This is a genomic window from Serratia sp. BNK-33-b, from assembly GCF_048684565.1.
GTDB lineage: Bacteria > Pseudomonadota > Gammaproteobacteria > Enterobacterales > Enterobacteriaceae > Serratia > Serratia marcescens.
Map to the genome: position 1 here is coordinate 4,129,706 of NZ_JBLQTZ010000001.1, position 57,671 is coordinate 4,187,376.

Annotated in this window: 47 protein-coding genes and 1 riboswitch (2 of these 48 running past the window's edge); of the genes, 22 read left to right on the top strand and 25 right to left on the bottom strand. The window is 60.5% G+C overall.

Features of this window, described 5'->3' with window-relative positions; genetic code table 11:
* The 6 genes in view from murF to mraZ are tightly spaced (at most 42 nt apart) and all read right to left on the bottom strand, a layout consistent with a single transcriptional unit that may run on beyond the window.
* On the bottom strand, positions 1-623 hold the 5' portion of the coding sequence (murF, locus tag ACMGGK_RS19995; RefSeq protein ID WP_028127855.1) for a UDP-N-acetylmuramoyl-tripeptide--D-alanyl-D-alanine ligase. 739 nt of this gene lie to the left of the window's left edge; the window shows 623 of its 1,362 coding nt (coding positions 1-623); the start codon lies at positions 621-623; its stop codon lies off the left edge, out of view.
* Positions 620-2,107 (bottom strand): UDP-N-acetylmuramoyl-L-alanyl-D-glutamate--2,6-diaminopimelate ligase, encoded by a 1,488-nt coding sequence (gene murE / locus ACMGGK_RS20000; RefSeq protein WP_060444862.1) that lies wholly within the window; start codon positions 2,105-2,107, stop codon positions 620-622. Before murE ends, murF begins: the two co-directional genes overlap by 4 nt.
* Positions 2,094-3,857 carry a peptidoglycan glycosyltransferase FtsI gene (locus ACMGGK_RS20005; protein WP_004932790.1) on the bottom strand — a complete coding sequence of 588 codons (1,764 nt, stop codon included), beginning with the start codon at positions 3,855-3,857 and terminating at the stop codon, positions 2,094-2,096. The genes murE and ACMGGK_RS20005 overlap by 14 nt, the downstream gene beginning before the upstream one ends.
* A 42-nt stretch (positions 3,858-3,899) precedes the next feature.
* Positions 3,900-4,220: a cell division protein FtsL gene (gene ftsL, locus ACMGGK_RS20010; protein WP_015376645.1), complete on the bottom strand. Its 321-nt coding sequence runs from the start codon at positions 4,218-4,220 to the stop codon at positions 3,900-3,902.
* Positions 4,217-5,158, bottom strand: coding sequence for a 16S rRNA (cytosine(1402)-N(4))-methyltransferase RsmH (gene rsmH / locus ACMGGK_RS20015; protein WP_016929092.1), 942 nt, complete (start codon positions 5,156-5,158; stop codon positions 4,217-4,219). The genes ftsL and rsmH overlap by 4 nt, the downstream gene beginning before the upstream one ends.
* A 2-nt stretch (positions 5,159-5,160) precedes the next feature.
* Complete coding sequence (mraZ, locus tag ACMGGK_RS20020) at positions 5,161-5,619, bottom strand: division/cell wall cluster transcriptional repressor MraZ (protein ID WP_004932796.1); 459 nt, start codon at positions 5,617-5,619, stop codon at positions 5,161-5,163.
* An 861-nt stretch (positions 5,620-6,480) separates the two neighbouring features.
* Between mraZ and ACMGGK_RS20025 the strand changes: the two genes are divergently transcribed.
* On the top strand, positions 6,481-6,921 hold the full coding sequence (locus ACMGGK_RS20025; protein WP_004932798.1) for an L-alanine exporter AlaE: 441 nt from the start codon (positions 6,481-6,483) through the stop codon (positions 6,919-6,921).
* 39 nt (positions 6,922-6,960) lie between these two features.
* On the opposite strand, the gene cra is transcribed toward ACMGGK_RS20025, so the two are convergent.
* The 5 genes from cra to leuO all read right to left on the bottom strand — a co-directional run bounded on the left by cra (position 6,961) and on the right by leuO (position 13,934).
* The gene (gene cra, locus ACMGGK_RS20030) at positions 6,961-7,965 is read right to left on the bottom strand and encodes a catabolite repressor/activator (protein ID WP_016929094.1); all 1,005 of its coding nucleotides are present in this window, start codon (positions 7,963-7,965) and stop codon (positions 6,961-6,963) included.
* 218 nt (positions 7,966-8,183) lie between these two features.
* Positions 8,184-8,675 (bottom strand): acetolactate synthase small subunit, encoded by a 492-nt coding sequence (gene ilvN, locus ACMGGK_RS20035; RefSeq protein WP_004932806.1) that lies wholly within the window; start codon positions 8,673-8,675, stop codon positions 8,184-8,186.
* Between the two features lie 2 nt (positions 8,676-8,677).
* Positions 8,678-10,396, bottom strand: a complete 1,719-nt coding sequence (gene ilvI, locus ACMGGK_RS20040) for an acetolactate synthase 3 large subunit (RefSeq protein ID WP_049300159.1) — start codon at positions 10,394-10,396, stop codon at positions 8,678-8,680.
* 316 nt (positions 10,397-10,712) lie between these two features.
* Entirely contained in the window at positions 10,713-12,521 is a 1,809-nt protein-coding gene (locus tag ACMGGK_RS20045; RefSeq protein WP_420277152.1) for an AMP-dependent synthetase/ligase, read from the bottom strand.
* Positions 12,522-12,986: 465 nt separating this feature from the next.
* Positions 12,987-13,934 (bottom strand): transcriptional regulator LeuO, encoded by a 948-nt coding sequence (gene leuO, locus ACMGGK_RS20050; protein ID WP_016929097.1) that lies wholly within the window; start codon positions 13,932-13,934, stop codon positions 12,987-12,989.
* Between the two features lie 874 nt (positions 13,935-14,808).
* Between leuO and leuA the strand changes: the two genes are divergently transcribed.
* Genes leuA through leuD form a run of 4 tightly spaced genes read left to right on the top strand, consistent with a single transcriptional unit; the run spans position 14,809 to position 19,491 of the window.
* Positions 14,809-16,383 (top strand): 2-isopropylmalate synthase, encoded by a 1,575-nt coding sequence (gene leuA / locus ACMGGK_RS20055; RefSeq protein ID WP_016929098.1) that lies wholly within the window; start codon positions 14,809-14,811, stop codon positions 16,381-16,383.
* 2 nt (positions 16,384-16,385) lie between these two features.
* On the top strand, positions 16,386-17,477 hold the full coding sequence (gene leuB / locus ACMGGK_RS20060) for a 3-isopropylmalate dehydrogenase (RefSeq protein WP_025159635.1): 1,092 nt from the start codon (positions 16,386-16,388) through the stop codon (positions 17,475-17,477).
* Position 17,478: 1 nt separating this feature from the next.
* The gene (leuC, locus tag ACMGGK_RS20065) at positions 17,479-18,879 is read left to right on the top strand and encodes a 3-isopropylmalate dehydratase large subunit (RefSeq protein WP_033637093.1); all 1,401 of its coding nucleotides are present in this window, start codon (positions 17,479-17,481) and stop codon (positions 18,877-18,879) included.
* A gap of 9 nt (positions 18,880-18,888) precedes the next feature.
* Positions 18,889-19,491 carry a 3-isopropylmalate dehydratase small subunit gene (gene leuD, locus ACMGGK_RS20070; protein ID WP_004932829.1) on the top strand — a complete coding sequence of 201 codons (603 nt, stop codon included), beginning with the start codon at positions 18,889-18,891 and terminating at the stop codon, positions 19,489-19,491.
* 37 nt (positions 19,492-19,528) lie between these two features.
* Here the strand turns inward: leuD and ACMGGK_RS20075 are convergent, their stop codons facing one another.
* The 3 genes from ACMGGK_RS20075 to sgrT form a co-directional block, all read right to left on the bottom strand.
* Positions 19,529-21,001 (bottom strand): DASS family sodium-coupled anion symporter, encoded by a 1,473-nt coding sequence (locus ACMGGK_RS20075; RefSeq protein WP_049300153.1) that lies wholly within the window; start codon positions 20,999-21,001, stop codon positions 19,529-19,531.
* 144 nt (positions 21,002-21,145) lie between these two features.
* Entirely contained in the window at positions 21,146-22,342 is a 1,197-nt protein-coding gene (locus ACMGGK_RS20080) for an MFS transporter (protein ID WP_420277153.1), read from the bottom strand.
* Positions 22,343-22,500: 158 nt separating this feature from the next.
* The gene (sgrT, locus tag ACMGGK_RS20085; RefSeq protein WP_016929104.1) at positions 22,501-22,674 is read right to left on the bottom strand and encodes a glucose uptake inhibitor SgrT; all 174 of its coding nucleotides are present in this window, start codon (positions 22,672-22,674) and stop codon (positions 22,501-22,503) included.
* Positions 22,675-22,764: 90 nt separating this feature from the next.
* Here sgrT and sgrR point away from each other — a divergent pair, with 90 nt between their 5' ends.
* The 7 genes from sgrR to ilvN (ACMGGK_RS20120) all read left to right on the top strand — a co-directional run bounded on the left by sgrR (position 22,765) and on the right by ilvN (ACMGGK_RS20120) (position 30,205).
* Positions 22,765-24,426, top strand: a complete 1,662-nt coding sequence (sgrR, locus tag ACMGGK_RS20090) for an HTH-type transcriptional regulator SgrR (protein WP_420277154.1) — start codon at positions 22,765-22,767, stop codon at positions 24,424-24,426.
* A 37-nt stretch (positions 24,427-24,463) separates the two neighbouring features.
* A riboswitch (TPP riboswitch) is annotated at positions 24,464-24,582 on the top strand.
* Positions 24,583-24,639: 57 nt separating this feature from the next.
* Positions 24,640-25,626: a thiamine ABC transporter substrate binding subunit gene (gene thiB, locus ACMGGK_RS20095; protein WP_049300146.1), complete on the top strand. Its 987-nt coding sequence runs from the start codon at positions 24,640-24,642 to the stop codon at positions 25,624-25,626.
* Entirely contained in the window at positions 25,602-27,209 is a 1,608-nt protein-coding gene (gene thiP / locus ACMGGK_RS20100) for a thiamine/thiamine pyrophosphate ABC transporter permease ThiP (RefSeq protein WP_420277155.1), read from the top strand. Before thiB ends, thiP begins: the two co-directional genes overlap by 25 nt.
* Positions 27,196-27,900: a thiamine ABC transporter ATP-binding protein ThiQ gene (gene thiQ / locus ACMGGK_RS20105; RefSeq protein WP_079450076.1), complete on the top strand. Its 705-nt coding sequence runs from the start codon at positions 27,196-27,198 to the stop codon at positions 27,898-27,900. The genes thiP and thiQ overlap by 14 nt, the downstream gene beginning before the upstream one ends.
* Positions 27,901-27,988: 88 nt before the next feature.
* Positions 27,989-28,102 carry an ilvB operon leader peptide IvbL gene (gene ivbL, locus ACMGGK_RS20110; protein ID WP_154747116.1) on the top strand — a complete coding sequence of 38 codons (114 nt, stop codon included), beginning with the start codon at positions 27,989-27,991 and terminating at the stop codon, positions 28,100-28,102.
* Positions 28,103-28,213: 111 nt separating this feature from the next.
* Complete coding sequence (gene ilvB / locus ACMGGK_RS20115) at positions 28,214-29,908, top strand: acetolactate synthase large subunit (RefSeq protein ID WP_028127860.1); 1,695 nt, start codon at positions 28,214-28,216, stop codon at positions 29,906-29,908.
* 3 nt (positions 29,909-29,911) lie between these two features.
* Entirely contained in the window at positions 29,912-30,205 is a 294-nt protein-coding gene (ilvN, locus tag ACMGGK_RS20120) for an acetolactate synthase small subunit (RefSeq protein WP_016929110.1), read from the top strand.
* Positions 30,206-30,233: 28 nt separating this feature from the next.
* Here the strand turns inward: ilvN (ACMGGK_RS20120) and ACMGGK_RS20125 are convergent, their stop codons facing one another.
* Complete coding sequence (locus ACMGGK_RS20125) at positions 30,234-31,004, bottom strand: DedA family protein (RefSeq protein ID WP_016929111.1); 771 nt, start codon at positions 31,002-31,004, stop codon at positions 30,234-30,236.
* 215 nt (positions 31,005-31,219) lie between these two features.
* Between ACMGGK_RS20125 and ACMGGK_RS20130 the strand changes: the two genes are divergently transcribed.
* From ACMGGK_RS20130 to rluA, 3 genes are all read left to right on the top strand, one after another.
* A complete protein-coding gene (locus tag ACMGGK_RS20130; RefSeq protein ID WP_176063678.1) occupies positions 31,220-33,586 on the top strand; it encodes a DNA polymerase II in 2,367 nt (788 codons plus the stop codon).
* 247 nt (positions 33,587-33,833) lie between these two features.
* On the top strand, positions 33,834-36,740 hold the full coding sequence (gene rapA, locus ACMGGK_RS20135) for an RNA polymerase-associated protein RapA (RefSeq protein WP_028127862.1): 2,907 nt from the start codon (positions 33,834-33,836) through the stop codon (positions 36,738-36,740).
* 57 nt (positions 36,741-36,797) lie between these two features.
* Positions 36,798-37,448 (top strand): bifunctional tRNA pseudouridine(32) synthase/23S rRNA pseudouridine(746) synthase RluA, encoded by a 651-nt coding sequence (gene rluA / locus ACMGGK_RS20140; RefSeq protein WP_016929114.1) that lies wholly within the window; start codon positions 36,798-36,800, stop codon positions 37,446-37,448.
* Between the two features lie 143 nt (positions 37,449-37,591).
* On the opposite strand, the gene djlA is transcribed toward rluA, so the two are convergent.
* Positions 37,592-38,413, bottom strand: coding sequence for a co-chaperone DjlA (djlA, locus tag ACMGGK_RS20145; RefSeq protein ID WP_015376627.1), 822 nt, complete (start codon positions 38,411-38,413; stop codon positions 37,592-37,594).
* A gap of 228 nt (positions 38,414-38,641) precedes the next feature.
* Here djlA and lptD point away from each other — a divergent pair, with 228 nt between their 5' ends.
* The 6 genes from lptD (at position 38,642) to apaH (ending at position 45,403) form a co-directional block, all read left to right on the top strand.
* Positions 38,642-41,002 carry an LPS assembly protein LptD gene (lptD, locus tag ACMGGK_RS20150; protein WP_016929115.1) on the top strand — a complete coding sequence of 787 codons (2,361 nt, stop codon included), beginning with the start codon at positions 38,642-38,644 and terminating at the stop codon, positions 41,000-41,002.
* A gap of 65 nt (positions 41,003-41,067) precedes the next feature.
* Positions 41,068-42,369: a peptidylprolyl isomerase SurA gene (gene surA / locus ACMGGK_RS20155; RefSeq protein ID WP_420277156.1), complete on the top strand. Its 1,302-nt coding sequence runs from the start codon at positions 41,068-41,070 to the stop codon at positions 42,367-42,369.
* Positions 42,356-43,348: a 4-hydroxythreonine-4-phosphate dehydrogenase PdxA gene (gene pdxA / locus ACMGGK_RS20160; RefSeq protein WP_049300201.1), complete on the top strand. Its 993-nt coding sequence runs from the start codon at positions 42,356-42,358 to the stop codon at positions 43,346-43,348. Before surA ends, pdxA begins: the two co-directional genes overlap by 14 nt.
* Positions 43,341-44,159: a 16S rRNA (adenine(1518)-N(6)/adenine(1519)-N(6))-dimethyltransferase RsmA gene (rsmA, locus tag ACMGGK_RS20165; protein ID WP_420277157.1), complete on the top strand. Its 819-nt coding sequence runs from the start codon at positions 43,341-43,343 to the stop codon at positions 44,157-44,159. Before pdxA ends, rsmA begins: the two co-directional genes overlap by 8 nt.
* 12 nt (positions 44,160-44,171) lie before the next feature.
* A complete protein-coding gene (gene apaG, locus ACMGGK_RS20170; protein WP_016929119.1) occupies positions 44,172-44,549 on the top strand; it encodes a Co2+/Mg2+ efflux protein ApaG in 378 nt (125 codons plus the stop codon).
* Between the two features lie 2 nt (positions 44,550-44,551).
* Positions 44,552-45,403: a bis(5'-nucleosyl)-tetraphosphatase (symmetrical) ApaH gene (gene apaH / locus ACMGGK_RS20175; RefSeq protein WP_016929120.1), complete on the top strand. Its 852-nt coding sequence runs from the start codon at positions 44,552-44,554 to the stop codon at positions 45,401-45,403.
* A gap of 48 nt (positions 45,404-45,451) precedes the next feature.
* Here apaH and ACMGGK_RS20180 read toward each other — a convergent pair whose 3' ends face one another.
* From ACMGGK_RS20180 to ACMGGK_RS20195, 4 genes are all read right to left on the bottom strand, one after another.
* On the bottom strand, positions 45,452-47,341 hold the full coding sequence (locus ACMGGK_RS20180) for a PhoX family protein (RefSeq protein WP_016929121.1): 1,890 nt from the start codon (positions 47,339-47,341) through the stop codon (positions 45,452-45,454).
* A 179-nt stretch (positions 47,342-47,520) separates the two neighbouring features.
* Positions 47,521-48,003 carry a type 3 dihydrofolate reductase gene (gene folA, locus ACMGGK_RS20185; protein ID WP_016929122.1) on the bottom strand — a complete coding sequence of 161 codons (483 nt, stop codon included), beginning with the start codon at positions 48,001-48,003 and terminating at the stop codon, positions 47,521-47,523.
* 143 nt (positions 48,004-48,146) lie between these two features.
* Positions 48,147-48,611 carry a threonine/serine exporter gene (locus ACMGGK_RS20190; protein WP_015376621.1) on the bottom strand — a complete coding sequence of 155 codons (465 nt, stop codon included), beginning with the start codon at positions 48,609-48,611 and terminating at the stop codon, positions 48,147-48,149.
* Complete coding sequence (locus ACMGGK_RS20195) at positions 48,608-49,414, bottom strand: threonine/serine ThrE exporter family protein (RefSeq protein ID WP_016929123.1); 807 nt, start codon at positions 49,412-49,414, stop codon at positions 48,608-48,610. The genes ACMGGK_RS20190 and ACMGGK_RS20195 overlap by 4 nt, the downstream gene beginning before the upstream one ends.
* Positions 49,415-49,542: 128 nt before the next feature.
* On the opposite strand from ACMGGK_RS20195, the gene ACMGGK_RS20200 reads away from it, so the two are divergent.
* On the top strand, positions 49,543-50,157 hold the full coding sequence (locus tag ACMGGK_RS20200) for a LysE family translocator (protein ID WP_015376619.1): 615 nt from the start codon (positions 49,543-49,545) through the stop codon (positions 50,155-50,157).
* A gap of 34 nt (positions 50,158-50,191) precedes the next feature.
* Here ACMGGK_RS20200 and kefC read toward each other — a convergent pair whose 3' ends face one another.
* From kefC to dapB, 5 genes are all read right to left on the bottom strand, one after another.
* A complete protein-coding gene (gene kefC / locus ACMGGK_RS20205; protein ID WP_021505358.1) occupies positions 50,192-52,045 on the bottom strand; it encodes a glutathione-regulated potassium-efflux system protein KefC in 1,854 nt (617 codons plus the stop codon).
* Entirely contained in the window at positions 52,038-52,595 is a 558-nt protein-coding gene (gene kefF / locus ACMGGK_RS20210) for a glutathione-regulated potassium-efflux system oxidoreductase KefF (protein WP_004932911.1), read from the bottom strand. Before kefF ends, kefC begins: the two co-directional genes overlap by 8 nt.
* Positions 52,596-52,766: 171 nt before the next feature.
* The gene (gene carB / locus ACMGGK_RS20215; protein ID WP_049241998.1) at positions 52,767-55,991 is read right to left on the bottom strand and encodes a carbamoyl-phosphate synthase large subunit; all 3,225 of its coding nucleotides are present in this window, start codon (positions 55,989-55,991) and stop codon (positions 52,767-52,769) included.
* A gap of 16 nt (positions 55,992-56,007) precedes the next feature.
* Positions 56,008-57,156, bottom strand: a complete 1,149-nt coding sequence (carA, locus tag ACMGGK_RS20220; RefSeq protein WP_004932920.1) for a glutamine-hydrolyzing carbamoyl-phosphate synthase small subunit — start codon at positions 57,154-57,156, stop codon at positions 56,008-56,010.
* A 470-nt stretch (positions 57,157-57,626) separates the two neighbouring features.
* Positions 57,627-57,671, bottom strand: the 3' end of a protein-coding gene (gene dapB, locus ACMGGK_RS20225) for a 4-hydroxy-tetrahydrodipicolinate reductase (RefSeq protein WP_197758549.1). 777 nt of this gene lie beyond the right edge of the window; only the last 45 of its 822 coding nucleotides appear in the window; its start codon lies beyond the right edge, outside the window; its stop codon occupies positions 57,627-57,629.

Here is a 57,671-nt window from a genome sequence, read left to right on the forward strand (position 1 = left end):
CCGGTAAAGATTTCACCTTTCGCCTGGGCGACGCCGGCCAGCGAGCCGAAGCCTTCCAGGTGCGCTGCCGCCAGGTTGTTCACCAAAGCGGTCTGCGGACGCGTCAATGCGGTGGTGTAAGCAATTTCGCCAATGTGATTAGCGCCCAGCTCTATCACGGCAAAGTCATGCTGCGGCTCCAGACGCAACAGCGTCAGCGGCACGCCGATGTCGTTATTGAAGTTGCCGGCGGTATACAGCACTTCGCCGCATTCACGCAGAATGGCAGCGGTCATTTCTTTCACCGATGTCTTGCCCGAGGAGCCGGTCAGCGCCACCACGCGCGCAGGCACCTGTTGACGCACCCAGGCGCCAAGCTGCCCCAGCGCCAGACGGGTGTCTTTCACCACCAGCTGCGGCGCGTCCACCAATAAGCGCTTACTGACCAGCAACGCCCCGGCGCCTGCGGCTACGGCATCCGCCGCGAAGTCGTGAGCGTCGAAACGCTCGCCTTTCAGCGCTACAAACAGGCAACCGGCGGTCACCTTGCGGGTGTCTGTCGTCACCTCGACAATTTGGCAATCGGCGCCGATCAGTTCAGCGCTCAATACCTCAGCCAGTGTCTGAAGAGAGACAGGGATCATGCCAGCACCCCCAGCAGCCGTGCGACCGTCGTGCGGTCGGAATAATCCAGACGGCGGTTGCCCACCAGCTGATAATCTTCGTGGCCTTTGCCCGCCACCAACACCACATCCTGCTCCTGCGCCTGCATGATGGCGCTGGTCACCGCTTCGGCGCGGCCGTGGATCACCAGCGCCTGCCCGGCGTCCAGCAATCCGGTCAGGATGTCGTTGATAATCGCGCGCGGCTCTTCGGTCCGCGGGTTGTCATCGGTGATCACCACGCGATCGGCGAACTGCTCGGCGATGCCGCCCATCAGCGGACGTTTGCCCTTGTCGCGATCGCCGCCGCAGCCGAACACGCACCACAGCTGCCCCTGGCAGTGCAGGCGCGCAGCTTCCAGCGCTTTCTCCAGCGCATCCGGCGTGTGGGCGTAATCCACCACCACCGTCGGTTTGCCCGGCGCGTTAAACACTTCCATGCGGCCGCAGACCGGCTGCAGACGGCTGCCGGTTTCCACCAGCGCCTCCAGCGGGTAGCCCAACGACAGCAGCGTCGCCAAGGCCAACAGCAGGTTGCTGACGTTGAAAGCGCCCATCAGGCGGCTTTCGATCTCGCCGTCGCCCCAGCTGGAGCTGAAACGAACCGTGGCGCCGTTGTCGTGATAGTCGACCGCCGTGGTTTTCAGCCAGCGGCCGTGGCAGCCCGGCTGCAGGTTGTCCTGCATCGTCACCGCTACCGCATCCGGCAGCTTGCTCAGCCAGCGCTGGCCGACTTCATCGTCGGCATTGATGATCGCCTGCCCCACGTTGTGGGCGGCGAACAGCGACCATTTGGCCGCTTCGTAATTGGCCATGTCACCGTGATAATCCAGGTGATCGCGGCTCAGGTTGGTGAAAACCGCCGCAGCGAACGGCAGCGCCGCCACCCGGTGTTGCACCAGACCGTGGGATGAGACTTCCATCGCGGCGAAGGTCGCGCCCTGTTCCGCCAACTCGTTTAATACGTGTTGAACATCCACCGCAGAACCGGTGGTATTCTCCGTCGGACACACCTGGCCCAGCAGGCCGTTGCCGACGGTGCCCATTACCGCGCTGGTTTCGCCCAGCAGTTGGCTCCACTGCGCCAGCAGTTGCGTGGTGGTGGTTTTGCCGTTGGTGCCGGTCACCCCAACCAGGCGCAGACGCTCGCCCGGCTGATGGTAAAAACGCCCGGCCAGCGCGGAAAGGCGCTGGTTCAGTTGGCTCAGGTAGATCACCGGCACGCCGTGCATCTCAACGATGGCGCCGTCTTCGGCCTGACCGTCAGCCTCGGCGATCACAGCGGCGACGCCCTGCGCGATGGCCTGCGGAATATAGCGGCGTCCATCCGTTTGATGGCCGACCACGGCGACAAACAGATCCCCGGCAGCCGCCACGCGGCTGTCTAATGTCATTTCCCGCAGCGCGCGCCCGGGTGCCGTCGGCACCCACGGGGCGAGTAAGTCGCGCAAATTACGATCTGCCACCTGAACCCTCTTTCTTGTTAATCACTAATTCGCTTTTGTCACCGGTGGGCAACGCGTCAGGCTCGACGTTCATGGTGCGCAATACGCCGCCCATGATAGCGCCGAACACCGGCGCGGAGATTGCGCCACCATAGTATTTCCCACCCTGCGGGTCGTTGATGACGACCACCAGGGCAAAACGGGGGTTACTTGCCGGCGCGACGCCGGCGGTATAAGCGATGTATCGGTTGACGTATTTGCCGTCCGGGCCCACTTTTTTCGCGGTACCGGTTTTGATGGCGATACGGTATCCCTTGATGGCGGCTTTCACGCCGCCACCGCCCGGCAAGGCCACGCTTTCCATCATGTGCACCACGGTGCGCACCAGAGGTTCAGGGAAAACGCGTTCGCCGGCGACCGGAGGGTCAACCTTGGTGATCGACAATGGGCGATACACGCCCAGGCTGCCGATCGTTGCATAGACTCGCGCCAACTGTAACGGAGTTACCATCAGCCCGTAGCCGAAAGAGAAGGTGGCCCTCTCTATGTCAGACCACCGTTGTTTTTTTGGGTATATGCCACTGCTTTCTCCGACCAGCCCCAAATTGGTCGCTTTTCCCAGCCCAAAACGAGAGTAAGTATCTACTAACGCTGAGGACGGCATCGCTAACGCCAGCTTTGAAACACCGACGTTACTCGACTTCTGCAAGATCCCGGTCAATGACAGCTCCGAGTACCGCGCCACGTCTTTGATCTCGTGGCCCTGAATGCGGTACGGGATGGTGTTCAGCACGCTGTTTTCTCTCACCACGCCGTTTTGCAGCGCGGTCATCACCACCATCGGCTTCACGGTTGAACCGGGTTCAAAAATATCGGTGATGGCGCGGTTACGCATGGTTTCTTTCGGCGTACCGGCCATGTTGTTCGGGTTGTAAGACGGGCTGTTGGCCATCGCCAGCACTTCGCCGGTGTTCACGTCGATCAGCACCGCAGTGCCCGATTCGGCCTTGTTGAACGCCACCGCGTTGTTCAGCTCGCGATACACCAGCGCCTGCAGGCGCTCATCGACGCTCAGTACCAGGTTGTGCGCCGCCTGACTGTCGACGGAGGAGATATCTTCGATCACCCGGCCGAAGCGGTCCTTACGCACCGTTCTCTCGCCCGGTTGCCCGGTCAGCCAGCGGTCGAAGCTCTTCTCGACGCCTTCGATACCTTGCCCGTCGATGTTGGTCACGCCGATGATGTGCGACGTCACCTGCCCCGCCGGGTAGTAACGGCGCGACTCCTGCCGCAGGTAGATCCCCGGCAGCTTGAGTTTGTGAATGTAATCGCCGATCGCCGGGTTAACCTGGCGCGCCAGATAAACGAAACGCCCTTTCGGGTTGGCGTTGATGCGGTTGGAAAGCTGGTCCAGCGGGATGTTCAGCGCATCGGAAAGCGCTTTCCAGCGGCTGTCCAGCGTGATGCCGCCGCGCTCGTTCAGCTCTTTCGGATCGGCCCACACCGCATTCACCGGCACACTGACCGCCAATGGACGGCCGGCGCGATCGCTGATCATGCCGCGCGCGGTCGGCACTTCCTGCACGCGCAGCGAACGCATGTCGCCTTCTTTCACCAGACGATCGGGGTTGATGACCTGCAGGTACGCGACGCGCAACATCAGGCCAACCATCGCCAGCAAAATGCAGCCGCACAGCAACGCAAAACGCCAGCTGACAAAGCTGGCCTGATCTTCCTGGCGTCTCAACTTACCGGGGCGCGCTGCTTTCATGCGTTTCCTTTCTACTCCGTGTCATTATTCCGGTTAAACCATTCATTGTTTAACGATGATATTTTCCTGCGATGGATCAACGTGTTGCATCTGCAGTTTTTCTGTCGCGATACGTTCAACCCGGCTGTGATCGCCGAGGGCGTTCTCTTCTAAAATCAGGTTGCGCCACTCGATATCCAGCGCATCGCGCTCCAGAACCAGCTGTTCGCGCTCAGCGGTCAGCAGGCGGGTGCGGTGCGCGGTAGTCACCACGAAAATCGCGGAAACCAGTGACGCAATCAGTAAAATCAGGGGGATCTTGGCATTGCGCAGCAGATCGCCGCCAATCACCCCGACCAAACCGTGACGTTCGTTGCCGATCACGCGGGCATCCTCTCAGCAATACGCAGCACCGAGCTGCGCGCACGCGGGTTGTCCGCCACTTCCGCTTCCGACGGCATCATTTTGCCCAGCGCTTTCAGCGTCCGGCCGCCCATGCCGCGCAGCTGCTCTTCGGTCAACGGAATGCCCGCCGGCACCTGAGCGCCGCGGCTGTGGTGACGCATAAAGCGTTTGACGATGCGGTCTTCCAGCGAGTGGAAGCTGATGATCGACAAACGGCCCTGCGGGGCCAGCACTTCCAGCGCGCCGTCGAGCGCACGCTCGATCTCTTCCAGCTCGCTGTTGATATAGATGCGGATCGCCTGGAAGCTGCGCGTCGCCGGATGCTTGTGCTTTTCACGGAACGGGCTGGCATCGGCGATCAGATCCGCCAGCTCTTTGGTGCGCGTCATCGGCTCCACGCGGTTTCTTTCCACGATGGCGCGCGCGATGCGCTTGGCGAAACGCTCTTCGCCAAAGGTTTTCAGCACCCAGGCGATATCGTCCGCTTCGGCCTTCATCAGCCATTCGGCGGCGGACAGGCCGGTGGACGGATCCATGCGCATGTCCAGCGGACCGTCACGCATAAAGGAGAATCCGCGCTCCGCGTCGTCAAGCTGCGGCGAGGAAACGCCCAGATCGAGCAGAACGCCGTCGATCTTGCCCACCAGGTCGCGCTCCCGCACATAGTGCGACAACTCGGAAAATGGGCCGTGTACGATGGTAAAACGAGGATCTTCAATAGATTTGGCGGCTGCAATCGCCTGAGGGTCACGGTCAATCGCCAGCAAGCGCCCTTCCGGCCCCAGCTGGGACAGAATCAGACGAGAATGGCCACCGCGACCAAAAGTACCGTCGATATATATGCCGTTGCTGCGGATGTTGAGGCCGTTGACGGCTTCGTCCAGCAGGACGGTGGTGTGTTTATAGTTTTCCAACATGCTTATAGCGACAAGTCCTGTAGCCGCTCAGACAACGGTTCCTGAGTCGACTGTTCAGCGTCAATATCATCCTTGACTTGTTGATACCAGGTCTGTTCATCCCACAGTTCAAACTTGTTGAACTGACCGACCAGCATCACTTCTTTCGTGAGCCCGGCGTGTTGCCGCAGCGTACTGGCTAACAGCAAACGACCGGCACTATCCATCTGACACTCACTGGCATGCCCCAGCAGCAGGCGCTGAACGCGGCGCTCGGCGGGATTCATGCTCGACAGACGTGATAATTTTTGTTCAATAATTTCCCATTCGGGCAAAGGATAAAGCAGCAGGCAGGGCTGATGGAGGTCAATGGTACAGACCATTTGGCCTTGCGATTCCTCGTTGAGCAATTCCCGATATCGGGTAGGTACGGCGAGCCGCCCTTTGCTGTCGAGGTTGACCATCGTCGCTCCACGGAACATTCCTGAGCTACCCCTTAGTGACCGTTTTCACCACTTTACCCCACAAATTCCCACACAATGGAGTTTACGGAGGGTATGAAAACCTTGTCAAGCCAGAGCGCCAGCGCTTTGGCAATATTTCTCTGGTCATTTTGGGAGCTGACTCGCGAAAGAAACTCTGATTATTCGACGATTAAAAATTAACACCATGATAAACGGAGAGAATTTTCTAAGCGGAAAGAATCTGATTAAAAACCTGACGAACTGGCGATTAATTAACTCATTACTTCCTTCTGCAAGCCATGTCTCATTTTTCAGCTCGGCAATCTCAGGGCTGTAACCGCTGGCGAGCCGCGCCCGCCAAGGCTCGGCGCCAGGCGAACCGATCGCGGAATAAGGCCATAACCCCTTGAGTTAATAACGCTCAATCGTTATTCACCGTAAAGCCGGGCGCTATTTTACTTCAATTTGCACCGCCGTGATGAGGGCGCGATAAAAATAAATGGCTCGGATATTACGAGCAGAAGTAATTTCGATTCAAATCAATTTGGTAAGATTATTCCCAAAATACCTGTTTACAATTATGGTTTCATTTTCTTACACCTTTATTTCCACAATTTTTGCCGGAAAAATCCCCTTCAAAAACGAAAAATTGCAACATTATGTTTTTAATCGATTTATTTAAAAACGCCGATTTTAATCTCTCCACCCCATCCTATGCCCCAGCTCTGCGGGACAAAAAGCGAACAAATGTTAAAAATAAAAATATAAACCTAGTTAAAAAAGACAATTCAGATTAGTACACTATAAAAAAGGCAAAAAACCAGCCTTAACATCCAATAATTAATAACTTAACAGAATTTTAACAAAAGAGGATGACGCATGCTTTCGCCCGCGACTCACTGGCGTAGCGCCGCTGCCGATACGTTCGCACTGGTGGTGTACTGCTTTATCGCCGGCATGGCGATAGAAGTGTTGATCTCAGGCATGAGCTTCCAGCAATCCCTCTCTTCGCGCCTGCTGTCGATCCCGGTCAACATCCTGATCGCCTGGCCTTACGGCCGCTATCGCGATCTGTTTATCCGCACGGCGCGCCGCTGCCCGCGCGGCCAGTTCCTGCTGCGCAACCTCGCCGATCTGCTGGCCTACGTCAGCTTCCAGTCGCCGGTTTATGCCGCCATTCTATGGAGCGTAGGCGCCGACGGCCAACAAATGCTGGCGGCGGTAACCAGCAATGCGCTGGTCTCCATGGCGATGGGCGTGGTGTATGGCTATTTCCTGGAATACTGCCGGCGGCTGTTCCGGGTGGCGGACTACGTCTAAACCAGGAGCCCGCCAACGCGGGGGCTCCTGCCAGGCAAACTACTTGCGGCTCAGGCTGCCGCGGCGGAACAGATTGCGGCGAATACGCGTCAATCCAGGCTTGGGTTTACGCGGTTCGTCCAGACTGGCCAACACCAGCTCCAGCACGCGTTCGGCCACGTCACGATGGCGCTGCGCCACCGCGAGCACCGGGCACTCCAGGAAATCCAACAGTTCATGGTCGCCGAAGGTGGCAATCGCCAGATCGGTCGGCAAACGGCCGCGTTGCTTCAGCGTCACGTCCATCACGCCCTGCAACAGCGAGAACGAGGTGGTGAACAGCGCCTGCGGCATCGGGTGCGTCTTCAGCCATTCGGCAAACAGCGCGCCGGCGGCTTCACGCTCATAGCTGTTGGCATACAGGTAATCGACGTGGCGGGGATCCTCTTGCCAGGCCCGGCGGAAGCCCTGCTCACGCAGGAAGCTGACCGAAAGCTCCGGCAAGGCGCCCAGATACAGCACCGATTCAGCCGGGAAGGTGCGCAGCTCCTGCGCCAGCGCAAAGGCATCTTCCTCGTCGGCCCCGACGACGCTGATGAAATGTTCGCGATCCAACGCGCGGTCCAGCGCGATGATCGGCAGCGGATCGTTGGCCCAGCGTTGATAGAAGGGGTGCTCCGGCGGCAAGGCGGTGGAAACGATGATGGCGTCCACCTGACGCTGCAGCAAATGCTCGATACAGCGCATCTCGTTGTCCGGCTGATCTTCGGAACAGGCGATCAGCAATTGATAACCACGCTGGCGCGCCTGACGCTCCAGGTAGTTGGCGATACGGGTATAGCTGGTATTTTCCAGATCCGGGATCACCAGACCGATAGAACGGGTGCGCCCGGCACGCAGCCCTGCCGCGACGGCATTCGGGTGATAGTTGTGCTCCCTAACCACGGCCATCACTTTCTCGACGGTTTTATCGCTGACACGATACTGCTTCGCCTTGCCGTTGATGACATAACTGGCCGTCGTGCGCGAAACGCCCGCGAGACGCGCGATTTCATCCAGTTTCACATTAACCCCTTAATGACGCTGAAAATAGAAGTGAAGGCTGTGCTCGGATTAACCATGGCATCCCGTACGGTTATTCAATCCAGCCTCTGCGATCTAACAGCAGAAAACACTACCTAGCAACCGCTTTTGCCGAAAGGTGCCAGCAATCGGGCAAAAAATACCGAAAAACAAAGGGCGCAGCCACGCCGCGCCCCGAATTATTCGCCGCCAGACCACGCTCAGCGCATAATTTTGTCGCCGCGCGACACGCCGACCACGCCGGAACGCGCCACTTCCACGATCTCCGCCACTTCACGCACCGCGCTCAGGAAGGCGTCCAGTTTATCGCTGGTGCCGGCCAGCTGCACCGTATACAGCGTCGCCGTCACATCAACGATCTGGCCGCGGAAAATGTCGGCGCAGCGCTTCACTTCTTCACGGCCGTAGCCGCTGGCCTGCAGCTTCACCAGCATGATCTCGCGCTCGACGTGGGCGCCCTGCACCAGCTCGCTAACGCGCAGCACGTCCACCAGCTTGTGCAACTGCTTCTCAATCTGCTCCAGCACTTTCTCGTCGCCGACGGTCTGGATAGTCATGCGCGACAGCGTCGGATCGTCGGTCGGCGCCACCGTCAGGCTCTCGATGTTGTAACCGCGCTGGGAGAACAACCCCACCACGCGCGAGAGGGCGCCGGATTCGTTTTCCAGCAAGACAGATAAAATACGGCGCATGATCAGGTCCTCTCCGTTTTGCTAAGCCACATTTCGTCCATGCTTCCGCCGCGGATCTGCATCGGGTAAACATGTTCGGTTTCATCGACGGTCACGTCGACGAACACCAGCCGCTCTTTTTCCGCCAGCGCCTGCGCCAGCTTGCTTTCCAGCTCATCCGGCGTGCGGATGGCGATGCCGACATGGCCGTAAGCCTCGGCCAGCTTGACAAAGTCCGGCAGCGAATCCATGTAAGACTGCGAGTGGCGGCCGGAATAAATCATGTCCTGCCACTGCTTGACCATGCCCAGATAACGGTTGTTGAGGTTCACCACCACCACCGGCAGGTTATATTGCAGCGCGGTGGACAGCTCCTGAATGTTCATCTGGATGCTGCCGTCGCCGGTGACGCACACCACGGTTTCCTCCGGCAGCGCCAGCTTGACGCCCAATGCCGCCGGCAGGCCAAAGCCCATGGTGCCGAGGCCGCCGGAGTTGATCCAACGGCGCGGTTTGTCGAACGGGTAATAGAGCGCGGCGAACATCTGGTGCTGCCCCACGTCGGAGGTCACATAGGCGTCGCCTTTGGTCAGGCGATGCAGGGTTTCGATCACCGCCTGCGGCTTGATGGTGCCGCTGTTTTTGTCGTACCCCAAACAGTCGCGGGCGCGCCACTGTTCAATAGACTGCCACCAATCGCGCAACGCATCGTGATCCTGCGCCTTGTCATCCTGCGCCAACAGCTCCAGCATCTGCACCAACACCTGTTTGGCATCGCCGACGATCGGAATATCGGCATCCACCGTTTTGGAGATCGAGGTCGGATCGATATCGATATGCAGCACGGTGGCATCCGGGCAGTATTTGGCCAGATTGTTGGTCGTGCGATCGTCGAAACGTACGCCGACGGCGAAGATCACGTCGGCATGGTGCATGGTTTTGTTGGCTTCATAAGTGCCGTGCATGCCGAGCATGCCGACACTCTGGCGATGGGTGCCGGGGAAAGCGCCCAGTCCCATCAGGCTGCTGGTCACCGGCAGGTTCAGCTGCTCCGCCAACGCCAGCAGTTCGGCTTCGCAACCGGCGTTGATCGCGCCGCCGCCGACATACATCACCGGCTTCTTGGCCGCCAGGATGGTTTGCAACGCGCGTTTGATTTGCCCGCGATGGCCCTGCACCGTCGGGTTATAAGAACGCATGCTCACGTCCTGCGGGTAGGAATAAGGCATCCGCACCGCCGGGCCGACGATGTCTTTCGGCAGATCGATCACCACCGGGCCGGGGCGGCCGCTGGAAGCCAGGTAAAAGGCCTTCTTCAACACCGCCGGGATGTCTTCGGTACGTTTCACCAGGAAGCTGTGCTTCACCACCGGCCGAGAAATCCCCACCATATCGCACTCCTGGAAGGCGTCGTAGCCGATCAGCGAGCTGGGCACCTGCCCCGACAGCACCACCATCGGTATCGAGTCCATATAGGCGGTGGCGATGCCGGTAATGGCGTTGGTGGCGCCGGGGCCGGAGGTCACCAGCACCACGCCCACTTCGCCGGTGGCGCGCGCGTAACCGTCGGCCATGTGCACAGCCCCTTGCTCGTGGCGCACCAGAATATGATCGATCCCTCCGACCGTATGCAGGGCGTCGTAGATATCGAGCACCGCCCCGCCGGGGTAGCCGAATACATGTTTAACGCCCTGATCGATCAACGATCGGACGACCATCTCGGCTCCTGACAACATCTCCATGGGTTTGCCTCCAGGCTTGCTTATTCTTCTCTGGCGCCGGAACGTAGCGCCTGCTGCGGGGCAATGCCCCTAAATTTTTATGGGTTGTCGCTATCGAATTAACATAACGTCAGAATATGGGGCAGGCAAACGGCAAAATGGCTTAACGGCGGCGGGGTTATTGCCAAGCGGCTGGAGATCGCAGCTTTATAAAAACAATGCGCTAGCCTCAGGGTTGTTGGGCTAGGCATTGTTTCGAACAGGAGGAAAATTACAGAACTAAATCAGGTGAAGGATATGCCGCTTTTTTCGCCGGGCACGTGGCCCGGCGGCGGCGTCAGGCCTGTTCCCGGTACATCGAGTCGATTTCGCGCTGATAGCGCTGCAGGATCACTTTGCGGCGCAGCTTCAGGGTTGGCGTCAGCTCCCCCAACTCCATGGAAAAAGCCGCCGGCAGCAGAGTGAACTTCTTCACCTGTTCGAAGCGCGCCAGCTCCTTTTGCATCTCGCGCAGGCGCTTTTCGAACATCGCGAGGATCTCGCCGTTGCGCAGCAGCTCCAGGCGATCCTGATACTTCAGGTTGACTGACTTCGCGTACTCTTCCAGCGACTCAAAGCACGGCACGATCAGCGCGGAAACGAACTTGCGCGCATCGGCGATGATCGCCACCTGCTCGATAAAGCGGTCCTGCGCCAACGTGCCTTCCAGCATCTGCGGCGCGATGTATTTGCCGCCAGAGGTTTTCATCAAATCCTTAAGGCGCTCGGTGATGAACAGATTGCCCTCTTCATCGATCGCCCCGGCGTCGCCGGTTTTCAGCCAGCCGTCTGCGGTAAAGGTCGCGGCGGTTTCCAACGGTTTGTTGAAATAGCCGCGCATCACGATCGGCCCGCGCACCTGGATTTCATTTTCTTCACCGATGCGCACCTCGACCTCCGGCAGCGGTTTGCCGATAGAGCCGAAGCGGAAATGCCCTTCTTCCCAGCAGGACACGGTCGCACAGGTTTCGGTCATGCCATAGCCGTACTTGATGTTGACGCCCATCGCCTGGAAAAACAGGATCACATTGTCATCCAGCTTGGCGCCCGCCGCCGGCAGGAAGCGCACCCGGCCGCCGAGGATACCGCGCAGCTTGCTCAATACCAGCTTGTCGGCCCAGCGGTGAGAGAATTCGAACAGTTTGCCCAACGGTTTGCCGGCCCGCTCTTGCAGGAACTTGCGCTCCCCGCAGACGATCGCCCAGTGGAACAGCGCGCGGCGCAGCCAAGGGGCACGCGCCACTTTTTCATGCACCGCGCTGAAAATCTTCTCGTAGAAACGCGGCACCGCGCACATTAACGTCGGCCGCACCTGCCCCATCGCTTCCCGAACCCAGTCGGTGTTCGGCAGGAAAACGTTCTGCGCGCCGGAATGCATGACAAAGAAGCTCCAGGCACGCTCGAACACGTGCGACAGCGGCAGGAAACTGAGCGACACATCCTCTTCGCCGACCGTCAGTCTCTCATCATGCAGGTAGAGCTGTGCCGCCAGGTTGCGATAATCCAGCATCACCCCTTTCGGCTCGCCGGTGGTGCCCGAGGTATAGATCAGGGTGAAGAGATCCTGCAGGTCGCACTCTTCAATGCGCTGCCGACGTTGAGCGATAAAAGCCGCCGGATCGACGGCATGCTCGAAGGCGCTCAGGTGTTGGGCTATCTCGCAATCGCGCAGATCGGCATCCTCGTCGAACACGATAATATGACGCAGTTGCGGACAGACGCCGCGCAGCGCGATGGCGGCGTCCAACTGCGCCTGTTCGCCGACGAACAGGATGCGAATGTCAGCGTCATTGATGACGAAGGCCGCCTGCGCCGGCGTATTGGTGGAATAGAGCGGTACGCTGACGCCACGCAGGTGCAGGATCGCGAGATCGGTCAACGACCAGGCCATCGTGTTATTGGCGAAGATACCGATACATTCTTGCACTTCGGCGCCCAGCGCCAGCAGCCCGGCGGCAATGCGATCAATGCGGGCAGCCGCCGCTCCCCAGGTCAGTTGAAACTCGCCGTTGGGCGACCATTGGCGAAATGCTGTGCGATCGGCTCGGTGGGTGATTTGATGCTGTATACGATGGATCAAATGGTATTGCAGCAGATTAGTGATCATAGTGCTCTAAGCCTGAAATGAATCATACCGTTAAGCCTGAACGACGCCTTGCGGCCCTCATCTCAGCTTACACGTGTTTACTTTTTTCCGCGCAGTCTACCTACTCTCAGGCAGGGGGAAAAGCGATTTCAGCGTAGAAGTGTGAGCTAAAACTCAAGCTGGCTTTCGCGCTTTCATGGGTTGGACAGAATGGGAAGGAAAAGGTTTGATGGCGGCCATAAAACGCGGCCCGTTCGGGCCGCCACATCGAGTTAGTTTAAAATCCCAACTGGAAAGTAAAAATCAGAATATTAATTTATATTAATTGTTTTCGCTAAATGAACAAATTTACCCTAATAATAAGTTATTCTATCGCCGCAAAACCAAGAAATATCTTAATAAAAACACAGATAGTTCTTAGTTTTTATCATGAGAAAAAAACGCTCAGTTGAATATTATCTTTATATGGCTCCCATCTTTATCGCTTTACTTTGGGTTACCCGCCTCAATCAGGACAGATTTCATCCACTGGTGGCCTTTATCCCGCTCTGAAGATTCATGCCAGGATAGGTAGCAGGTGGCTTTATTATCGTTGCCACATAAAGGAACCGCCTTTATTTTCAACGCCTCCGTCAGCTGTCGCACCAACCAGGCGGGCGCAATCGCCACCATTTCCGTTTGCGACACCATATTCAACACGCTGTAAAGATCCGTGCACTGCTGCGTCACGGCACGCAGCATCGGCTCGTCTGAATAAAAAGGTTTACTGAACGATCCAAAACTTTCCAGGGAAACCGCAGCATGCTGCTCGGCCAGCATGTGCTCCGGCGTCACCTCCTCGCCTATTCTCGGGTGCGCCTGCGCAACCGCCAGCACTAATTCGTCGTCGAACATCGCCAGGCTGCGAAACTCCGCCGACTCGAAACGGCTGTAGCCGATGACAAACTCGACGTCCTGATAACGCAATTGATGTTCAATATTATTGTTAATGTATGACTTTATTTGCAGGTTAAGCTGCGGCGCTATCTGTTTGACGTGATTAATTATCCCGGCGCCCAGACGCAAATCGAGCGGGCTGCACAGCGACAGGGAGAACGCTCGCGTGCTGGTCAGCGGCTCAAACTCAGATCCCGGCAACTCATTCTGCACCAGCTGCAGCGCTTGCCGCACCGGCCCGAACAGCTGCCTGGCCCGCATGGTGGGCTGGATCCCGCGCCCGCAGCGCACGAACAGTTCGTCGTTGAACATCACCTTCAGGCGCGCTACCGCATTGCTCACCGCCGGCTGCGACATCCCTAACGAATTAGCGGCTCGCGTAATATTTTGCATTTGCATCACGGCGTCAAACACCGTCAGTAAATTAAGATCGACGCTGCGCAAATGAATGTCCGCCGGCTCTTTGACCATGGCGATTTCTGAATCATATTCAGCCATATTTCACTCCACTAAATCCTGTGTAGATAATCTAATCCTTATGCTCGACAAACAATGAAACGCCGCATTGTCTTATCTTTGCACGACAAATTCTGCCATTACTGTCATCAACCGATAAAAAACCTCGTGTTATCGACACGATATAAGTCGTATATGGAATACATGTCAGCAGCATCCCCCGTCAGCGAGAAGAATGCCACCTGGGTAGTACTAATAATTAGGTATCAACAATGATTAATACAATTGAACAACGTCGCCGCACTGTATGAGACAAACTATAAAAACACATCATAAGCAATCAAACCATCTAAAAACACCGCTCACTTTGTGTAAAAACGCATTATTTTGTTATATTATGACTAAAACAATCAATTATTCATATGAGTTCAATTTAAACCATTTGTATTGAAAATGTTATTTCATTGCTCCCCGTGATTAATCCCTCTTGTTTTTTTCATCACAAATCTTAACGCAACGAAATCCAGAAGCAATTAGCGCAGTATATATTCGATTCGTTTATGCTAAGCAGCACGCAAACTGATCCCATTTTTTTCTCTAAGGCGTCGTTTTTTTGCCGAATGATCCTCTGTTTAGCTAATGGGCTGATGCATTGTCCCCGCATTCAATCAGGTGTTGACATCGCCAGGCCAATCACGTATCAAATTAGGCAGACACCCAATTTAAGAGAAGCTGAACCCTTATGATCCGTACTCACCGTCTACTAGGCCTACTACTTAACGCATCTTGTTTGCGCGGTATGCCTATGGACGAAGTTCGGAGCTGACTCAGCCGATCACCCATAAGAAACCCGCGCTACTGCGCGGGTTTTTTTTTGCCCGCTTAGCGTGAAATCAACACGATAAGGAATGCACCGATGAGCCAACAAGTCATTATTTTCGATACCACGCTGCGTGATGGCGAGCAGGCGCTGCAGGCCAGCCTGAGCGTAAAAGAGAAGATTCAGATTGCGCTGGCGCTGGAAAGAATGGGCGTTGACGTGATGGAAGTCGGCTTCCCGGTCTCTTCGCCGGGCGACTTCGAGTCGGTGCAAACCATCGCGCGCCAGATCAAGAACAGCCGCGTCTGCGGCCTGGCCCGCTGCGTGGACAAAGACATTGACGTGGCCGCCGAAGCGCTGCGCGTCGCCGAAGCGTTCCGCATCCACGTATTCCTGGCCACCTCGACCCTGCACATCGAATCGAAGCTGAAGCGCTCGTTCGACGAAGTGCTGGAGATGGCGGTGCGCTCGGTAAAACGCGCCCGCAACTACACCGACGACGTGGAGTTCTCCTGTGAAGACGCCGGCCGCACGCCGATCGACAATCTGTGTCGCGTGGTTGAAGCCGCCATCAACGCCGGCGCCACCACCATCAATATCCCGGACACCGTCGGCTACACCACGCCAAACCAGTTCGGCGGCATCATCACTACCCTGTATGACCGCGTGCCGAACATCGACAAAGCCATCATCTCCGTGCACTGCCACGACGATTTGGGCATGGCGGTCGGCAACTCCATCGCCGCGGTGCAGGCCGGCGCCCGCCAGGTGGAAGGCACCCTGAACGGCATTGGTGAACGCGCCGGCAACTGTTCGCTGGAAGAAGTAATCATGGCGATTAAAGTGCGCCAGGACATCATGAACGTGCACACCAACATCAATCACCAGGAAATCTTCCGCACCAGCCAGATCGTCAGCCAGCTGTGCAACATGCCGATCCCGGCCAACAAGGCGATCGTCGGCTCCAATGCCTTCGCCCACTCCTCCGGCATTCACCAGGACGGCGTGCTGAAGAACCGCGAAAACTACGAAATCATGACCCCGCAGTCGATCGGCCTGAAAGACGTGCAGTTGAACCTGACCTCCCGCTCCGGCCGCGCGGCGGTGAAACACCGCATGGAAGAGATGGGCTACCAGGAACAGGATTACAACCTGGATAGCCTGTACGCCGCCTTCCTGAAGCTGGCCGACAAAAAGGGCCAGGTATTCGACTACGATCTGGAGGCGCTGGCCTTCATCAACAAACAGCAGGAAGAGCCGGAGCACTTCAGCCTGGGTTACTTCAGCGTGCAGTCCGGCAGCAGCATCATGGCCACCGCCTCGGTGAAACTGATCTGCGGCGGCGAAGAGAAAGCCGAAGCCGCCACCGGCAACGGCCCGGTCGATGCGGTCTATCAGGCGATAAATCGCATCACCGACTACCCGATCGAGCTGGTGAAGTACCAGTTGACCGCCAAGGGCCATGGCCGCGACGCGCTGGGCCAGGTGGATATCGTGGTCTCTTACAACGGCCGCCGCTTCCACGGCGTGGGTCTGGCGACCGACATCGTCGAATCCTCCGCCAAGGCGATGGTGCACGTGTTGAACAATATTTGGCGCTCACAGCAGGTAGAAAAAGAAAAGCAGCGCCTGCAGCAAAACAAACATCAAAATAATCAGGAAACGGTGTGAACATGACGAAGACTTATCACATTGCCGTCTTGCCCGGAGACGGCATCGGCCCGGAAGTAATGGCTCAGGCGCGCAAAGTGTTGGACGCGGTGCGTCAACGCTTTGACATTCGCATCACCACCGCCGAGTACGACGTCGGCGGCATCGCCATCGATCGCCACGGCAGCCCGCTGCCGGCGGCGACCGTCGCCGGCTGCGAGCAGGCCGACGCCATCCTGTTCGGCTCGGTGGGCGGCCCGAAATGGGAACACCTGCCGCCGGCCGAGCAGCCGGAACGCGGCGCGCTGTTGCCGCTGCGCAAGCACTTCAAACTGTTCAGCAACCTGCGCCCGGCGCGCCTGTATCAAGGGTTGGAGGCATTCTGCCCGCTGCGCGCCGACATCGCCGCCCGCGGCTTCGACATTCTGTGCGTGCGCGAATTGACCGGCGGCATCTATTTTGGCCAGCCGAAGGGCCGCGAAGGCCAGGGCATGCAGGAACGCGCCTTCGATACCGAGGTGTATCACCGTTTCGAGATTGAACGCATCGCGCGCATCGCCTTCGAATCCGCCCGCAAGCGCCGCCACAAAGTGACGTCGATCGACAAGGCCAACGTGCTGCAAAGCTCCATCCTGTGGCGTGAAGTGGTCAATCAGGTCGCCAAGGATTACCCGGACGTGTCGCTGTCGCACATGTATATCGACAACGCCACCATGCAGTTGATCAAGGATCCGTCCCAGTTCGACGTGCTGCTGTGCTCCAATCTGTTCGGCGACATTCTGTCCGACGAGTGCGCGATGATCACCGGCTCGATGGGCATGCTGCCGTCCGCCAGCCTGAATGAGCAAGGCTTCGGCCTGTACGAACCGGCGGGCGGTTCCGCGCCGGATATTGCAGGCAAAGGCATCGCCAACCCGATTGCGCAGATCCTGTCCGCCACCCTGCTGCTGCGTTACAGCCTGGGCGCCGATGAAGCGGCCGACGCCGTGGAGCGCGCCATCAACCAGGCGCTGGAACAGGGCTACCGCACCGCCGATCTGGCCGGTGACGGCAAAGCCGTCAGCACCGATGAAATGGGCGACATCATCGCCCGCTTTGTAGCTCAGGGGGCATAACATGGCCAAGACCTTATACCAGAAGCTGTACGACGCCCACGTGGTGCACGAAGCGCCGAACGAAACGCCGTTGCTGTATATCGACCGTCACCTGGTGCACGAAGTCACCTCGCCGCAGGCATTCGACGGCCTGCGCGCCATGGGCCGCAAGGTGCGCCAGCCCGGCAAAACCTTCGCCACCATGGATCACAACGTGTCGACCCAAACCAAAGACATCAACGCCAGCGGCGAAATGGCGCGCATCCAGATGCAGGAGTTGATCAAGAACTGCGCGGAATTCGGCGTTTCGCTGTATGACCTGAATCACCCGTTCCAGGGCATCGTGCACGTGATCGGGCCTGAGCAAGGCATGACGCTGCCGGGCATGACCATCGTCTGCGGCGACTCGCACACCGCCACCCACGGCGCTTTCGGCTCGCTGGCGTTCGGCATCGGCACTTCCGAAGTGGAACACGTGCTGGCGACCCAGACCCTGAAACAGGGCCGCGCCAAGACCATGAAGATTGAAGTCACCGGCGACGCCGCCGAGGGCATCACCGCCAAAGACATCGTGCTGGCGGTGATCGGCAAAACCGGCAGCGCCGGCGGCACCGGCCACGTGGTGGAGTTCTGCGGCAAGGCGATCGAGGCATTGAGCATGGAAGGCCGCATGACCCTGTGCAACATGGCGATCGAAATGGGCGCCAAGGCCGGGCTGGTCGCACCGGATGACACCACCTTCGCCTACCTGAAGGGGCGTCAGTTTGCGCCAACCGGCGAAAACTGGGAGCAGGCGGTCGCCTATTGGCGCACGCTGAAGTCCGACGCCGACGCCCAGTTCGATACCGTGGTGACGCTGCGCGCCGAAGAGATCGCGCCACAGGTCACCTGGGGCACCAATCCCGGCCAAGTGATCGCCGTCAATCAGGCGATCCCGGCGCCGGAATCGTTCAGCGATCCGGTCGAGCGCGCCTCCGCCGAGAAAGCGCTGGCCTACATGGATTTGAAGCCGGGCATCAAATTGACCGACGTGCCGATCGACAAAGTGTTCATCGGCTCCTGCACCAACTCACGCATCGAAGATCTGCGCGCGGCGGCAGCTATCGCCAAAGGGCGCAAGGTCGCCAGCGGCGTGCAGGCCATCGTGGTGCCGGGCTCCGGCCCGGTGAAGGCCCAGGCGGAAGCCGAAGGGTTGGACAAAATCTTTATCGAAGCCGGTTTCGAATGGCGTTTGCCGGGTTGCTCAATGTGTCTGGCGATGAACAACGACCGTCTGAATCCAGGCGAGCGCTGCGCGTCCACCAGCAACCGTAACTTCGAAGGGCGTCAGGGCCGCGGCGGGCGCACCCACCTGGTCAGCCCGGCGATGGCCGCCGCGGCCGCCGTCGCCGGTCACTTCGCCGACATCCGTGATATTCACTAAGGGGCTAACGTGGCTAAATTTACTCAACATACCGGCTTAGTGGTGCCTTTGGATGCGGCCAACGTCGACACCGACGCCATTATTCCCAAACAGTTTTTACAGAAGGTCACCCGCACCGGTTTCGGCCAGCACCTGTTCAACGACTGGCGCTTCCTCGACGATGCCGGCCAGCAACCGAACCCGGCGTTCGTGCTGAACAAACCGCGCTATAAAGGCGCCAGCATCCTGTTGGCGCGGGAGAACTTCGGCTGCGGCTCCTCGCGCGAACACGCCCCTTGGGCGCTGACCGACTACGGGTTCAAAGTGGTGATCGCGCCGAGCTTCGCCGATATCTTCTACGGCAACTCATTTAACAACCAGCTGTTGCCGGTAACGCTGAGCGAGCAGCAGGTGGATGAGCTGTTCAAACTGGTAGACGCCAACGAAGGGACGGAGTTCGTGGTGGATCTGGAGAACCAGACGGTCAACGCCGGCGGCAAAAGCTATCCGTTCGAAATCGACAGCTTCCGCCGCCACTGCATGATCAACGGGCTGGACAGCATCGGCCTGACGCTGCAGCACGAAGCGGACATCTCCCGCTACGAAGCGCAGCAGCCGGCATTTCTGAATTAATCCCCTTCACCCGCCGCCCGGCGGGTGAATTTTTTCCTCACCAGTAGCCCAGCAGCTTCCACCACGCCCCGCCGATCAGCATCCAGATCAGCAGGTTAACCACACTCATCACCCATCCCGCTTTCCACCATTCTCCCAGCGTCACATAGCCGGAGCCAAAGATGATCGGCGCGGTGCCGGTGCCGTAATGCGTCAGCGACATCATCAGCGAAGAAGAGAACGCCAGGATCAGGCCCAGCAGCGCCGGTGGCGCGCCAAGCGCGATGCCGGCGGCGAAGAAGGCGGCGAACATCGCCGTCACGTGCGCGGTGGTGCTGGCGAAGAAATAGTGCGAATACAAGTAGATGAGAGTCAGCAAGATCGTACCGCCCACCCAGCTCATACCCATATGGTCAATGCCGTTGCCCACGGTCTGCGACAGCCAGCCGATCAGCCCCAGCTTGCCGAGGAAACTGGCCATCATCACCAGCGCCGAGAACCACACCACGGTGTCCCAGGCCCCTTTATGCTTCAGCACATCCTCCCAGCTCAGCACGCCAGTGGCCAGCAACACCGCCAGGCCGATCAGCGCCGCGGTGGTGGGATTGACCGCCAGCGCCGGGCCGAAAATCATCGCCGGAATGCCGGCCCACAGTATCAGCAACAGCGCGAACACCCCGAGGGTAATTTTTTCCGGCAGCGTCACCGGCCCCAACGCCTGCAGTTTTTCGCGCGCGAAGCGCGGCGCGTCCGGGGTGCTTTTCACCTCCGGCGGATACAGCAGGTAGATGACCAGCGGCATCACGAGCAGCGAACACAGCCCCGGCACCAGGGCGGCAATCGCCCACATCGACCAGGACAGCTCGAAGCTGCCATGGGTGCCTTTGGCGATCAGGCTGACGATCAACGGGTTAGGCGCGGTGGCGGTGATAAACATCGCCGAGGTGATCGGGTTGATGTTGTAGTTTACCAACGACAGGTAGCGGCCGATTTTGCCGGAGGTATTGAGCTCGGGTTTGGAACCGAAGCTGTCGGCGATCGACTTCATGATCGGGTGAATGATGCCGCCGCCGCGCGCGGTGTTGCTCGGCGTCACCGGCGCCAGCGTGGTTTCCGCCAGCGTCAGCGCGTAAGCGATGCCCAGCGTCTTCTTGCCGAACAGCGAAATAAAGTAATAGCCGATGCGCGCGCCCAGCCCGGTTTTGTTCAGGCTGAGGGAAATCATGATCGAAAAGCCGATCAGCCAGATCAGCTGGTTGGAGAAGCCGCTGAGCGCATCGTCCAGCGCGGCGCCCGGCTTGCCCGGATTGGTGACGCCGGTCACCGCCACCAGAGCGATGGCGATCACCGAAACCGCGCCGATCGGCATCGCCTTGCCGATGATGGCGATGATGGTGCCGATAAACAGCGCCAGCAGTTGCCAGGCGTTGGGCGCAACGCCCTCCGGCACGGGAATGAGGAACCAGATAATCAGCGTGGCGCCAAGGGCGCACAGGGAAGGAAGCGGTTTGAGCGGTGTGAGTTTATCCATAACGTTCCCACTGTTCTAAACGACAGGGCGGCATCTCAATAGCGAGATGGGCGTGGGCGCAGCGATCGCGCGCCATATGCCTTCAGCTTGAGCGTCCGGCTTAGCCTTCTCAATGACTTGCATCAAGAATGCCGTCGTTTAACCTCACACTTCACGCACTTTGGCGCTCATCCCGAGCGCCGCCAGCGCCAGCAGCGCCGCCATCCAATACACCGAACCATGACCGAAATTCTCCACCAGCGCGCCCTGCAGCACCCCGGCCAGGATCACCCCGGTAGAGATGCTGTTGGTGAACAGCGTGGTGGCGGCGCCCGGCCGGCCCGGCATCAAATCCTGAAAATAGAGCATGCCGATACCGGCGACGATGCCGATAAACACCGCGTTAAGCAGTTGCAGCGCGATCAGGGCCGGCTTGGTCGCCAACACCGTCAGCCCGAGATAAAACAGCACGCCCGCCGCCACCGCCAGCAGCATCATGTTGCGCTTGCCGAAGCGTTTGACGTAATAACCGGCCAGCAGCATTGCCGGGATTTCCAACCCGGCGGCAGTGCCCATCAGCACCCCGGCCAGCCCTTCCGGCAACCCGAGATCGGCGGTGATATACAGCGGCATATCGATGATATACAAGGTATTGCAGGTCCACATCAGCATCGAAGCGATGAACAGCAGCCGCACATCGCGATTGCGCCAGGCGCTGGCGGGCGCGATCGGCGCAGACATCCCGCCTTGCAGCCCCCCATTCTCCGCCGCACGCGGCACCGAAGGCAGCATAAATCCCACCAGCAGCACGCAAACCGCGAAGGTGGCGGCGGCGATCAGGAACATCACGGTGAACCCGTAGTTCAGCGCCAGCGCAAACGACAGCGGCGGGCCGATCACCCACGCCAGCGAAAGCTGGGCGCGCATCACCGAGCTGAACATCACCACTTCACGCGCCTCGCTGTCGGCGTATTCCCGCGCCAACGCGAAAATCTGCGGCATGGCGGTGTTGGCAACGGCGGACATCAGCACCCCGGCGGTGATCAGCGTCAGGTAGTCGCGGTTAAAGGCGAACAGCAGGCAGTTGCCGACCGCCATCAGGCAGCACAGCAGGATCAACCTGCGCCGATCGCCGCAGGTGTCGGAACGTTTGGCCAGCAAGAAGCTGACCACGATGCCGGCCACCGCGTTGGCGGTGTAAAACAGCCCGACCCACAGCGGCCGCACTTTGACTTCGGTGGTCAGAAACAGACTGAGCGTCGGCGTCAGCAACGCGCCGGCGATGCCGGAGAGAAAAGCGATCAGCAGGAAGGCGGCGAAGATGGGGTTAATGCGCAGTGACAACCGGCTCAGGCGTTGCATATTGTCTTCCCTGACCTCAAAGCAGACAGAAGAGAGAACCTTAGGCCACGGCGAGGAAAAAGCAAGCGCATCGCCATGACCGCGCATAAAAAAACCAGTGGGTCGCCCCACTGGCTGGTGAAACAGCACCATTACTCAGAAACTTGTTGCCGCAGCCCCTACAGGTGCTCGCGATACTGCTTATCGGTCATCTCTTTAATGTCCCATTGCGTCAGGTGCGCCAGCATCGCCAGCCGTGCCTGTTCGGGCACCAGGCTCAGCCAGTCGGCGCGCTGGCGGCGCACCGCGCGGAAATAGCGCTGATAGAACGGTTTGGATAAGAAAGCTTTCATGATTACGTCCTCCCCTTTCATTGATGAAAATTATCGGCGTAATATAGGGAAAGAAAAATTGACGAGTTGAAGCGGGAGTGTTCCTCTTTTATGTCCACGTCCAGATTGCAGCAGCAGTTCATCCGCCTGTGGCAGCGCTGCCACGGTGAAACCACCGACACCACGCTGCAGGATCTGGCGGAGGTGCTCAGCTGCTCGCGGCGCCACGTGCGTTCCCTGCTGAGCGCCATGCAGCGGGAAGGCTGGCTCACCTGGCAGGCGGAGTCGGGGCGCGGCAAGCGTTCGCGGCTAACCTTCCACTACACCGGCCTGGCGCTGCAGCAACAGCGGGCCGAGGAGTTGCTGGAACAGGATCGCATCGATCAGCTGGTGCAACTGGTGGGCGACAAAAACGTGGTGCGCCAGATGCTGCTGTCGCAGCTGGGGCGCAGCTTCCGCCAGGGGAAGCACATCCTACGGGTGCTCTACTATCGGCAGTTGTACAATCTGCTGCCCGGCTCGGCGCTGCGGCGTTCCGAGACCCATTTGGCGCGTCAGATCTTCAACGGCCTGACGCGCATAAATGAGGAAAACGGGGAACTGGAGTCCGATCTGTCCCACCATTGGCAGGCGCTGACGCCCTTGCACTGGCGGTTTTACCTGCGCCCGGCGATCCATTTTCATCACGGCCGCGAGCTGGAGATGGCGGACGTCATCAGCTCGCTTTCGCGTCTGACCTCGCAACCGCTGTTCTCGCATATCGAAAGCGTCACCTCGCCGACGCCGTTCATTATCGACGTGCATCTGCACAGCCCCGACCACTGGCTGCCCTGGCTGTTGGGCAGCGTGCAGGCCATGATCCTGCCGCGTGAATGGCGCGAACTGCCGGATTTCGCCCGCCATCCGGTCGGCACCGGCCCCTACCGCGTGGTGCGCAATCTTCCCAGCCAGATGAAGATCCACGCCTTCGACGACTATTTCGGCTACCGGGCGCTGATCGACGAGGTGAACATCTGGGTGCTGCCGGAGTTCTCCGAAGAGCTGGTGCACTCCGGCGTGCAGCTGCAGGGCGATGAAACCGGCAAAAACGAACTGGAAAGCCGACTGGAAGAGGGCTGTTATTTCTTGCTGTTCGATCAGCGCTCCCCGCTGGCCGCCGACCCCGCCATTCGCAGCTGGCTGTGCGAATTGATCAACCCCATTTCGCTGCTGAGCCGCGCCGGGCCGCTCTACCAGCGCTACTGGTCGCCGGCGTACGGCCTGCTGCCCCGCTGGCACCACAACCGCGCTCTGGCGCAGCAGCCCAAACCGGCGGGGTTGACCGAACTGACGATGACCCACTTCAATGAGCATTCGGAGTTTCACGCCATTCGCCAGGCGATTGAACCGCTGCTGGCGCAGCACAGCATCCGCCTGATCGTGCAAAGCGTGGATTACGCCACCTGGCACCAGGGCGACGCGCGCAGCGATCTGTGGCTCGGCAGCGCCAACTTCTATCTGCCGCTGGAGTTTTCGCTGTTCGCCACGCTGTACGAACTGCCGCTGATGCAGCACTGCATGAACGAAGATCTGGCGCAGGACGCGGCGCTGTGGCGCGCCAACCGCTTGCCGCTGGCGGAGTTCTGCCAGCGTCTGGTCAGCAACCACCAGCTGCATCCGCTGTTCCACCACTGGCTGCAGCTGCACGGCCAGCGCAGCATGCGCGGCGTGCGGATGAACACCCTCGGCTGGTTCGACTTCAAGTCCGCCTGGTTTGCCCCGCCGGAGACATAAGCGCCTTTCGCCCAAGTCGGTTAATCTTTACAATAGCGCCGTCTCAACGGGGTGCGGAGAGCCGGGCCGCCTAATAAGCCCGATTTTCCGCTGAGAGCACACCCGTCGAACCTGATCCGGTCAATACCGGCGGAGGGATTTGAGCCCAGCGAACCGGCGACGCCGCCTCGCCCCCTCAGATGCCCTTGCCCCCTTATTTTTCAGGAGTGCAACGTGGTCAAAAAATATCTGCCCTGCTTATTGCTGCTGTGCGCCGCGCCGGCGTTCGCCAAGCCGACGCTGACGGTTTACACCTACGATTCCTTTGCCGCCGACTGGGGCCCTGGTCCGGCGGTGAAAAAAGCCTTCGAAGCCGAATGCGGCTGTGAACTGAAGTTCGTCGCGCTGGAAGACGGCGTCTCGCTGCTGAACCGCCTGCGCATGGAAGGCAAAAACAGCGCCGCCGACGTGGTGCTGGGGCTGGACAACAACCTGCTGCAGGCGGCGCAGCAAACCGGCCTGTTCGCGCCGAGCGGCGTCGACACCGCCAAGCTGACGGTGCCGGGCGGCTGGCAGGACGCGACCTTCGTGCCTTACGACTACGGGTACTTCGCCTTCGTCTACAACAAAGAAAAACTGAAGAACCCGCCGAAAAGCCTGCAGGAGCTGGTCAGCGGCGACCGCAACTGGAAAGTGATCTACGAAGATCCGCGCACCAGCACGCCGGGGCTCGGCCTGCTGCTGTGGATGCAAAAAGTGTATGGCGACAAGGCGCCGGCCGCCTGGCAGCAGCTGGCGAAGAAGACCGTCACCGTCACCAAAGGCTGGAGCGAGGCCTACGGCCTGTTCCTGAAAGGCGAAGGCGACCTGGTGCTCAGCTACACCACGTCTCCGGCCTATCACCTGATCGAAGAGAAAAAAGACCTTTACGCCGCCGCCACGTTCAGCGAAGGCCACTACCTGCAGGTGGAAGTGGCGGGCAAGCTGAAAGCCGCCAAACAGCCTGAGCTGGCCGAGCGCTTCATGCAGTTCATGGTGACGCCGGCATTCCAGAACACCATCCCGACCGGCAACTGGATGTACCCGGTGATCAACACCCCGCTGCCCGTCGGTTTTGAGCAGATGAACGTGCCGCAGACCGCGCTGCAATACAGCGCCGAAGAGGTGGCCAAACAACGCGGCGGTTGGATCCGGGCATGGCAAACCGCCGTCAGCCGCTGATCCCCCGCAGGCTCTGGCCGGGGCTGCTGGCCGCCGGCGTGATCCTGCTGGTCGCCGCACTGGCGATGGGCTCACTGTGGCGTCACGCGCCGGACAGCGACTGGCGCGGCCTGTGGCAGGACAGTTACCTGTGGCACGTGGTGCGCTTCACCTTCTGGCAGGCGCTGTTGTCGGCGCTGATTTCGGTGCTGCCCGCCGTTCTGCTGGCGCGTGCGCTCTATCGCCGCCGTTTCCCCGGCCGGCAGCTGCTGCTGCGGCTGTGCGCCATGACGCTGGTGCTGCCGGTGCTGGTGGCGGTGTTCGGCCTGCTCAGCGTCTATGGGCGCCAGGGCTGGCTGGCGACGCTGTGCGGCTGGCTGGGCGTCGAGTATGGCTTCTCGCCCTACGGGCTGCAGGGCATTCTACTGGCGCACCTGTTCTTTAACCTGCCGCTGGCCACCCGCCTGTTGCTGCAGGCGCTGGAGAACATTCCGGTGGAGCAGCGCCAGCTGGCCGCCCAACTGGGGATGAACGGCTGGCAGCAGTTCCGTTTCGTCGAATGGCCGGCGCTGCGTCGCCAGATCCTGCCGAGCGGCGCGCTGATCTTCATGCTGTGCTTCGCCAGCTTCGCCACCGTGCTGTCGCTGGGCGGCGGGCCGCAGGCCACCACCATCGAACTGGCGATCTACCAGGCGCTGAGTTACGACTACGATCTGGGGCGTGCCGCCATGCTGGCGCTGATCCAGCTGGGCTGTTGTCTCGGGCTGGTGTTGATCAGTCAGCGCCTGAGCCAGGCATTGCCGGTGGGGCATACCCACGCCCAGCGCTGGCGCAATCCGGAAGACAGCCTGTGGCGGCGCATCAGCGATTTTCTGCTGATCGCCGCCGCCCTGCTGCTGCTGCTGCCGCCTCTGCTGGCGGTGATCGCCGACGGCGCCAATCAGGCCATTGTCAGCGTGCTGCGCCAGCCGGTGCTGTGGCAGGCGCTGTTCACGTCGCTGCGCATCGCCCTCGGCGCCGGGCTGCTGTGCGTGGCGCTCACGATGATGCTGCTGTGGAGCAGCCGCGAGCTGAAACTGCGGCAGCAGCTGCACGGCGGCCAGGCGCTGGAGCTGAGCGGCATGGTGATCCTGGCGATGCCGGGCATCGTGCTGGCCACCGGCTTCTTCCTGCTGCTGAGCGATACAATTGGGTTGCCGCAGTCGCCCTATGCGCTGCTGATCCTCACCAATGCGCTGATGGCGGTGCCCTACGCGCTAAAGGTGTTGGAGAACCCGATGCGCGACCTCGCCGAACGTTACAATCCGCTGTGCCTGTCGCTGGATATCCGCGGCTGGCAACGGCTGCGGCTGATTGAGCTGCGCGCCCTGCGCCGCCCGCTGGCGCAGGCGCTGGCCTTCGCCTGCGTGCTGTCGATCGGCGACTTCGGCGTGGTCGCCTTGTTTGGCAACGAGCATTTCCGTACCCTGCCTTTTTACCTGTATCAGCAGATTGGCGCCTACCGCAGCAACGACGGGGCGGTGACCGCGCTGCTGTTGCTGCTGCTGTGCTTCCTGTTGTTTACCCTGATTGAACGCTTACCGGGCCGCCATGCTGACGCTTGAAAAACTGACCTACCTGTATGAACACCTGCCGATGCGCTTTGATCTGCGCATCCAGCCGGGCGAGCGCGTCGCGGTGCTCGGCCCCAGCGGCGCCGGTAAAAGCACCTTGCTGAGCCTGATCGCCGGTTTTCTGCCGGCGGCCAGCGGCCGGCTGCTGCTGAACGGCGAAGACCACACCGCCACCCCGCCGGCCAAGCGGCCGGTGTCGATGCTGTTTCAGGAGAACAACCTGTTCGCGCACCTGACGGTGGCGCAGAACATCGGGCTGGGGTTGGATCCCGGTCTGCGCTTGACTGAACAACAGCGCCAACAGCGGGAGCACATCGCCCGTCAGGTCGGCCTGGAAGAGCACCTGGAGCGCCTGCCGTCGCAACTTTCCGGCGGCCAGCGTCAGCGCGCCGCGCTGGCGCGCTGTTTGATTCGCCAACGGCCGATCCTGTTGCTCGACGAACCCTTCTCGGCGCTCGATCCGGCGCTGCGCAACGAGATGCTGCAGCTGCTGCAAACGGTATGCGAACAGCGCAACCTGACGCTGCTGATGGTGTCGCACAACCTCGACGACGCCGCACGCATCGCGCCGCGCACGCTGCTGGTGGTCGACGGCCGCATCTATTACGACGGCACGACGCAGGCCCTGATGGACGGCAGCGCGCCCGAAGCGCGCGTGCTGGGCATTTCGGGCAAAGCGTGATCTGACGCGCGTTTTTTATGCTGCGCCAATAAACCTGTTGTGCGAATTTTGCGCCTGTGTTTTTATAAAAACCTGACTTTTTTTACTGATGATAAGGTTCCCTGTGATCGCATCCTCGCTGACTTCGACCCTACTAGTTACCGCGCTACCAGCCGCGGTGGTCGTCGTGCGTGTGGTGGTGGTCGTCGGCAATGCGCCGTAGGGTCCGAATCAACGCATCGATTCCCAAACCCCGCCGGCGCAAACCGGGCGGGGTTTCTTGTTTTAGCACCCTGCCCAGCAAAGCTCACCGGCCTTGAGAAAGGACAGGAACATGGCAACTTCGGGCACGCCTCAACCGAGTACCCGCTTCACCGGCGCACAATTGATCGTTCATCTGCTGGAGCGTCAGGGCATTACCACCGTCGCCGGCATTCCCGGCGGCGCCGCGCTGCCGCTGTATGACGCGCTGAGCCAAAGCACCCGCATTCACCACGTGCTGGCGCGCCACGAACAGGGCGCGGGCTTTATGGCGCAAGGCATGGCGCGCGCCAACGGCAAGGCGGCGGTGTGCATCGCCTCCAGCGGGCCGGGCGCCACCAACCTGGTCACCGCCATCGCCGACGCCAAGCTCGACTCCATTCCGCTGGTGTGCATCACCGGTCAGGTGCCCTCCTCGATGATCGGCACCGACGCCTTCCAGGAAGTGGATACCTACGGCATTTCCATCCCGATCACCAAGCACAACCATCTGGTGCGCGATATCCGTGAACTGCCGCAGGTGATTGGCGACGCCTTCCGTATCGCCGAGTCCGGCCGCCCCGGACCGGTCTGGATCGATGTGCCGAAAGACGTGCAAACCGCCACCATCACGCTGGAAGAGCTGCCGCCGATCGCCGTGCCGGACGCCGCTCCAAGCTTCGATCCGGCGCTGGTTTCGCAAGCGGCCGCGATGATCAATCAGGCGAAACGCCCGATCCTCTACCTGGGCGGCGGCATCATCTGCGCCGACGCCCACCGGCAAGCGGTGGAACTGGCCGAACGCGCCGGTCTGCCCACCACCATGACGCTGATGGCGCTGGGCGCGATGCCGGTGGAACACCCGCTGTCGCTGGGCATGCTGGGCATGCACGCGGCACGCAGCACCAACTTCATTCTGCAGGAAGCCGATCTGCTGATCGTGCTGGGCGCGCGCTTCGACGATCGGGCGATCGGCAAAACCGAGCAGTTCTGCCCTAACGCCGCCATCATTCATGTGGATATCGACCGCGCCGAGCTGGGCAAGGTCAAACAGGCCAACGTGGCGATCCATGCCGACGTCGGCCAGGTGCTGCGCCAGCTGCTGCCGCAGATCGACACGCAGCCGCGCAGCGCATGGCTGAACACCGTCAATGACCTGAAACGCGAATTCCCGTTCAACATGCCGAACGCCGACGATCCGCTGAGCCATTACGGCCTGGTGCTGGCCGCCGCGCGCTGTGTGGACGACAGCGCCATCATCACCACCGACGTAGGCCAGCATCAGATGTGGGTGGCGCAAGCCTATCCGCTGAGCCGGCCGCGCCAGTGGCTGACGTCGGGCGGTCTGGGCACCATGGGCTTCGGTCTGCCGGCGGCTATCGGCGCAGCGCTGGCGGAGCCCGAGCGCAAAGTGCTGTGCTTCTCCGGCGACGGCAGCCTGATGATGAACATTCAGGAAATGGCCACCGCGGTCGAGCACAATCTGGACGTGAAAATCATTTTGATGAACAACCAGGCGCTGGGGCTGGTGCACCAGCAGCAAACCCTGTTCTACCAGCAGCGCATCTTCGCCGCCGCCTACCCGAAGCGCACCGACTTCCTGAAGATCGCCGCCGGATTCGGGCTGGATACCTGCGATCTGAACGCCGCGGAAGATCCGCAGGCGGCGCTGGCCGAGGCGATCCAACGCCCGGGCCCCTGCCTGATCCACGCGCTGATCGATATCAACGAAAAAGTATTCCCGATGGTGCCGCCGGGCGCCGCCAACATCGACATGATTGGAGAATAAGCCATGCTGCAACCACAAGATAAACCCCAAGTGATCCTGGAGCTGGCAGTGCGTAACCATCCCGGCGTGATGTCGCACGTTTGCGGGCTGTTCGCCCGCCGCGCGTTCAACGTCGAAGGCATTCTGTGTCTGCCGCTAAAGGACGGCCAGCAGAGCCGCATTTGGCTATTGGTCGCCGACGATCAGCGGCTGGAGCAAATGATCAGCCAGGTGGAAAAGCTGGAAGACGTGCTGCAGGTGAAGCGCCACAGCGAAGACGTGCGGGTATTTGAACAGTTGGAAGCGTTCTTCCAATAAGGCGAACGGGGGCTTTCGCCCCCTTTGGTCATTGACCCGACAACACCTGCCACAGCAGGTGGCGATACACCGGCATCAGCGGCTGCTGACTCAGCGCATAACCGACCGCCAGCGCCGCCAGCCAACTCAATCCGCAAACCACGCGCAGCCGCAGCGGCGTCAGCCAACGGCTCAGTCGATCGGCGTTGCGCTTACCCTCACGCCACCAACGCCAGCTCAACCATACCGCCAGCCAGACCAGCAGCGCCGCCGCGAGCAGCAGCCACTTGAACATCGCGCTGTCGGCGCCGGCGGGAATATCGATCGCCACGCCCGCCAGAATGCCGGGGAAGAAATAAACCGGCGGCCAGGTCAGGCAACCGATGATGTTCGGCAGCGCGAACTTGTACGGCGGCAAATCGAGCATGCCGGCCACCATTGGCACCAGCGGGCGCGTCGGGCCGACGAAGCGGCCGATCAGAATGGTCGCCATGCTGTGCTGGTGCAAGGCATGCTCGGTTTTGTCGAGCAGCGCCTTGTTCTTCTTCAGGAATGACCAACGGTGTAAAGGCCCCTTGAACGCGCGGCCGACGAAATAAGAGATCCAGTCGCCGAGCAGACAGCCGACGATGCCCGCCGCCCAGGCGTAGTAAAAGTCCACCTTGCCGCTGCCGATCAGCGCGCCGATGCTGGCCATCATCACCGTGCCGGGCAGCAACAGCCCCACCAGCGCCAGCGACTCCAGAAAAGCGACCAGCAGGACGACCATCAGGGTGAAAGCCAGTGACTGGGTGATCAAATCTTGTAAATAGGCTTCCATTACACCTCTGCGGATTATTCGGGCCAAACGGGGCGGAGGATTTTCCAGCGCCGCCGCTGACGAGTCAATCGATGAATTGTATGCGTATTTGGCAACGCCGCGCGGCGATGGACAATTACTGTATAAAAACCCATACTATAATTTATCTATATTAGCGCCAAAACCGACATCACGCTGAACGTCGCGCACGCCGCCCGGTGGAAAACGAAGGGGTTATGACTGCACTGCAACAGGGTTTCCTGCTCACTCGCCACTGGCGCGACACGCCTGCCGGCACCGAGGTCGAATTTTGGCTGGCGACCGACGCAGGCCCGCGTCAGCTGCGTCTGCCGCCGCAGACCTCGGTGGCGTTTATCCCCGCCGAACAAAGGCAGCGCGCGGAACTGCTGCTGCGGGAAGAGCGGCAAGTCGAACTAAAACCGCTGGCGCTGACGGATTTTCATCACCGCCCGATGCTGGGGCTATACTGCCGCCAGCACCGTCAGCTCATCAAGCTGGAAAAACTGCTGCGGGAAGGCGGCGTTACGGTCTACGAGGCCGACATTCGCCCGCCGGAGCGCTACCTGATGGAACGCTTCATCACCGCGCCGGTATGGTTCAACGGCAGCCCCGACGGCGGCGGCCCGTTGCTCAACGGCCAGATGAAGCCGGCGCCGGAGTACCGTCCAACGCTAAAACTGGTGTCGCTGGATATCGAAACCACCGCCCACGGCGAACTTTACTCTATCGCGCTGGAGGGCTGCGGCCAGCGTCAGGTCTATATGCTGGGGCCGGCCAACGGCGGCGATGCGCCGCTGGATTTCGATCTGGAGTACTGCGCCAGCCGCCCTCAGCTGCTGGAGCGGTTGAACGCCTGGCTGGAGCGGCACGATCCCGACGCCATCATCGGCTGGAACCTGGTGCAGTTCGATCTGCGAGTGCTGCAGAAGCACGCCGAGCGCTACCAAATCCCGCTGCGGCTGGGACGTGGCGGCAACCTGCTGGAGTGGCGCGAGCATGGCTTCAAGCAAAATCACTTTTTCGCCGCCGCCGCCGGCCGCCTGATCATCGACGGCATCGAGGCGCTGAAATCCGCCACCTGGAATTTTCCCTCCTTCAGCCTGGAGTACGTTTCGCAGGAACTGCTGGGCGAAGGCAAGGCGATCGACAATCCTTATCAACGCATGGCGGAGATCGACCGGCGCTTCGCCGAAGACAAGCCGGCGCTGGCACGCTACAACCTGAAGGACTGTGAACTGGTGACGCGCATCTTCGCCAAGGCCGATCTACTCAACTTCCTGCTGGAGCGCGCCACCGTCACCGGGCTGGCGGCCGATCGCAGCGGCGGATCGGTGGCGGCCTTCAGCCACCTCTATATGCCGCGCATGCATCGCCTGGGCTTTGTCGCCCCCAACCTCGGCGAACAGCCGGAGGAACACAGCCCCGGCGGCTTTGTGATGGATTCCCGGCCCGGCCTGTACGACTCGGTGCTGGTGCTGGACTATAAAAGTCTGTACCCGTCGATCATCCGCACCTTCTTGATCGATCCGGTCGGATTGGTGGAAGGCATGCGCCACCCAAACGACGCCGACTCGGTGCCCGGCTTTCGCAACGCCCGCTTCTCGCGCAGCAAACACTGCCTGCCGGCGATCGTCGAGCAGATCTGGCAAGGGCGCGAGGCCGCCAAACGCCAGCACAACAAGCCGCTGTCGCAGGCGCTGAAGATCATCATGAACGCGCTGTACGGCGTGCTGGGATCGAGCGGCTGCCGCTTCTTCGATCCGCGTCTGGCGTCGTCGATCACCCTGCGCGGCCACGAGATCATGCGCCAAACCCGCGAGCTGATCGAAGCCGAAGGGTATCAGGTGATTTACGGCGACACTGACTCCACCTTCGTTTGGTTGAAACAGCCGCATGACGAGCAGCAGGCGGCGCAGATCGGCCGGGCGCTGGTGCAGCGGGTCAACGCCTGGTGGCAACAGCATCTGCAGCAGCAGTTCGGGCTGGAGAACGCGCTGGAACTGGAGTTCGAAACCCACTATTCCCGCTTCCTGATGCCGACCATTCGCGGCGCCGAACAGGGCAGCAAAAAACGCTACGCCGGCCTGGTCGCGCGCGCCGACGGCCAGGAAGAGATGGTGTACAAAGGCCTGGAAACGGTGCGCACCGACTGGACGCCGCTGGCGCAGCAGTTCCAGCAGCAGCTCTATCAGCGCATCTTCAAACAACAGCCCTACCAGGACTATGTGCGCGACTACGTCGGCAAAACCCTGAACGGCGACTTCGACGATCAATTGGTATACCGCAAACGGCTGCGCAGAAAGCTCGACGACTATCAGCGCAACGTGCCGCCGCACGCCCGCGCCGCGCGCATCGCCGACGACTACAACCGCAGTCAGGGGCGGCCGCTGCAGTATCAGAACGGCGGCTGGATCAGCTACGTGATGACCGTCGCCGGGCCGGAACCGCTGGAAACCCGCCATTCGCCCATCGATTATCAGCACTACCTCGAACGTCAGCTGCAACCGGTGGCAGACGCTATACTCCCTTTCTTGCACGACGACTTCACCACGCTGGTCACCGGGCAGATGGGGCTGTTTTGAGATTGCGCCAGGTTAAGAAAAATCATCCGGTTTTGCAGGTGACGAACGCGCCGCCTTCCATTACCATAGCGCCCTTCCCAAAACTGAACCACGCTTAGCCCTGCCGTCTCGCGACGTCTGCATGGCGTGAACGGCTATTGCCCGCCAAATTTAAAACAAACCGGGATTAGCAGACGTTCAGTACAGGTGCCGCGGCCCTTCCCGCCCGGTAACAAGACTTACTTACAAAGAATCGAGCCGACAATATATGCCTTTTACTCTTGGTCAACGCTGGATCAGCGACACGGAAAGCGAATTAGGACTGGGCACCGTCGTGGCGCTGGATGCGCGCATGATTACCCTGCTTTTCCCCGCCACCGGTGAAAACCGCCTCTATGCCAGAAACGATTCGCCGATCACCCGCGTGATGTTCAACCCGGGCGATACCGTCAGCAGCCATGAGGGATGGCAGCTGCAGGTGGAAGAGGTGAAAGAGGAAAACGGTCTGTTGACCTATATCGGCACCCGCCTGGACACCCAGGAAAGCGGCGTGGCGATGCGCGAAGTGCTGCTGGACAGCAAACTGACCTTCAGCAAGCCGCAGGATCGCCTGTTCGCCGGCCAAATCGACCGCATGGATCGTTTCGCGCTGCGTTTTCGCGCCCGCAAATACCAGAGCGAGCAGTATCGCCTGCCGTTCGCCGGCCTGCGCGGCATGCGCGCCAGCCTGATCCCGCACCAGCTGCACATCGCTCATGAAGTCGGCCAGCGCCATGCGCCGCGCGTTCTGCTGGCGGACGAAGTCGGCCTCGGCAAAACCATCGAAGCCGGCATGATCATCCACCAGCAACTGCTGGCGGGCCGCGCCGAGCGCGTGCTGATCGTGGTGCCGGAAACGCTGCAGCACCAGTGGCTGGTGGAGATGATGCGCCGCTTCAACCTCTACTTCTCGCTGTTCGACGACAGCCGCTACGCCGAAGCCAAGCTCGACAGCAGCAACCCGTTCGAGACCGAACAGCTGGTGATCTGCTCGCTGGACTTCGTGCGCCGCAACAAGCAGCGCCTGGAAGAGCTGGCGGACGCCCAGTGGGATCTGCTGGTGGTCGATGAAGCGCACCACCTGGCCTGGAGCGAAGAAGCGCCGAGCCGCGAATATCAGGTGATCGAACAGCTGGCCGAGCATATCCCCGGCGTGCTGCTGCTGACCGCCACCCCGGAACAGCTGGGTCAACAGAGCCACTTTGCGCGCCTGCGCCTGCTCGATCCGAACCGTTTCCACGACTACGGCGAGTTCGTCGCCGAACAGCAGAAATACCGTCCGGTGGCCGACGCCGTCACCCTGCTGCTGAGCGGTGAACGCCTGGCCGACGACAAGCTGAACCTGCTGGGCGAGCTGATCGACGAGCAGGACATCGAACCGCTGCTCAAAGCGGCCAACAGCGAAGGCGACAACGCCGAGCAGGCGCGCCAGGAGCTGGTGGCCATGCTGATGGATCGCCACGGCACCAGCCGCGTGCTGTTCCGCAACACCCGTAACGGCGTGAAGGGCTTCCCGCACCGCAACCTGCACCAGATCAAGCTGCCGTTGCCAACCCAATATCAGACCGCGATCAAAGTGTCCGGCATCATGGGCGCCAAGAAATCCGTCGAAGCGCGCGCGCGCGACATGCTGTATCCGGAGCAGATCTACCAGGAATTCGAAGGCGAAAACGCCACCTGGTGGAACTTCGACCCGCGCGTCGAATGGTTGCTGGATTACCTGCTGGCCAACCGCAACGAAAAGGTGCTGGTGATCTGCGCCAAAGCCGATACCGCGCTGCAGTTGGAGCAGGTGCTGCGCGAGCGTGAAGCGATCCGCGCCGCGGTGTTCCACGAAGGGCTGTCGATCATCGAGCGCGACCGCGCCGCCGCCTACTTCGCCTCCGAAGAAGAAGGCGCGCAGGTGCTGCTGTGTTCCGAGATCGGTTCCGAAGGCCGCAACTTCCAGTTCGCCAGCCAGCTGGTGATGTTCGATTTGCCGTTCAACCCGGATCTGCTGGAACAGCGCATCGGCCGTCTGGACCGTATCGGCCAGATGCACGATATCCAAATCATGGTGCCTTACCTGGAGCACACCGCACAGGCGGTGCTGGGCCGCTGGTTCCACGAAGGGCTCGACGCCTTCGAACACACCTGCCCGACCGGCCGCACCATCTACGACAGCTGCTACGAGCAGTTGATCGGCTATCTGGCCGCGCCGACCGAGCAGGAAGGCCTGGACGAATTCATCCACGCCTGCCGCCAGCAGCATGACCAGTTGAAAGCGCAGCTGGAACAAGGCCGCGACCGTCTGCTGGAGATGCACTCCAACGGCGGCGACAAGGCCCAGGCGCTGGCCGCCGCCATCGCCGAGCAAGATAACGACGTCAACCTGGTGGGCTTCGCGCTCAACCTGTTCGACATCGTCGGCATCAATCAGGAAGATCGCAGCGACAATCTGATCGTGCTGACGCCGTCCGACCATATGCTGGTGCCGGACTTTCCGGGCCTGCCGCAGGACGGCTGCACCGTCACCTTCGATCGCGATCGGGCGCTGTCGCGCGAAGACGCGCAGTTCGTCAGCTGGGAACACCCGATCATCCGCAACGGCCTGGATCTGATCCTGTCCGGCGATACCGGCAGCTGCGCGGTGTCCCTGTTGAAAAACAAAGCGTTGCCGGTCGGCACCCTGCTGGTTGAGCTGGTGTACGTGGTGGAAGCCCAGGCGCCGAAACACCTGCAGCTGACCCGCTTCCTGCCGCCGACGCCGATCCGCATGCTGATGGATCGCAAGGGCACCAACCTGGCGGCGCAGGTCGAGTTCGAAAGCTTCAACCGCCAGTTGAACGCGGTCAACCGTCACACCTCCAGCAAGCTGGTCAACGCCGTGCAGCAAGACGTGCACGCCATGCTGCAGCAGGCGGAAAGCCTGGTGGAAGCGCAGGCGCGCACGCTGATCGAACAGGCGAAGCAAGAAGCGGACGACAAGCTGAGCGCCGAGCTGGCGCGTCTGGAAGCGCTGAAGGCGGTCAACCCGAACATCCGCGACGACGAAGTCGAAGCGCTGGAGTTCAACCGCCGTCAGGTGCTGGCCAACCTCAATGAAGCCGGCTGGCGCCTGGACGCCATTCGTCTGGTGGTGGTCACCCACCAGTAACCGGCGCGACATGGGGAGGCAACCGTCTCCCCGTTCAGCCCTTTTCGCGGAGCCAAGATGGAACCCTACAATCCCCCGCAGGACCCGCTGCACATCCTGTATCAGGATGAACACATCATGGTGGTCAACAAGCCCAGCGGCTTGCTGTCGGTGCCCGGCCGCGCGCCGGAGAACAAAGACAGCCTGATGACCCGCATTCAGGCCGATCATCCGGCCGCCGAATCGGTGCACCGGCTGGACATGGCCACCAGCGGGGTGATCGTGGTGGCGCTCAACAAGGCCGCCGAACGTGAGCTGAAGCGTCAATTCCGCGAACGCGAGCCGAAGAAATCCTATATCGCCCGCGTTTGGGGGCATATGGAACATGACGAAGGACTGGTGGATTTGCCGCTGATCTGCGATTGGCCGAACCGGCCGCTGCAAAAGGTGTGTTTTGACACCGGCAAAGCGGCGCAAACGGAATATCAGGTGCTGTCGCGCGACGCCGACGGCAGCACGCGCGTGAAGCTGACGCCGATCACCGGCCGCTCGCATCAGCTGCGGGTGCACATGCTGGCGCTGGGGCATCCGATCCTCGGCGACGGTTTCTACGCCCCGCCGGAGGCTAAGGCGATGGCGCCACGGCTACAGCTGCATGCGCAAGAGCTACGCATCACCCACCCCGCCTTCCAGACGCCGATGCACTTTCGCGCCGAGCCGGATTTCTGAGCCCACCGCTCAGGGATACCCTAAATAATTCGAGTTGCAGGAAGGCGGCAACCAAGCGCAGCCCCGGGAGCGTACAAAAAGTACGTGACCGGGGTAAGCGCGGGCAGCCAATACACCTGCGGCTCGAAGTATGACGGGTATCGTTATTTGAAGCCTTTCTCGCGTTTGATCAGGTCGTACGCCGCCTGGATCTCCTGCGCTTTCTGCTTGGCCATTTCCATCATCTGCGGCGGCAAGCCCTTCGCCACCAGCTTATCCGGATGGTGTTCGCTCATCAGCTTGCGGTAGGCGCGTTTGATGGTGGCGGCATCGTCGCTGCTGCGCACGCCGAGCACCTTGCAGGCATCGTCGAGCGTCGGGCCGCGCTGAGCCTGCTGATAGCCGCCCTGCGAATACCCGCCCTGCTGACCGCCGCCGAACTGACGCCCGCCCTCCATCATGCTGAGGAACTGATCGAACTGCGCGCGCGAAATGCCGAGTTCTTCGGCGATGACGTACAGCACCTGACGTTCGTTCGGGTGCAGCGAGCCGTCGGCAAACGCCGCCTGGATCTGAATTTCCAGAAACATCCGAATCAGATCGAAGCGGCCGAAACAGATGCTGCGGAACTGCTGCAGCGTCTCACGCAGCGGGAACTGGCTCTGTTTGCCCTCGCGGAACGCCTGCTGCGCCGCGGTGCGCGCTTCGCCGTGCAGCTGCAGGCGATCCATGAACAGGCTGGCGATCTGGATATCCGCCTCGGTAACGCGTCCCTTGGATTTGGTCAGGTGGCCCATCACCTGAAAAGTGGTGCGGAAAAACAGCGTTTGCCGCGTTTGCTGGTCGGTGAAAAACCCCCGGCTGCGCTTGTTGCTGCGCGCCGTATCGATCATATGACCGATAATCAGCCCCAGAACTACACCCCAGAATCCCGCGCCAGACCAGATGGCGACGATGACGCCGAGCAGTTTTCCCCAATACTGCATATACTCCTCAATTATCATGCCGAAAGCCGCCCGCTCTCCTTCGCTTCAGGAAAGGGCGCAGGCGATTTTTCCTAGAATTTGGATTATCATACCTGTCATTTATCTTTGCGCCTAACGACGACGCAAGTAAACGGCTGGATTTAGCACTAGCGCAACGCAGATGAGTAATATAGTCTCTGACCGTTTGCCGGACACGACGCCTCTGATGACGGAACACCAAAACCGCGTATGAAAAAAAGTTTCCCAACACTGCTGGCCACGATGATTTGGACGGCACTCTACAGTCAGCATGCGCTGGCTGATCTGGCCGAGCAATGCATGCTTGGCGTTCCCGTTTACGACAAGCCTTTGGTCAGCGGCGATCCGAACAGCCAGCCGGTGACCATCAATGCCGATGACTCGCGCGCCGACTACCCGAAAAGCGCCCTGTTCAGCGGCAACGTGCATATCGAGCAGGGCAACAGCACCCTGACCGCCAAAGAAGTCGAGCTGAACCAGACGGAAAACCCTGGCCAGACGGAACCGGTGCGCACCGTCACCGCCACCGGCGACGTGCACTACAGCGACAATCAGATCAAACTGAAAGGCCCGAAGGCCTGGTCGAACCTGAATACCAAAGATACCGACGTCTATGAAGGCGACTACCAGATGGTCGGCCGTCAGGGGCGCGGCGACGCCGACAAGATGAAAATGCGCGGCGCCAACCGTTACACCATCCTGGAAAACGGCACCTTTACCTCCTGTCTGCCGGGCGACGACAGCTGGAGCGTGGTCGGTTCCGAAGTGATCCACGATCGCGAAGAGCAGGTGGCGGAAATATGGAACGCCCGCTTCCGCATCGGCGGCGTGCCGGTGTTCTACAGCCCGTACCTGCAGCTGCCGGTCGGCGACAAGCGCCGTTCCGGTTTCCTGATCCCCAACGCCAAGTACGGCAGCAACAACGGCTTCGAGTTCATGTTGCCGTACTACTGGAACATCGCACCGAACTACGATGCCACCATCACGCCACACTATATGTCCAAGCGCGGCCTGCAGTGGCAGACCGAGTTCCGCTATCTGGTGCAGCCGGGCCTCGGCCTGATGGAGTTCGACTGGCTGCCGGACGACAAGGAATACGGCAAAGATCATGAGGACAGCAAACGCTGGCTGTTCTACTGGAACCACAACGGCGTCATGGATCAGGTGTGGCGCTTCAACGTCGACTACACCAAGGTCAGCGATTCCAAATACTTCACCGATCTGGACTCCAAGTACGGTTCCACTACCGACGGCTACGCTACGCAGAAATTCAGCCTCGGCTACGCCAACGAAAACTGGAACGCCACGCTGAGCTCCAAGCAGTTCCAGATTTACGACGATACCGATCGTTCACAGTCGGAGTCGTATAAAGTCCAGCCGCAGCTGGATCTGAACTATTACAAGAACGACCTCGGTCCGTTCGACTTCCATATTTACGGCCAGGCGGCCAAGTTCACCAGCGTCAACCCGTACAGCCCGGACGCCACCCGTCTGCATATGGAGCCGACGCTGAGTCTGCCGCTCACCAACGGCTGGGCCAGCCTGAACACCGAAGCCAAAGTGATGGCGACCCACTACCAGCAGGATATTCCTGACGGTTTCGCCGCCAACTACCAGAGCCGCAAAGGCGTCGCTGCGCCGGATCTTGATGACTCGGTCAACCGCGTACTGCCTCAATTCAAGGTCGACGGCAAGCTGGTGTTCGAGCGGCCGATGATCTGGGCCGAAGGCGCCACCCAGACGCTGGAGCCGCGCGTGCAGTACCTGTACGTGCCGTACCGCGACCAGAGCAACATCTACACCTACGACACCACGCTGCTGCAGACCGACTACTCCGGCCTGTTCCGCGACCGCACCTACAGCGGCCTGGATCGCATCGCTTCGCAGAACCGCGTATCCACCGGTTTGACCACGCGCATTTATGATGACGCGCTGGTGGAACGTTTTAACGCTTCCGTGGGTCAAATCTACTACTTCAGCCGTTCGCGCACCGGCGATCAGGTGACGGGATACGACAACAACGACGATACCGGCAGCGTGGCCTGGGCCGGCGATACCTATTGGAAAATCGACGATCGTTGGGGCCTGCGCGGCGGCCTGCAGTACGACACCCGCCTGAACAGCGTCTCGCTGGGCAACGGCGTGGTGGAATACCGCCAGGACGCCGAGCGCGTGGTGCAGCTGAACTACCGTTACGCCACGCCGGAATACATCCAGACAGCGTTGAACACCAAAACGATTCCGGCCTTCCAGGACGGCATCTCGCAGGTGGGCATCACCGGCAGCTGGCCGATCGCCGATCGTTGGGCGGTCGTCGGGGCGTACTACTACGACACCCGCGCCAAACAATCCGCCGATCAGCTGGTGGGGCTGAAGTATAACACCTGCTGCTGGGCGGTGACCCTGGGCTATGAGCGCAAGATCACCGACTGGAACAACAGCAACAATACCAGCGTTTACGACAACAGAGTTTCGTTCAACGTCGAACTGCGCGGCCTGAGCAGCGATCATAGTCTCGGCTCCGCGGAAATGATGCGCTCCGGCATTCTGCCGTATCAGCGCGCATTCTGACGCTTTGCAACACTTTGAAAACGAGAACTTTCACCCGCATTTGCGGATTACATAATGGGAAATGTATGAAGAACTGGAGAACGCTTATTCTCGGATTGGTGGTTTGCGCCAATGCCGCGTTCGCAGCACCCCAAGAAGTGGATAAAGTCGCCGCCGTCGTGGATAACGGCGTGGTACTCGAAAGCGACGTCAACGGTCTGTTGCAGTCAGTCAAGCTCAACGCCCAGCAGGCCGGCCAACAGTTGCCGGACGACAAGACGCTGCGCCATCAGATCATCGAACGGCTGATCATGGATAACATCCAGCTGCAGATGGCCAAGAAAATGGGCATCACCGTGTCCGACGCCGAGCTGGACAAAGCGATCGCCAACATCGCCGCGCAGAACCGCATGAACGTCGATCAGCTGCGCAGCCGCCTGTCGTACGAAGGGTTGAACTACAACACCTACCGTTCGCAGATCCGCAAAGAGATGCTGATTTCCGAAGTGCGTAACAACGAAGTGCGCCGCCGCGTCACCATCCTGCCGCAGGAAGTGGACGCGCTGGCCAAACAGGTGGGCGCGCAGAACGGCAGCGACACCGAAATGAACATCAGCCACATCCTGATCCCGCTGCCGGAAAACCCGTCGCAGCAGCAGGTCGATAAAGCCGAAGAGCTGGCCAAACGCCTGATGGGTGAGATCAACAGCGGCGCCGACTTCGGCAAGCTGGCGATCACCTACTCCGCCGATTCTCAGGCGCTGAAAGGCGGCAACATGGGCTGGGGCAAGCTGCAAGAGATCCCGACCCTGTTCGCTGAACGTCTGGTGAGCGCCAAGAAAGGCGACGTCGTCGGCCCAATCCGTTCCGGCGTCGGCTTCCACATCCTGAAAGTGAACGACATCCGCGGCGCGAGCCAGTCGGTGTCGGTCACCGAAGTGCACGCCCGTCACATCCTGCTGAAGCCTTCGGTGGTGCTGACTGACGATCAGGCGCGCGCCAAGCTGCAATCCGTTGCGGAAGCGATCAAGAGCGGCCGCGCCAAATTCGCCGACGAAGCCAAACAGCTGTCGCAGGATCCGGGTTCCGCCATGCAGGGCGGCGATCTGGGCTGGGCCTCCCCGGACATCTACGATCCGGCCTTCCGCGATGCGTTGCTGAAGCTGAGCAAAGGTGAAATCAGCGCGCCGGTGCACTCTTCCTTCGGTTGGCACCTGATTCAGCTGCTGGATACCCGTCAGGTGGATAAAACCGACGCCGCGCAGAAAGATCGCGCTTACCGCATGCTGTTCAACCGTAAGTTCGCCGAAGAGGCGCAGACCTGGATGCAGGAACAGCGTGCCCAGGCTTACGTGAAGATCCTCGATGGCAGCGATGCACAGCAATAAACGCGTTGTCATTACCCCCGGCGAACCCGCCGGGGTGGGGCCGGATTTGGTAGCCGCCCTGGCGCAACAGGATTGGCCTGTTGAGCTGGTGGTGTGCGCCGATCCGGCCCTGCTGCTTGAACGCGCGAAGCGTTTGGGCCTGCCGCTGACGCTGCGCGACTACCAACCGCAGCAACCGGCCGAGGCGCAACGCGCCGGCACGCTGACCGTGCTGCCGGTGTCGCTCGCTCAGCCGGTCACCGCCGGTGAACTGAACGTAGGCAACAGCGCCTACGTGGTGGAAACCCTGGCGCGCGCCTGCGACGGTTGCCTGAACGGCGAGTTTTCCGCCCTGATCACCGGCCCGGTGAACAAAGGCGTGATCAACGACGCCGGCGTGCCGTTTATCGGCCATACCGAATTCTTTGCCGATCGCAGCCGCTGCGATCGCGTGGTGATGATGCTCGCGACCGAAGAGCTGCGCGTGGCGCTGGCGACCACCCACCTGCCGCTACTGGCGGTGCCGGGCGCCATCACGCAGCAGAGCCTGTTCGAAGTCATTCGCATTCTCGACCACGATCTGAAAAACAAATTTGGCATCGCCCAGCCGCACATTTACGTCTGCGGTCTGAATCCCCACGCCGGGGAAGGCGGCCATATGGGGCGCGAAGAGATAGACACCATCATCCCGGCGCTCGACGCGCTGCGCGCTGACGGTATCCATCTGATCGGCCCGCTGCCGGCGGACACCCTGTTCCAGCCCAAATATCTGCAAGATGCCGATGCGGTGCTGGCGATGTATCACGATCAGGGGCTGCCGGTGCTAAAATACCAAGGGTTCGGCCGCGCGGTGAATATCACCCTCGGTTTGCCTTTCATACGCACCTCGGTCGACCACGGTACCGCTCTGGAACTGGCCGGCACCGGCACCGCCGATGTCGGCAGTTTCCAAACGGCCCTGAATCTCGCCATTAAAATGATAATTAATTGTAATGAATAACAGAGTCCACCAAGGGCACTTTGCCCGCAAACGCTTTGGACAAAACTTTTTAACCGATCAGTTTGTCATCGATAGCATTGTCTCCGCCATTCACCCGCAACCGGGCGAAGCGGTGGTCGAGATCGGCCCCGGCCTCGGCGCCTTGACCGAGCCGGTCGGCGCACGCATGGACCGCATGACGGTGATCGAACTGGACCGCGATCTGGCCACCCGGTTGGAGAACCACCCGCGGTTGAAAGACAAGCTGACCATCCACCAGCAGGACGCCATGACGGTGAATTTCGCCGAACTGGCCGAGGAAGCTGGCCAACCGCTGCGCGTATTTGGTAACCTGCCGTACAATATTTCGACGCCGCTGATGTTCCACCTTTTCAGCTATACTCAGGCAATCCGCGACATGCACTTTATGTTGCAAAAAGAGGTGGTCAACCGTCTGGTGGCCGGCCCAAACAGCAAGGCCTACGGGCGTTTGACCGTGATGGCGCAGTACTACTGCAACGTCATTCCGGTGCTGGAAGTGCCGCCGACCGCGTTCGCGCCGCCGCCGAAGGTCGATTCCGCCGTGGTGCGTCTGGTGCCGCACAGCGTGCTGCCGAACCCGGTGGGCGACGTGCGCATGCTGAGCCGCATCACCACGCAGGCGTTCAACCAACGGCGGAAAACCATCCGCAACAGCCTGAGCGACCTGTTCACGCCGGAACAGCTGATGGAACTGGGCGTCGATCCTTCGCTCAGAGCAGAGAATATTTCTGTGGCGCAGTACTGCAAGCTGGCCAACTGGCTGTCAGCCAATCCGGCGCCGCAGCAATAAGGAGTTGTTGTCATGATTGATTCGCCCCGCGTGTGTATTCAGGTTCAGAGCATCTATGTGGAATCACAGTCGATCCCTGAAGAAGAGCGTTACGTCTTCGCCTATACCATCACCATCCGCAATCTGGGGCGGACCGACGTGCAACTGCTGGGCCGTTACTGGCTGATCACCAACAGCAACGGCCGCCAAACCGAAGTCCAGGGCGAAGGCGTGATCGGCGAACAGCCCGTCATTCCGCCCGGCGGAGAGTTTCAGTACACCAGCGGTGCCATTCTGGAAACGCCGCTGGGCACCATGGAAGGCCATTACGAAATGGTTGACCATCAGGGTCAGCCGTTCCGCACCGCTATTCCCGTGTTTCGCTTAGCCATTCCAACGCTGATCCATTAATTATGTCGACATACCTTATCGGCGACGTTCACGGCTGTTTCGATGAACTGAAGTCGCTGCTGGCTCAGGCTGCGTTCGATCCCGAGCGCGATCAACTGTGGCTGACCGGCGATCTGGTGGCGCGCGGCCCCGCCTCGCTGGACGTGCTGCGCTACGTGCGCTCGCTCGGCCCGGCGGTGCGCATGGTGCTAGGCAACCACGATCTGCACCTGCTGGCGGTTTACGCCGGCATCAGCCGCAACAAACCCAAAGATCGCATCACCCCGCTGCTGGAGGCGCCTGACGCCGACGAGCTGATCAACTGGCTGCGCCGCCAACCGGTGCTGCAGGTGGACGATGAGCAAAAGCTGGTGATGGCGCACGCCGGCATCACTCCGCAGTGGGATATCGACACCGCGAAAATGTGCGCGCGCGAAGTGGAAGCGGTATTGAGCAGCGACAGCTACCCGCTGTTCCTCGACGCCATGTACGGCGACATGCCGAACAACTGGGCGCCGGAGCTGAGCGGCCTGGCGCGCCTGCGTTTCAGCACCAATGCGCTGACGCGCATGCGCTACTGCTTCCCCAACGGCCAACTCGACATGATCTGCAAAGATGCGCCGGGCAGCGCGCCGGCGCCGCTGAAGCCGTGGTTCGAACTGCCGCGCCTGGTCGACCCCGAATACACCATCATCTTCGGCCACTGGGCCTCGCTCGAAGGCAAGGGCACGCCGGAAGGCGTGATCGGGCTGGATACCGGCTGTTGCTGGGGCGGTGACTTGACGATGCTGCGCTGGGAAGACCGCCGTTACTTCACGCAGCCCGCCAATCGGGGCGAGGCGTCTGACCACGCCGGCAGATTAGCCGCATCCTGAAAATACAAAGGCGGCCCGGTGGCCGCCTTTGTTTTCTATATTGTCGCCTTACGCCCCAATCACCCCGCCATCTTCACGCGTGATCATCAATACCGATGAACGCGGGCGCGGGCTGTTGTTCGGGAAGTGCGAATCGCCCTCTTCTCCCGGATGTTGTACGTTGACGAACATCGTCTTGTAGTCCGGAGTGAAAGTGATGCCGGTCAATTCGCAGGACTTCGGTCCCACCATGAAACGGCGGATCTCGCCGCTGATCGGATCGCCCACCAACATCTGGTTGTTGCCCTGCCCGACATAATCGCCCTTGTTGCTGTACTTGCCGTCGGTGAGGATCCACAGGCGGCCGGCGCGATCAAAGCCCAGCCCGTCCGGGCTGTTGAAGGTATTTTCCGCCGTGATATTCGGCGTGCCGCGGTTGACGCCCTCGGGGTGGGCGATCGGGTTGCCGCACAGCGCATAGATATCCCAGGCGAAGACGTCGGCGGTGGCGTCGCCGCCTTCGTCCCAGCGAATGATCTGGCCATAGATATTGTTTGGTCGCGGGTTGGCGGCGTTCAGCGGCATCCCTTCCTCACCGCGCTTGCTGTTGTTGGTCAGCGTACAGTATGCGCGACCGTCATGCGGGTTCACCGCGATCCACTCCGGGCGATCCATTTTGGTGGCGCCGACCTGCTGCGCCGCCTTGCGGGCGAAGATCAGCACTTCGGCCTCGTCGCGGAAACCGTTCTCCGGCGTCAGGCCATTCTTGCCAAACTCAAGCGCAATCCAGCGTCCTTTGCCCTTCAGCGGCGTGCCGGCCTCATCGCCGTCGAACTGCGCCACGTACAGCGTTCCCTCGTCCAGCAGCGTGCGATTGTTGGCCGGATTGGCGGCGTCGACCACGCCTTTGGAAACGTACTTATAGATATGTTCGCCGCGCTCGTCGTCGCCCATGTACACCACCAGACGGCCGTCTTTGGCCACGGTCACCGCCGCGTTTTCATGCTTGAAGCGGCCGAGCGCGGTGTGCTTGATGGGCGTCGAGCTCGGATTCAGCGGATCGATCTCGACGATCCAGCCGTGACGGTTGAATTCGTTGGGATTCTTCGCCACATCGAAGCGCTCGTCATAGTCCGGCCAGTTGCGCTCCGGTTCACTGACCTTCAGCGTGTAGCGCTTTTGTTCCGGCGTGGTTCGATAATCGGCCTGACGGGTGCCGAAATAGGTGTCGAAGTTTTCCTCGCAGGTCAGATAGGTCCCCCACGGCGTCTTGCCGTTGGCGCAGTTGCCGAAGGTGCCCAGCACCTTGCGGCCGCTCGGATCGGCGGCGGTCTGCAGCAGCGGGTGCCCGGCGGCCGGGCCGCTGAACTGCATTTCGCTGTTGGCGGTGATGCGGCGGTTATAGCGCGATGGACGTTCCACCTCCCAGCGCTGGCCGTCGCCGACCCGCTTGACCGCGACAATGGAGACGCCGTGCGCCGCCTGCGACTTGCGCACCTCTTCCAGGCTGGTGGCTTTGGCGCCGCCGTGGGCGAACAGATACTGTTCGTTGACGTATTCGTTATTGATGGCCATCACGCCGTGATTGTCATCGATAGGGAAGAAGCTCATACCGTCATTGTTATCGCCAAACTGTTTTTCCTGATCGGCGGCGCTGTTGTTGCCCTGCGGATCGAAGGCCGGCGCGCCGTCCACCAGCGGCTCACCCCAGGAGATCAGCACCTCCGCGCGGTAGCCCGGCGCGATGGTCACCTCGTCGGCGGTAGATGCGGCGATGCCCTGAAAGCCCAGCAGCGTGTTCGGCGGCAGATCCTCGGCCAACGCCTCGGCGGAAACCGACCAGATGCCGCCGCCGAGAAAGCCGGCCAGGCCGACGGCGCCGGCGCTGCCAAGCAGCAGCTTGCGGCGAGTGGGATCGATCAGGCGGTCGGCGTCTAATTGCTCAATTTGCTTGGTCATAACGTGGTTACCTTTTTAGTTATGGCGCCGCGGTCAAGATTCACCAGAGTTGCCGTGGCGCTCGGAGTTGGGCTTCATACTAATCAGGTAATGTGACGGAAAGGTTACAAATGACCGGCGCAAAAAGGCCGGGGGCGCAATTGCTTGCGCCCCCGGGAGAGTTGGCTAACGGGCTGAAATCAGCGGCGCTGCAGGATTTCGAAGCAGTAGCTGTGCGAGTTCAGATTGTCGGCGTCGTGGAATTCGCTGAACGTGGTTTCCCACTCGTCCGGCTCGTAATCCGGGAAGTGGGTATCGCCGCCGACTTCGGCGTCGATGTGCGTCAGGTACAGACGGTCGGCGCGCGGCAGCAGCTGGGTATAGATGCGCCCACCGCCGATCACCATCACTTCCTCCACGTCGCCCGCGGCGGCCAGCGCCTCATCCAGCGAGGTTACCCAGGTCACCCCGGCTTCGCTGCCCGGGCGGCTGCTCAAAACGATATTGTGGCGGCCCGGCAGCGGGCGGCCGATGGACTCGAAGGTCTTGCGGCCCATAATAACCGGCTTATTCAACGTATTGCGTTTAAACCACGCAAGGTCCGCCGGCAGGTGCCACGGCATGGCGTTTTCCATGCCAATAACGCGATCCGCCGCCAAGGCAGCGATCAGGCTGATAATCATTGTTTAACCCTGTGTAGGCAGCAAAATTGGTGACACTATACGTAAAGGCCTGAGTGCCGTCGATAGGCTAATCAAGCAAGATGAATATATAAGATAGCTCTTATCAGTATATCTAATAACCAACGATCGCCCGCCGGGCGATTTCACACGCCGGGGCGTTTGCGGTACAGCCACAGGCCCGGTAACGACAGGCCGATCGACAACGCGCCGACGATGAAACTGGCCTTGAGGAAGTTGGTGATCATGGTCTCCATCAGGGCTTCGCTGTAGCCCAGATGCGAGATCTCCACCACCGTGATCATCGCGGTATAGGCGGAAATGCCGGGGAACATCGGGATCACCGCCGCCACGGTGAACACCTTCGGATGCGCCAACAGCCAGCGCGACCAGTAGATGCCGATGATGCCAATCAGGATCGCCGCCAACAGCGAGGCCCACTCAATGTTCATGCCGGCATGCATCATCAGCATGCGCGAACCGCGCCCGATAGCCCCGAGCAATGCGCAATAGCGCAGCGCGCGCAACGGCACGTTAAACACCATGGCGAAGCCCAGCGCCGGCACCGCCGCCAACAGCATCTCCTGCAACAAGGCCCACAGCAGATTCATGACCACCCCCGCAGATCCCACAGCGACATCGCCATCACCACGCCGATACAGGTCGCCAGCGTCAGCAGGCTGGCCATCGCCCAGCGCGCCAGTCCGGTATTGACGTGCCCCTTGAACATGTCGGCCACCGCGTTGATCAGCGGGAAGCCCGGCACCAGCAGCAACACGCTGGCGGCCATCGCCACGCTCGAGGTGTCTTTAAACGCCGGCAGGCGCAGCAGCAGCCCGGAGATCGACGTCGCGACAAATGCCGTCAGGCAAAAATTGATCAGCGGATTCATCTGGCGGGCGGTGAGGATCTGGCGCACCAGCATCGCCGCGCCGCTGGCGATAAAGGTCACCAGGAAGGCGTCGCCGCCGCCGCCGTTGAGCATGCTGAAGCACCCGCAGGACAGCCCTACCATCAATACCACCAGCCAGCGCGGGTAGCGCAGCGGCCGAATCCTTTCAAAGCGGCGCGCCACGTCGTGCGCATCCGCCAGGCGATGCTCGGCGAGGATCACGATATGCTGCACTTCGGTCACCACCTGCATATTGATGCCGCGATCGACGTTCTTGCGGGTGGTGGTCAGGCAGGCGCCATGGCTAAGAGTGGTCAACACCACCGCATTGGCGGAGATCGAGCTTTCCACGCTGTCCATCCCCAGCGCCAGCCCCAGGCGGGTCGACAGCTGTTCCACCACCGTGCTCTCGGCGCCGTGCTGCAACAGCAGCAGCGCGCATTGAATGCACAGTCGAGTGATTTCGCGTTGTTGCCGGTGCGGTTCCGGCCTGTCTGTGGCGGTAGTGGTCGTCTGCTGCATGGTGCTCCGTCGCTGGCGGGAGATGAATTATTATCATAGAGCCTAACAATACCTCATTGGGTTGATGCGCATCAGAGGAAGCGGCGTTATTATCGCCAGATTGCTGCCTTTTGCGCGAGACGTCTCCCATGCTTGAAACTTCGTTGTTCGTCGCCGGCATTGCCGCCCTCGGCATGCTCTCCCCCGGCCCGGATTTTTTCCTGGTGATCAAAAACGCCGCCCGCTACCCGCGGCTGGCCGCCATGATGACCGCCTTCGGCGTGATCTGCGGCGTCGCCACCCACATGTCCTATTGCGTCGCCGGGCTGGCGGTGGTGATCACCACCACGCCGTGGCTGTTCAACCTGCTGAAATACGCCGGGGCAGTCTATCTGGTGTGGATCGGCATCCAGGCGCTGCTGTCGCGCGGCGGCGGCAAAATGAACGTCAGCAATCTGCCGCAGCAGCAGGTCAGCCTGAAGAGCGCCTTTGCGCAAGGCTACCTGTGCAACCTGCTGAATCCGAAAGCCACCCTGTTCTTCCTGGCGGTCTTCACCCAGGTGCTGCAGATCGATTCCGGTCTGGGTGACAAGCTGTGGTACGCGGGGATTATTCTCGGCCTGTCGGTCATCTGGTGGCCGCTGCTGGTATTTTTGATCCAGAGCGGGCCGGTGCGCCGCGGGCTGGAAAAGACGCAGAAGATCGTCGACAAATTGCTGGGCGGCATGTTGATCGCCTTAGGCATCAAGGTCGCGCTGAGCTAAGCAAAAAAGGGGCGCCATCACGGCGCCCCTCCCCTTATCCTTTGGCTTCCACCACTTCATCCTCCGGCGCCTTGCCGTCGATACTGCCGCGCCAACCGGTCTGCTGCACCCGCGCCAGCCGATTCTGATCCTGCTCGATGGCCGCGCTGAGCATCTCCTTGGCCCGCTGCAGGCTGGCGATACGGAATTCAGTATCCTGGTAATTATCCAGCGTATCTTCCAGCATCTTCAGGTTATAGCGACGGAACGTGTCCGCTTTCTCGCGCGCCTCATAGGCGTCCAGCCCCAGCAACTCCAGCGTTTCACGGCCGACGCGCAGCGAGCTTTCGAAGGTTTCGCGCTCCGGTTTTTCCACCCCCAGCTGCCGCAACTGATACCAGTGATCGACGTCGCGCGCCCGCGCCACCACCTTAAGATGCGGGAAGTGCTGCCTGGCCAGCTCGGTTAACGCCAGGCTGTCCTCCACGTCGTCGATGGCGTTGATCAGCACCTTGGCGTGAGCGGCGCCGGCGGCCTCCAGCAGATCGGCGCGCGTGGCGTCGCCATAGAACACCTTGGTATCGAATTTGCGCAGCGTTTCGATATGGTCCGGATCGTGATCCAGTACCACGGTGTGCACGCCGTTGGCCAACAGTAAACGACCGGCGATCTGGCCGAAACGGCCGAAGCCGGCGATGATCACGCTGGCGTTCTCGTCATCAATGACGTCAGCCGGGCGATCCTCTTTCGGCGCATTTTTCTCCAGCTGCGCGGCGATCACCAACAGCAGCGGGGTGGCCGCCATCGACAGCGCCACCGCCAGCGTCAGCGACTTGGCCCATTCAACCGGCAAGACGCCGGCCAGCTGCGCGGCGCTGAAGATCACGAAGGCGAACTCACTGCCCTGCCCCAGCAGAATGGCGAACAGGCCGCGCTGGCGCTTCGGCACGCCGAGCAGCGGCCCAATCAGCCACAGCAACGCCGCCTTGATCAACATAAAGCCCAGCAGCAACGAGGCGATCAGCAACGGATGATGGAACAGCGTGCCGAAGTCGATCGACATGCCGACGCCGATGAAGAACAGCCCCAGCAGCAATCCCTTGAACGGCTGAATATCGCTCTCCAGCGCGTGGCGGTATTCCGAGCTCGCCAACAGCACCCCGGCGAGGAACGCCCCCATCGCCATCGACAGCCCGGCCATCTCCAGCAGGATGCCGAAGCCGAACACCAGGAACAACGCCACGGCGCTGAACACTTCGCGCATGCCCGAACGGGCGACGAAGTGCAGCAGCGGACGGGTGACGTAGCGGCCGAGCAACACCACCATCGTCAACGCGCCCACCACCTTGGCCGCCGACAGCATGAAAGCGCCCAGCGTGGTGGTGGCGCCGCTGCTGGCCAGCAGCGGGATCATCGCCACCAGCGGGATCGCCGCGATATCCTGGAACAGCAGCACCGCAAACGCGCTACGGCCGATCGGCGACGGCGTCAGATTGCGTTCGCTCATTGCCTGCATGGCAATGGCGGTGGATGAGAGCGCCAGCGTCAGGCCAATCAGCAACGCCACCTTCCAGTTAAGGCCAAGGAAGTAACAGAAGGCGCTCAGCGCCAGGCCGCAACCCACCATCTGAATGCTGCCGCCGCCGAATACCGAGGCACGCAGCGTCCACAGCCGTTTAGGATCCAGCTCCAGGCCGATGATAAACAGCATCAGCACCACGCCGATCTCGGCGAAGGTCAGGATCGATTCGGCGTCCGACACCAGCTTCAGCCCCCAGGGGCCAATGATGCAACCGGCGATCAGGTAACCGAGCACCGAGCCCAGTCCCAGGCGCACCGCAATCGGCACAAACAGCGCCGCGGAGCCGAGGTAGATCAGCCCTTCGATCATCATGTGGTGATTATCCATGGCTGGCCTCCCGGGTTTCCGCTTCGGCATGTTCCATCAGGTAGTCGACCAGCCGCTGGCGGTAGGCTTCGCCGGCGGCGAGCAGCGCCGGCTCGTTGCAGGTAAAGGTATTGTGCACGGCGAAATAAGGCAGCCAGGTCATGCCGCAATAGATCGCCGTGGCCTGCAGCGGCTGCGCCAGCGCGGCGAAGTTGGGGAAGTCGCCCAGCTCGAAGTGGTGCTCGTCGCCGCCGCTGGTCACCGCCCACAGGCAGTCTTTACCCACCAGCGCATTGCCGTCGTGGCCGTAGGCCCAGCCGTGCTCCAGCACTTTGTCGATCCACAGCTTCAACAACGGCGGGAAGCTGTACCACTGCATCGGATGTTGCAGCACCACCAGGTCGGCGCGCTCCACCGCCCGCTGTTCGGCGTTGATGTCGATATTGAAATCGGGGTACAGCTCATACAGCGAGCGCACCTCCACCTCGGGGAGATCCTTCACCGCCTGCAGCAGGCGGTGATTGGCATGCGAATGCCGGGGATACGGGTGAGCATAAATTATCAGAATCATTGTTATCGTCGTTCCTTCGTTCCTTGCCAATACACCAAGCATATACCAATCACACAGAGTGACAGTTTGCCCACTGATTGATAGCGGAAATTTTTAACGCCAGCCTACAAATTCACTGAATAAAAAAGGGCGCTGCATCTGCAGCGCCCTGGCGTAGGCATTCTCGCGCGGTTACTTACCGATACGCGCGTGCATTTCCTGCACCGATGTAACCTGCTCGGTCGGATCCGCTTTCAGCGCCATCGCGGTGGCGAAGCCGCCGTTCAGCGTGGTGTCGTAGTGCACCTTGTACTGCAGGGCGCTGCGGCGAATCAGCTTGGAGTCCTCAATCGCCTGACGGCCTGCCGTGGTGTTGACGATGTAGGTGTACTCGCCGTTCTTGATACGGTCCTGAATGTGCGGACGCCCTTCGTGCACCTTGTTGACCAGGCGCGGGTTGATGCCCGCTTCGCCCAGCACCACCGCGGTGCCGTGGGTCGCGTCCAGCTCGAAGCCCTGCTTCAGCAGGCTGGCGGCCAAATCGACCACGCGAGCCTTGTCGCCTTCGCGCACCGACAGCAGCGCGCGGCCCTGTTTCTTCATGCCCGAGTTACTGCCCAGCATCGCTTTGGAGAAGGCTTCCGCGAAGGTGCGGCCCACGCCCATCACTTCCCCGGTAGAGCGCATTTCCGGCCCCAAAATCGGGTCGACGCCCGGGAATTTGTTGAACGGCAGCACCACTTCTTTCACCGAGTAGTACGGCGGGATGATCTCTTCGGTCACGCCCTGTTCAACCAGCGTTTTGCCGGCCATCACGCGCGCGGCCACTTTGGCCAGCGGCACGCCGGTCGCTTTGGAGACGAACGGCACGGTGCGCGCGGCGCGCGGGTTGACTTCAATCAGGTAGACTTCGTTGTCCTTCACCGCGAACTGCACGTTCATCAGGCCGCGCACCTGCAGCTCGAACGCCAGTTTTTCCACCTGACGACGCATCACGTCCTGAATTTCCTGGCTCAGGGTGTACGCCGGCAGCGAACACGCGGAGTCGCCGGAGTGCACGCCCGCCTGCTCGATGTGCTCCATGATGCCGCCAATCAGCACGCGTTCGCCGTCGCAAATGGCATCGACGTCCACTTCCACCGCGTCGTCCAGGAAGCGATCCAGCAGCACCGGCGCATCGTTGGATACGCTGACCGCAGTCTGGAAGTAGCGGCGCAGGTCGGTTTCGTCGTAAACGATTTCCATCGCCCGGCCGCCCAGCACGTAGGAAGGACGCACCACCAGCGGATAGCCGATGGCCGCCGCCTTCTCCACCGCCTGTTCGATGGCGGTCACGGTGGCGTTGGCCGGTTGCTTCAGGCCCAGACGGTTGACCGCCTGCTGGAAGCGCTCGCGGTCTTCGGCGCGGTCGATGGCGTCCGGACTGGTGCCGATAACCGGCACGCCTGCGGCTTCCAGCTCGCGCGCCAGCTTCAGCGGAGTCTGGCCACCATACTGCACGATCACGCCTTTCGGCTTCTCGATGCGCACGATTTCCAGCACGTCTTCCAGCGTTACCGGCTCAAAGTACAGGCGGTCTGAGGTGTCGTAGTCGGTGGAGACGGTTTCCGGGTTACAGTTGACCATGATGGTCTCGTAGCCGTCTTCACGCAGCGCCAGCGAAGCGTGCACGCAGCAGTAGTCAAACTCAATGCCCTGGCCGATGCGGTTCGGCCCGCCGCCCAGCACCATCACTTTCGGCCGGTCGTTCGTCGGATTGGACTCACACTCTTCTTCATAGGTGGAGTACATGTAGGCGGTGTCGGTGGCGAATTCCGCCGCGCAGGTATCCACGCGCTTGTACACCGGGTGCAAACCGTAGCTGTGGCGCAGCTTGCGAATTTCGCTCTCGGCGACGCCGGCCAGCTTGGCCAGGCGCGCATCGGCGAAGCCTTTGCGCTTCAGGGTGCGCAGGAACTCTTGGTTCAGGCCGTTGATGCCCGCCTCGGCAACCTGCTCTTCCAGGCGCACCAGCTCTTCAATCTGCACCAGGAACCAGCGGTCAACGTTGGTCAGGTTGAACACGCCGTCAACTGACAAACCGGCGCGGAAGGCGTCGGCGATGTACCAGATGCGGTCGGAACCGGCGTCTTTCAGCTCGCGGCGAATTTTGGTCAGCGCTTCCGGATCGTCCAGGCTCACTTTCGGGTCGAAACCGGTGGCGCCCACTTCCAGGCCGCGCAGCGCTTTTTGCAGCGATTCCTGCTGGGTGCGGCCGATGGCCATCACTTCACCGACCGACTTCATCTGGGTAGTCAGGCGATCGTTGGCGCCGGCGAACTTCTCGAAGTTGAAGCGCGGGATCTTGGTCACGACGTAGTCGATGGACGGCTCGAACGACGCCGGGGTGCGGCCGCCGGTGATGTCATTCATCAGCTCATCGAGGGTGTAACCCACCGCCAGCTTGGCGGCGATCTTGGCGATGGGGAAGCCGGTGGCTTTCGACGCCAGCGCCGAAGAGCGCGATACGCGCGGGTTCATTTCGATGACGATCAGGCGGCCGGTTTTCGGGTTGACCGAGAACTGCACGTTGGAGCCGCCGGTTTCAACGCCGATCTCACGCAGCACCGCCATCGAGGCGTTGCGCATGATTTGGTATTCCTTGTCGGTCAGGGTCTGGGCCGGCGCGACGGTGATCGAGTCGCCGGTGTGGATGCCCATGGCGTCGAAGTTTTCGATGGAGCAGACGATGATGCAGTTGTCGTTCTTATCACGCACCACTTCCATCTCGTACTCTTTCCAACCGATCAGCGATTCATCGATCAGCAGCTCGTTGGTCGGCGACAGGTCCAGGCCGCGTTCGCAGATCTCTTCGAACTCTTCGCGGTTGTAGGCGATGCCGCCGCCGGTGCCGCCCATGGTAAAGGAAGGACGGATGATGCACGGGAAACCGACGTCAGCGGCCACCGCCAGCGCTTCTTCCATGGTGTGCGCGATGCCGGAACGCGCGGTATCCAGACCGATTTTCTTCATCGCCACATCGAAACGGCGACGGTCTTCGGCCTTGTCAATCGCATCGGCGGTGGCGCCGATCATGGTAACGCCGAACTCGGCCAGCACGCCCTGGCGCTCCAGCTCCAGCGCGCAGTTCAGCGCCGTCTGGCCGCCCATGGTCGGCAGCACCGCATCCGGGCGCTCTTTTTCGATGATCTTGCGCACCACTTCCCAGTGGATCGGCTCAATGTAGGTCGCGTCGGCCATCTCCGGGTCGGTCATGATGGTCGCCGGGTTGGAGTTGACCAGAATGACGCGGTAACCCTCTTCGCGCAGCGCTTTACACGCCTGGGCGCCCGAGTAGTCGAACTCACACGCCTGGCCGATAACGATCGGACCCGCGCCGAGGATCAGGATGCTTTTTATGTCTGTACGTTTTGGCATTTTTTACTGCTCCTGATTATTTGGCGTTAGAACGGTAAGTCTCAATCAGTTCGATAAAGTGATCGAACAGCGGCGCAGCGTCGTGCGGGCCTGGGCTGGCTTCCGGGTGGCCCTGGAAGCTGAACGCCGCCTTGTCGGTGCGGTGAATGCCCTGCACCGTATGGTCGAACAGCGATTTGTGCGTCACGCGCAGGTTCGCCGGCAGGTTGTTTTCATCTACCGCAAAGCCGTGGTTCTGCGCGGTGATCATCACGGTGTTGTTGTCCAGATCCTTCACCGGGTGGTTGCCGCCGTGGTGGCCGAGCTTCATCTTCATGGTTTTCGCCCCGCTGGCCAGCGCCAGCAGCTGATGGCCCAGGCAGATGCCGAACACCGGAATGTCGGTTTCCAGGAACTGTTTGATGGCGGTGATGGCGTAGTCGCACGGCTCCGGATCGCCCGGGCCGTTGGACAGGAAGATGCCGTCCGGATTCATTTTCAGCACCTCGTCGGCCGGGGTCTGCGCCGGCACCACGGTCAGGCGGCAGCCGCGATCCACCAGCATGCGCAGGATGTTGCGCTTGGCGCCGTAGTCGTAAGCCACCACGTGGAACGGCAGTTCCGCGGCGGTTTTGGCTTCGGGCAGGTCGCCTTCAAGCGTCCAGCTGCCTTGCTGCCAGCTGTAGGCCTCTTGGGTGGTGACCTCTTTCGCCAGATCCATGCCCTTCAACCCCGGGAAACCTTGCGCCTTGGCCAGGGCCAGCGCGGCGTCCGGCGAATCGGCGGCGATGATGCAGCCGTTCTGGGCGCCCTTCTCGCGCAGCAGGCGGGTCAATTTGCGGGTATCGATATCGGCGATCGCCACGATGTTGTGACGCTTGAGGTAGTCGGACAGGCTTTCTTCGTTGCGGTAGTTGCTGGCGATCAGCGGGAGGTCGCGAATGACGAGGCCTTGGGCGTGTACTGCGGAGGATTCTTCGTCGGAAGCATTGGTGCCGACATTGCCGATATGAGGATAAGTAAGAGTAACGATCTGGCGGGAATAGGAAGGATCAGTGAGGATTTCTTGATAACCGGTCATCGACGTATTGAAGACCACTTCCCCCACTGCCGTTCCCTCTGCCCCGATGGCCCGACCGTGGAATTGGGTTCCGTCTTCCAGAACCAATAGCGCTGACTTTATCAAAACACCCTCCAAGGAATAATCAATCACAATATTTGCATATTAATTCAGATATCGCGATCTAAATCAATGCAAAAACCGTCCGCGAGGCCAATTTTTGGCAAATTGGGCGCATTTTAATGATGAGTGCCTGGCTTGTCTACCCAAACTGCCGTTTTTTGTTTTATTTTTGCAGTTCTCGGCGCGCATGCGGCTTGAGCGCCGATAAAAACACAGAAAACCGGGGCTGGAAAACGGTTGCGGGGAAGAATGATGGAAAACGGCGCCGGAATGGGACAAAAAAGACGCTAAAAAAGCCGAGAGTGGAAAAAAAGGAGATAATTAGCAAAGTAAATATAGATAAATAACATCTTTGACAATAAAACAAAGCCAACATGATATTTATCATGTTAAAAAAAAGGACAATAAAATTATTGCCCGATTATCATAGCATTATGATCAATACAACCACATCACGATGGTATGCAAATCAATTATAACTGGTCCAAATTCAATACATCTCGCATATCAAACAAACC

What these genes read in the sequence shown, in the direction of transcription:
- ACMGGK_RS20005 (WP_004932790.1), bottom strand. Translation starts at nt 3,857, where the DNA reads ATGAAAGCAGCGCGCCCCGGTAAGTTGAGACGCCAGGAAGATCAGGCC.
- rsmH (WP_016929092.1), bottom strand. Translation starts at nt 5,158, where the DNA reads ATGTTGGAAAACTATAAACACACCACCGTCCTGCTGGACGAAGCCGTC.
- mraZ (WP_004932796.1), bottom strand. Translation starts at nt 5,619, where the DNA reads ATGTTCCGTGGAGCGACGATGGTCAACCTCGACAGCAAAGGGCGGCTC.
- ACMGGK_RS20025 (WP_004932798.1), top strand. Translation starts at nt 6,481, where the DNA reads ATGCTTTCGCCCGCGACTCACTGGCGTAGCGCCGCTGCCGATACGTTC.
- ilvN (WP_004932806.1), bottom strand. Translation starts at nt 8,675, where the DNA reads ATGCGCCGTATTTTATCTGTCTTGCTGGAAAACGAATCCGGCGCCCTC.
- ilvI (WP_049300159.1), bottom strand. Translation starts at nt 10,396, where the DNA reads ATGGAGATGTTGTCAGGAGCCGAGATGGTCGTCCGATCGTTGATCGAT.
- ACMGGK_RS20045 (WP_420277152.1), bottom strand. Translation starts at nt 12,521, where the DNA reads ATGATCACTAATCTGCTGCAATACCATTTGATCCATCGTATACAGCAT.
- leuO (WP_016929097.1), bottom strand. Translation starts at nt 13,934, where the DNA reads ATGGCTGAATATGATTCAGAAATCGCCATGGTCAAAGAGCCGGCGGAC.
- leuA (WP_016929098.1), top strand. Translation starts at nt 14,809, where the DNA reads ATGAGCCAACAAGTCATTATTTTCGATACCACGCTGCGTGATGGCGAG.
- leuB (WP_025159635.1), top strand. Translation starts at nt 16,386, where the DNA reads ATGACGAAGACTTATCACATTGCCGTCTTGCCCGGAGACGGCATCGGC.
- leuC (WP_033637093.1), top strand. Translation starts at nt 17,479, where the DNA reads ATGGCCAAGACCTTATACCAGAAGCTGTACGACGCCCACGTGGTGCAC.
- ACMGGK_RS20075 (WP_049300153.1), bottom strand. Translation starts at nt 21,001, where the DNA reads ATGGATAAACTCACACCGCTCAAACCGCTTCCTTCCCTGTGCGCCCTT.
- ACMGGK_RS20080 (WP_420277153.1), bottom strand. Translation starts at nt 22,342, where the DNA reads ATGCAACGCCTGAGCCGGTTGTCACTGCGCATTAACCCCATCTTCGCC.
- sgrT (WP_016929104.1), bottom strand. Translation starts at nt 22,674, where the DNA reads ATGAAAGCTTTCTTATCCAAACCGTTCTATCAGCGCTATTTCCGCGCG.
- sgrR (WP_420277154.1), top strand. Translation starts at nt 22,765, where the DNA reads ATGTCCACGTCCAGATTGCAGCAGCAGTTCATCCGCCTGTGGCAGCGC.
- thiP (WP_420277155.1), top strand. Translation starts at nt 25,602, where the DNA reads ATGGCAAACCGCCGTCAGCCGCTGATCCCCCGCAGGCTCTGGCCGGGG.
- thiQ (WP_079450076.1), top strand. Translation starts at nt 27,196, where the DNA reads ATGCTGACGCTTGAAAAACTGACCTACCTGTATGAACACCTGCCGATG.
- ivbL (WP_154747116.1), top strand. Translation starts at nt 27,989, where the DNA reads ATGATAAGGTTCCCTGTGATCGCATCCTCGCTGACTTCGACCCTACTA.
- ilvB (WP_028127860.1), top strand. Translation starts at nt 28,214, where the DNA reads ATGGCAACTTCGGGCACGCCTCAACCGAGTACCCGCTTCACCGGCGCA.
- ilvN (WP_016929110.1), top strand. Translation starts at nt 29,912, where the DNA reads ATGCTGCAACCACAAGATAAACCCCAAGTGATCCTGGAGCTGGCAGTG.
- ACMGGK_RS20125 (WP_016929111.1), bottom strand. Translation starts at nt 31,004, where the DNA reads ATGGAAGCCTATTTACAAGATTTGATCACCCAGTCACTGGCTTTCACC.
- ACMGGK_RS20130 (WP_176063678.1), top strand. Translation starts at nt 31,220, where the DNA reads ATGACTGCACTGCAACAGGGTTTCCTGCTCACTCGCCACTGGCGCGAC.
- rapA (WP_028127862.1), top strand. Translation starts at nt 33,834, where the DNA reads ATGCCTTTTACTCTTGGTCAACGCTGGATCAGCGACACGGAAAGCGAA.
- rluA (WP_016929114.1), top strand. Translation starts at nt 36,798, where the DNA reads ATGGAACCCTACAATCCCCCGCAGGACCCGCTGCACATCCTGTATCAG.
- djlA (WP_015376627.1), bottom strand. Translation starts at nt 38,413, where the DNA reads ATGCAGTATTGGGGAAAACTGCTCGGCGTCATCGTCGCCATCTGGTCT.
- lptD (WP_016929115.1), top strand. Translation starts at nt 38,642, where the DNA reads ATGAAAAAAAGTTTCCCAACACTGCTGGCCACGATGATTTGGACGGCA.
- surA (WP_420277156.1), top strand. Translation starts at nt 41,068, where the DNA reads ATGAAGAACTGGAGAACGCTTATTCTCGGATTGGTGGTTTGCGCCAAT.
- pdxA (WP_049300201.1), top strand. Translation starts at nt 42,356, where the DNA reads ATGCACAGCAATAAACGCGTTGTCATTACCCCCGGCGAACCCGCCGGG.
- rsmA (WP_420277157.1), top strand. Translation starts at nt 43,341, where the DNA reads ATGAATAACAGAGTCCACCAAGGGCACTTTGCCCGCAAACGCTTTGGA.
- apaG (WP_016929119.1), top strand. Translation starts at nt 44,172, where the DNA reads ATGATTGATTCGCCCCGCGTGTGTATTCAGGTTCAGAGCATCTATGTG.
- apaH (WP_016929120.1), top strand. Translation starts at nt 44,552, where the DNA reads ATGTCGACATACCTTATCGGCGACGTTCACGGCTGTTTCGATGAACTG.
- ACMGGK_RS20180 (WP_016929121.1), bottom strand. Translation starts at nt 47,341, where the DNA reads ATGACCAAGCAAATTGAGCAATTAGACGCCGACCGCCTGATCGATCCC.
- folA (WP_016929122.1), bottom strand. Translation starts at nt 48,003, where the DNA reads ATGATTATCAGCCTGATCGCTGCCTTGGCGGCGGATCGCGTTATTGGC.
- ACMGGK_RS20190 (WP_015376621.1), bottom strand. Translation starts at nt 48,611, where the DNA reads ATGAATCTGCTGTGGGCCTTGTTGCAGGAGATGCTGTTGGCGGCGGTG.
- ACMGGK_RS20195 (WP_016929123.1), bottom strand. Translation starts at nt 49,414, where the DNA reads ATGCAGCAGACGACCACTACCGCCACAGACAGGCCGGAACCGCACCGG.
- ACMGGK_RS20200 (WP_015376619.1), top strand. Translation starts at nt 49,543, where the DNA reads ATGCTTGAAACTTCGTTGTTCGTCGCCGGCATTGCCGCCCTCGGCATG.
- kefC (WP_021505358.1), bottom strand. Translation starts at nt 52,045, where the DNA reads ATGGATAATCACCACATGATGATCGAAGGGCTGATCTACCTCGGCTCC.
- kefF (WP_004932911.1), bottom strand. Translation starts at nt 52,595, where the DNA reads ATGATTCTGATAATTTATGCTCACCCGTATCCCCGGCATTCGCATGCC.
- carB (WP_049241998.1), bottom strand. Translation starts at nt 55,991, where the DNA reads ATGCCAAAACGTACAGACATAAAAAGCATCCTGATCCTCGGCGCGGGT.